General features: G+C 68.7%; 52 protein-coding genes. 30 read left to right on the forward strand and 22 right to left on the reverse strand.

Annotated features, from left to right (window positions below):
* The first annotated feature begins 190 nt into the window (after positions 1 to 190).
* A complete protein-coding gene (locus tag F8S09_RS15135; RefSeq protein ID WP_152872305.1) occupies positions 191 to 1003 on the forward strand; it encodes a hypothetical protein in 813 nt (270 codons plus the stop codon).
* A gap of 63 nt (positions 1004 to 1066) precedes the next feature.
* Here the strand turns inward: F8S09_RS15135 and F8S09_RS15140 are convergent, their stop codons facing one another.
* From F8S09_RS15140 to F8S09_RS15150, 3 genes are all read right to left on the reverse strand, one after another.
* Positions 1067 to 1519, reverse strand: a complete 453-nt coding sequence (locus tag F8S09_RS15140; RefSeq protein WP_092265898.1) for a DUF305 domain-containing protein — start codon at positions 1517 to 1519, stop codon at positions 1067 to 1069.
* A gap of 63 nt (positions 1520 to 1582) precedes the next feature.
* Positions 1583 to 2008, reverse strand: coding sequence for a four-helix bundle copper-binding protein (locus tag F8S09_RS15145; RefSeq protein WP_092265899.1), 426 nt, complete (start codon positions 2006 to 2008; stop codon positions 1583 to 1585).
* Positions 2009 to 2137: 129 nt separating this feature from the next.
* Positions 2138 to 2680, reverse strand: a complete 543-nt coding sequence (locus tag F8S09_RS15150; RefSeq protein WP_152872306.1) for a DUF421 domain-containing protein — start codon at positions 2678 to 2680, stop codon at positions 2138 to 2140.
* An 83-nt stretch (positions 2681 to 2763) separates the two neighbouring features.
* Between F8S09_RS15150 and F8S09_RS15155 the strand changes: the two genes are divergently transcribed.
* Complete coding sequence (locus tag F8S09_RS15155; protein WP_092265901.1) at positions 2764 to 3654, forward strand: cation diffusion facilitator family transporter; 891 nt, start codon at positions 2764 to 2766, stop codon at positions 3652 to 3654.
* A gap of 412 nt (positions 3655 to 4066) precedes the next feature.
* Here the strand turns inward: F8S09_RS15155 and F8S09_RS15160 are convergent, their stop codons facing one another.
* Positions 4067 to 4924 (reverse strand): tyrosine-type recombinase/integrase, encoded by an 858-nt coding sequence (locus F8S09_RS15160; RefSeq protein WP_152872308.1) that lies wholly within the window; start codon positions 4922 to 4924, stop codon positions 4067 to 4069.
* 135 nt (positions 4925 to 5059) lie between these two features.
* Between F8S09_RS15160 and F8S09_RS15165 the strand changes: the two genes are divergently transcribed.
* Positions 5060 to 8068: a Tn3 family transposase gene (locus tag F8S09_RS15165; RefSeq protein WP_152872309.1), complete on the forward strand. Its 3009-nt coding sequence runs from the start codon at positions 5060 to 5062 to the stop codon at positions 8066 to 8068.
* A 102-nt stretch (positions 8069 to 8170) separates the two neighbouring features.
* Here the strand turns inward: F8S09_RS15165 and F8S09_RS15170 are convergent, their stop codons facing one another.
* Entirely contained in the window at positions 8171 to 10168 is a 1998-nt protein-coding gene (locus F8S09_RS15170; RefSeq protein ID WP_152872310.1) for a WD40 repeat domain-containing protein, read from the reverse strand.
* 167 nt (positions 10169 to 10335) lie between these two features.
* Between F8S09_RS15170 and F8S09_RS15175 the strand changes: the two genes are divergently transcribed.
* Positions 10336 to 11109, forward strand: a complete 774-nt coding sequence (locus tag F8S09_RS15175) for a hypothetical protein (RefSeq protein ID WP_152872311.1) — start codon at positions 10336 to 10338, stop codon at positions 11107 to 11109.
* Between the two features lie 31 nt (positions 11110 to 11140).
* Here F8S09_RS15175 and F8S09_RS15180 read toward each other — a convergent pair whose 3' ends face one another.
* Both F8S09_RS15180 and F8S09_RS15185 read right to left on the reverse strand, forming a co-directional pair.
* Complete coding sequence (locus F8S09_RS15180) at positions 11141 to 11611, reverse strand: hypothetical protein (RefSeq protein ID WP_152872312.1); 471 nt, start codon at positions 11609 to 11611, stop codon at positions 11141 to 11143.
* Positions 11612 to 11792: 181 nt separating this feature from the next.
* On the reverse strand, positions 11793 to 13373 hold the full coding sequence (locus F8S09_RS15185; RefSeq protein ID WP_152872313.1) for a hypothetical protein: 1581 nt from the start codon (positions 13371 to 13373) through the stop codon (positions 11793 to 11795).
* 240 nt (positions 13374 to 13613) lie between these two features.
* Between F8S09_RS15185 and F8S09_RS15190 the strand changes: the two genes are divergently transcribed.
* Entirely contained in the window at positions 13614 to 14141 is a 528-nt protein-coding gene (locus tag F8S09_RS15190; RefSeq protein ID WP_194165378.1) for a hypothetical protein, read from the forward strand.
* Between the two features lie 260 nt (positions 14142 to 14401).
* Positions 14402 to 14848 carry a hypothetical protein gene (locus F8S09_RS15195; RefSeq protein WP_152872315.1) on the forward strand — a complete coding sequence of 149 codons (447 nt, stop codon included), beginning with the start codon at positions 14402 to 14404 and terminating at the stop codon, positions 14846 to 14848.
* Positions 14849 to 14994: 146 nt separating this feature from the next.
* Here the strand turns inward: F8S09_RS15195 and F8S09_RS15200 are convergent, their stop codons facing one another.
* Complete coding sequence (locus F8S09_RS15200) at positions 14995 to 16461, reverse strand: hypothetical protein (protein ID WP_152872316.1); 1467 nt, start codon at positions 16459 to 16461, stop codon at positions 14995 to 14997.
* A gap of 81 nt (positions 16462 to 16542) precedes the next feature.
* A complete protein-coding gene (locus F8S09_RS18060; RefSeq protein ID WP_227978732.1) occupies positions 16543 to 17160 on the reverse strand; it encodes a zinc ribbon domain-containing protein in 618 nt (205 codons plus the stop codon).
* A 372-nt stretch (positions 17161 to 17532) separates the two neighbouring features.
* Between F8S09_RS18060 and F8S09_RS15210 the strand changes: the two genes are divergently transcribed.
* A complete protein-coding gene (locus F8S09_RS15210) occupies positions 17533 to 18234 on the forward strand; it encodes a histidine phosphatase family protein (RefSeq protein WP_152872317.1) in 702 nt (233 codons plus the stop codon).
* Positions 18235 to 18381: 147 nt separating this feature from the next.
* On the opposite strand, the gene F8S09_RS15215 is transcribed toward F8S09_RS15210, so the two are convergent.
* Positions 18382 to 18633 carry a DUF7683 domain-containing protein gene (locus tag F8S09_RS15215; protein WP_152872318.1) on the reverse strand — a complete coding sequence of 84 codons (252 nt, stop codon included), beginning with the start codon at positions 18631 to 18633 and terminating at the stop codon, positions 18382 to 18384.
* Between the two features lies 1 nt (position 18634).
* Entirely contained in the window at positions 18635 to 19714 is a 1080-nt protein-coding gene (locus F8S09_RS15220; RefSeq protein ID WP_152872319.1) for a hypothetical protein, read from the reverse strand.
* A gap of 85 nt (positions 19715 to 19799) precedes the next feature.
* Here F8S09_RS15220 and F8S09_RS15225 point away from each other — a divergent pair, with 85 nt between their 5' ends.
* On the forward strand, positions 19800 to 21071 hold the full coding sequence (locus tag F8S09_RS15225; protein WP_152872320.1) for a hypothetical protein: 1272 nt from the start codon (positions 19800 to 19802) through the stop codon (positions 21069 to 21071).
* 20 nt (positions 21072 to 21091) lie between these two features.
* Here F8S09_RS15225 and F8S09_RS15230 read toward each other — a convergent pair whose 3' ends face one another.
* The 3 genes from F8S09_RS15230 to F8S09_RS18280 form a co-directional block, all read right to left on the reverse strand.
* Positions 21092 to 21784, reverse strand: a complete 693-nt coding sequence (locus F8S09_RS15230; protein ID WP_322618865.1) for an RraA family protein — start codon at positions 21782 to 21784, stop codon at positions 21092 to 21094.
* Entirely contained in the window at positions 21781 to 22326 is a 546-nt protein-coding gene (locus tag F8S09_RS15235; RefSeq protein WP_194165379.1) for a zinc-binding dehydrogenase, read from the reverse strand. Before F8S09_RS15235 ends, F8S09_RS15230 begins: the two co-directional genes overlap by 4 nt.
* 81 nt (positions 22327 to 22407) lie before the next feature.
* Entirely contained in the window at positions 22408 to 22785 is a 378-nt protein-coding gene (locus F8S09_RS18280) for an outer membrane protein assembly factor BamB family protein (protein ID WP_194165380.1), read from the reverse strand.
* Positions 22786 to 22830: 45 nt separating this feature from the next.
* On the opposite strand from F8S09_RS18280, the gene F8S09_RS15245 reads away from it, so the two are divergent.
* On the forward strand, positions 22831 to 23460 hold the full coding sequence (locus tag F8S09_RS15245; protein WP_152872323.1) for a hypothetical protein: 630 nt from the start codon (positions 22831 to 22833) through the stop codon (positions 23458 to 23460).
* 98 nt (positions 23461 to 23558) lie between these two features.
* Here F8S09_RS15245 and F8S09_RS15250 read toward each other — a convergent pair whose 3' ends face one another.
* Entirely contained in the window at positions 23559 to 25646 is a 2088-nt protein-coding gene (locus F8S09_RS15250) for an outer membrane protein assembly factor BamB family protein (RefSeq protein ID WP_152872324.1), read from the reverse strand.
* A 385-nt stretch (positions 25647 to 26031) separates the two neighbouring features.
* Between F8S09_RS15250 and F8S09_RS15255 the strand changes: the two genes are divergently transcribed.
* Both F8S09_RS15255 and F8S09_RS15260 read left to right on the forward strand, forming a co-directional pair.
* Positions 26032 to 26523 carry an MbcA/ParS/Xre antitoxin family protein gene (locus F8S09_RS15255; protein ID WP_227978733.1) on the forward strand — a complete coding sequence of 164 codons (492 nt, stop codon included), beginning with the start codon at positions 26032 to 26034 and terminating at the stop codon, positions 26521 to 26523.
* A complete protein-coding gene (locus F8S09_RS15260; protein WP_152872325.1) occupies positions 26520 to 27224 on the forward strand; it encodes an RES family NAD+ phosphorylase in 705 nt (234 codons plus the stop codon). Before F8S09_RS15255 ends, F8S09_RS15260 begins: the two co-directional genes overlap by 4 nt.
* Before the next feature lie 75 nt (positions 27225 to 27299).
* Here the strand turns inward: F8S09_RS15260 and F8S09_RS15265 are convergent, their stop codons facing one another.
* Both F8S09_RS15265 and F8S09_RS15270 read right to left on the reverse strand, forming a co-directional pair.
* Positions 27300 to 29291 carry a WD40 repeat domain-containing protein gene (locus F8S09_RS15265; RefSeq protein ID WP_152872326.1) on the reverse strand — a complete coding sequence of 664 codons (1992 nt, stop codon included), beginning with the start codon at positions 29289 to 29291 and terminating at the stop codon, positions 27300 to 27302.
* Positions 29292 to 29390: 99 nt separating this feature from the next.
* Complete coding sequence (locus tag F8S09_RS15270; protein WP_152872327.1) at positions 29391 to 30869, reverse strand: hypothetical protein; 1479 nt, start codon at positions 30867 to 30869, stop codon at positions 29391 to 29393.
* 135 nt (positions 30870 to 31004) lie between these two features.
* On the opposite strand from F8S09_RS15270, the gene F8S09_RS15275 reads away from it, so the two are divergent.
* From F8S09_RS15275 to F8S09_RS15300, 6 genes are all read left to right on the forward strand, one after another.
* Positions 31005 to 31655, forward strand: a complete 651-nt coding sequence (locus F8S09_RS15275) for a hypothetical protein (protein ID WP_152872328.1) — start codon at positions 31005 to 31007, stop codon at positions 31653 to 31655.
* Between the two features lie 3 nt (positions 31656 to 31658).
* Positions 31659 to 31880, forward strand: coding sequence for a hypothetical protein (locus F8S09_RS15280; RefSeq protein WP_152872329.1), 222 nt, complete (start codon positions 31659 to 31661; stop codon positions 31878 to 31880).
* A gap of 224 nt (positions 31881 to 32104) precedes the next feature.
* Entirely contained in the window at positions 32105 to 33991 is a 1887-nt protein-coding gene (locus F8S09_RS15285; RefSeq protein WP_152872330.1) for a sensor histidine kinase, read from the forward strand.
* A complete protein-coding gene (locus tag F8S09_RS15290; protein WP_152872331.1) occupies positions 33984 to 34616 on the forward strand; it encodes a response regulator transcription factor in 633 nt (210 codons plus the stop codon). Before F8S09_RS15285 ends, F8S09_RS15290 begins: the two co-directional genes overlap by 8 nt.
* Positions 34617 to 34683: 67 nt before the next feature.
* The gene (locus F8S09_RS15295) at positions 34684 to 35214 is read left to right on the forward strand and encodes a GlcG/HbpS family heme-binding protein (RefSeq protein WP_152872332.1); all 531 of its coding nucleotides are present in this window, start codon (positions 34684 to 34686) and stop codon (positions 35212 to 35214) included.
* Positions 35211 to 35897: an ankyrin repeat domain-containing protein gene (locus F8S09_RS15300; RefSeq protein WP_322618866.1), complete on the forward strand. Its 687-nt coding sequence runs from the start codon at positions 35211 to 35213 to the stop codon at positions 35895 to 35897. The genes F8S09_RS15295 and F8S09_RS15300 overlap by 4 nt, the downstream gene beginning before the upstream one ends.
* 391 nt (positions 35898 to 36288) lie before the next feature.
* Here the strand turns inward: F8S09_RS15300 and F8S09_RS15305 are convergent, their stop codons facing one another.
* Positions 36289 to 36591, reverse strand: a complete 303-nt coding sequence (locus F8S09_RS15305) for a phosphatase PAP2 family protein (protein ID WP_152872333.1) — start codon at positions 36589 to 36591, stop codon at positions 36289 to 36291.
* 56 nt (positions 36592 to 36647) lie between these two features.
* Between F8S09_RS15305 and F8S09_RS15310 the strand changes: the two genes are divergently transcribed.
* The 7 genes from F8S09_RS15310 (at position 36648) to F8S09_RS15335 (ending at position 41355) form a co-directional block, all read left to right on the forward strand.
* On the forward strand, positions 36648 to 38870 hold the full coding sequence (locus F8S09_RS15310; protein WP_152872334.1) for a heavy metal translocating P-type ATPase: 2223 nt from the start codon (positions 36648 to 36650) through the stop codon (positions 38868 to 38870).
* Positions 38867 to 39085: a DUF305 domain-containing protein gene (locus F8S09_RS18070; protein ID WP_322618867.1), complete on the forward strand. Its 219-nt coding sequence runs from the start codon at positions 38867 to 38869 to the stop codon at positions 39083 to 39085. Before F8S09_RS15310 ends, F8S09_RS18070 begins: the two co-directional genes overlap by 4 nt.
* Before the next feature lie 105 nt (positions 39086 to 39190).
* On the forward strand, positions 39191 to 39910 hold the full coding sequence (locus tag F8S09_RS15320; RefSeq protein WP_322618868.1) for a cation diffusion facilitator family transporter: 720 nt from the start codon (positions 39191 to 39193) through the stop codon (positions 39908 to 39910).
* Positions 39898 to 40077, forward strand: coding sequence for a hypothetical protein (locus tag F8S09_RS18410; protein WP_456318709.1), 180 nt, complete (start codon positions 39898 to 39900; stop codon positions 40075 to 40077). Before F8S09_RS15320 ends, F8S09_RS18410 begins: the two co-directional genes overlap by 13 nt.
* A 26-nt stretch (positions 40078 to 40103) precedes the next feature.
* Positions 40104 to 40730, forward strand: a complete 627-nt coding sequence (locus F8S09_RS15325; RefSeq protein ID WP_194165381.1) for an SCO family protein — start codon at positions 40104 to 40106, stop codon at positions 40728 to 40730.
* Between the two features lie 35 nt (positions 40731 to 40765).
* Complete coding sequence (locus F8S09_RS15330; RefSeq protein WP_152872336.1) at positions 40766 to 41128, forward strand: ArsR/SmtB family transcription factor; 363 nt, start codon at positions 40766 to 40768, stop codon at positions 41126 to 41128.
* The gene (locus tag F8S09_RS15335) at positions 41125 to 41355 is read left to right on the forward strand and encodes a hypothetical protein (protein WP_152872337.1); all 231 of its coding nucleotides are present in this window, start codon (positions 41125 to 41127) and stop codon (positions 41353 to 41355) included. Before F8S09_RS15330 ends, F8S09_RS15335 begins: the two co-directional genes overlap by 4 nt.
* Positions 41356 to 41887: 532 nt before the next feature.
* Here F8S09_RS15335 and F8S09_RS15340 read toward each other — a convergent pair.
* Positions 41888 to 42778, reverse strand: coding sequence for a 3-hydroxyacyl-CoA dehydrogenase (locus F8S09_RS15340; protein ID WP_152872338.1), 891 nt, complete (start codon positions 42776 to 42778; stop codon positions 41888 to 41890).
* A gap of 345 nt (positions 42779 to 43123) precedes the next feature.
* On the opposite strand from F8S09_RS15340, the gene cax reads away from it, so the two are divergent.
* The 4 genes from cax (at position 43124) to F8S09_RS15360 (ending at position 46266) form a co-directional block, all read left to right on the forward strand.
* The gene (gene cax, locus F8S09_RS15345) at positions 43124 to 44203 is read left to right on the forward strand and encodes a calcium/proton exchanger (RefSeq protein ID WP_152872339.1); all 1080 of its coding nucleotides are present in this window, start codon (positions 43124 to 43126) and stop codon (positions 44201 to 44203) included.
* A 442-nt stretch (positions 44204 to 44645) separates the two neighbouring features.
* Positions 44646 to 45323: an AAA family ATPase gene (locus tag F8S09_RS15350; protein ID WP_152872340.1), complete on the forward strand. Its 678-nt coding sequence runs from the start codon at positions 44646 to 44648 to the stop codon at positions 45321 to 45323.
* Positions 45324 to 45346: 23 nt separating this feature from the next.
* On the forward strand, positions 45347 to 45586 hold the full coding sequence (locus tag F8S09_RS15355; RefSeq protein ID WP_152872341.1) for a hypothetical protein: 240 nt from the start codon (positions 45347 to 45349) through the stop codon (positions 45584 to 45586).
* Positions 45583 to 46266, forward strand: a complete 684-nt coding sequence (locus tag F8S09_RS15360) for a YqhA family protein (protein ID WP_322618870.1) — start codon at positions 45583 to 45585, stop codon at positions 46264 to 46266. Before F8S09_RS15355 ends, F8S09_RS15360 begins: the two co-directional genes overlap by 4 nt.
* A gap of 157 nt (positions 46267 to 46423) precedes the next feature.
* On the opposite strand, the gene F8S09_RS15365 is transcribed toward F8S09_RS15360, so the two are convergent.
* The 3 genes from F8S09_RS15365 to F8S09_RS15375 all read right to left on the reverse strand — a co-directional run bounded on the left by F8S09_RS15365 (position 46424) and on the right by F8S09_RS15375 (position 49002).
* Positions 46424 to 47227, reverse strand: a complete 804-nt coding sequence (locus tag F8S09_RS15365; RefSeq protein WP_152872342.1) for a sulfite exporter TauE/SafE family protein — start codon at positions 47225 to 47227, stop codon at positions 46424 to 46426.
* Positions 47224 to 47541, reverse strand: coding sequence for a rhodanese-like domain-containing protein (locus tag F8S09_RS15370; RefSeq protein WP_152872343.1), 318 nt, complete (start codon positions 47539 to 47541; stop codon positions 47224 to 47226). The genes F8S09_RS15365 and F8S09_RS15370 overlap by 4 nt, the downstream gene beginning before the upstream one ends.
* Positions 47542 to 47604: 63 nt before the next feature.
* Positions 47605 to 49002 (reverse strand): MBL fold metallo-hydrolase, encoded by a 1398-nt coding sequence (locus F8S09_RS15375; protein WP_152872344.1) that lies wholly within the window; start codon positions 49000 to 49002, stop codon positions 47605 to 47607.
* Positions 49003 to 49062: 60 nt separating this feature from the next.
* Here F8S09_RS15375 and F8S09_RS15380 point away from each other — a divergent pair, with 60 nt between their 5' ends.
* Both F8S09_RS15380 and F8S09_RS15385 read left to right on the forward strand, forming a co-directional pair.
* Complete coding sequence (locus tag F8S09_RS15380; protein ID WP_019011813.1) at positions 49063 to 49329, forward strand: metal-sensitive transcriptional regulator; 267 nt, start codon at positions 49063 to 49065, stop codon at positions 49327 to 49329.
* Between the two features lie 148 nt (positions 49330 to 49477).
* Positions 49478 to 49762, forward strand: coding sequence for a hypothetical protein (locus F8S09_RS15385; RefSeq protein WP_194165383.1), 285 nt, complete (start codon positions 49478 to 49480; stop codon positions 49760 to 49762).
* Positions 49763 to 49884 lie beyond the last annotated feature (122 nt).

The following is a 49884-nucleotide window of genomic DNA, read 5'->3' on the forward strand; positions in this document are numbered from 1 at the left end:
GGGCCAGCAGCAGAATCCGGGCGCGGGTCATGACCCGCGCCTTGCCACTGCCCTTCATGGTCATGCCGTGCAGAGTCTGTTCTTGCTCAGCACTCAAAGTCACTGGATAGCGAAGAGGACGGCTCATGCCCTACTATGACAAATTCAAAAACGCTGTACTAGGTATGGCCCCAACATCAAGAGGTGAAGGATGCGTACATTCCTGCTGCTTTCGGCCCTGCTGCTGGCCGTTCCCGCCGCCGCACAGACGACCGGAGAACGTTTGCTGTCCGGCACCACGCTCGGCCTGCCCTGGGGCTTTTACCAGGGGGGTCTGACCAACCTGGGCGACGGGGAAGCCCGCCTGAGGATGAGTGCGCCGCAGGGTGCCCGCGTCCTGGGCACCCGTTACGACGCAGGCGGCCGCGCGGCGCTGCTGACCTACCGTGGAGACCGGGACGCCCGCGCGGCGCTGGCCTTCGCAGTCGAGCAGCTTCAGCGTCAGGGCTTCAACCTGACCTACCGCGCCTATCCCTCGCCGGGCCAGGCCCGCGCGCTGCTGCGGCGGGTGGACCGCCTCCTGGAGGTGCAAATCATCCGTGGAGCCGAGGGTGTGACTCAGGCTCTTTACCGCTTCCGGGACGGTGAACAGCCCGAGCGGCTGCTGACGGATCAGGTGCCCGACGACCTGCGGGTCTACGCCGCGCCCATCGACCTTAAGACGGTGCAGGCCGAGCCAGGCCGGGTGTATCTCACGCTGCCGGATGAACAGCTGATCGACTTCACGGCCTACCGCGACGGGGCCGTGATCCTCGCGTTTTACGGAGGCTACACCCTTCAGCAGCTGCTCGACTTCTACCTGCCCCTCTTTATCCAGCAGGGCTTCGTGGAGATCGGCGACGTGGCCACCGACGAGGCGGAGCGGACCCTGCGCTTCGGGCGGGGCAGCGAGCGGCTCACCCTGCGGCTGGAGGCCTCGCCCAGCGTGGAGCAGACCCGCGTGACCCTCTGGTACCGACGGTGAGGCAGACCCGCGTGACCCTCTGGTACCGACGGTGAGATCGTGGACAGCCTTTCCGTAGGGGAGTTAGCGGCCAGCCTCTAACTCCCGAATTAGGGCTTTCATCTCGTCGATCTCCCGAACTTGCGCTTCGATGATGCTGTCGGCCAAGCGACGCACCCGGGGATCCGAGAGACGGGCACGTTCGCTGGTCAGGATGGCAATGGAGTGGTGAGGAATCATGGCCTTCATCCACGCCACGTCCCCGATGGTCGCCTGGCTCCGGACCAGCCACAGCGACAGGGCGAACACGGCGGCGCTGCCCACGACAATGGCGGTATTGGTCCGCCGGTGGGGGTACATCTTCGGCATGAAGCCCAACATCACGGTGGCCATGACGGCTCCCATGATCAGGGCCATGAACACGCGGGTTTCGCTGAAGAACACGTCCCCCCAGCGATAGGTGTTGAGGTACATCAGGCCGTACATCAGCACGGTCGAGGTGGCGATCATCGCGGCGAAACGGAGGTAAGGATTCATGGCACGCAGCCTCTCAGCAGGCGAGTCGCCCGAACCATCAGTGAGGCGGACGACAGGGCCACCCTAGGCCGAAAGGGTCGACAGCAGGTTCTGACAGGCCTGTTCGCAGCGGCGGCAGCTCTCGCCGCATACGCCGCAGTGCTCATGGTGCCCGGCGTGCTTCCGGCACTCGGTCCCGCAGGCCTGGCAGGCGGTCAGACAGGCCCGGAGCTGGTCACGCACCACCTCGGCCTGTGGCTCGGTCTGCCGTGCGAGGACCCGTCCGGTCGCGTTGCAGATGTCGGCACAATCGAGGTTCAGGCGGATGCAGTGAATTACCATCTGGACATCCGGTTCGGCGAGGCAGGCGTCCGCACAGGCCGTACAGACCTGGGCGCACTCGAAGCAGGCCTCGATGCACGCCAGGAGGGCCTGCTGGTTTTGAACCTGAGCGCCACGCGGGTGGGTCTGGAGCATCCGGGTCATGGCGGACGTGTCAGGAATGGTCATGGGTGTCTCCTCAGAACAGAGGCGAGAGGTGAAGCACGGCGAAATCCCGACGGAACCGTCAATCTACCTTACCTCAGTGGGAGCGGGGTGGGCGAGAGGGCCAGCGGGAGAGCCTCTACGTTCACGCCCTCAACCCGCACGGCGCGGAAAGGTTGCGAGGCGCTCCTGCTCCGTGCCCTGGACCACAGAGACGCTGCCTCCCGACTCCAGGACGGCGAGACGGACCTGCGCCACCTCGGTCACGCCCTGGCTGCGGAGCTGCTGCTCCAGCGACTGTTTGGAGACCCGCACCCGGCGCATGGCTTCCTCGCGGTACTGGCCGTACTCGATCAGGACCACCGGCGGGTTGTCGACCAGGTCGTGAAAGCGCCTAGAGCGGGCGCTGAGCAGGGACGTGGCCCACTGCAACACGGCTAGGCACAGCAGGGCGAGGGCGCCCTCGACGAGGTTGCGTCCCATGATGGCGCTGGCGACGAGCGACCCCGCCGCGACATTGATCAGGAAGTCGAAGGAGGTGAACGACGCGAAGGTGCGGGCGCCGAAGGTGCGGGCGACGAATACCACCAGCAGGTACAGCAGGAGCACGGAGAAAATCACGCGCAGGAAAAACTCCGTCTCCCAGCCTCCCTGCGGCGTTAGGATGTTTCGCAGCACAGGCAGCAGCTCGTCCATGGGGCACCCTACCCCACGACCCGCCGGAAGCCGTTGACCCCGTACAGTGTGGAACGTTGAGAAGAGGTCAGGAGACATCCGCAGTGAGCGAACACACACACAACCACGGGACGAACGCCAGCGCCCGGCAGCTTACCCTCGCCCTGGCCCTGACCGGCACCTTCCTGGTGGTGGAAGTCGTGTACGCCTTTCTCTCCGGAAGCCTGGCCCTCCTCTCCGACGCGGGGCACATGCTCACCGACGTCATGGCGCTCGCTCTGTCTCTGTTCGCCGTCCGCATCGGGCAGCGTCCCGCCGACCGGAGGCGTACCTTCGGCTACCGCCGGGCGGAGATCCTGGCGGCCGCCCTGAATGCTGGGGCGCTCTTTGCCGTTGGCATGTACATCCTCTTCGAGGCCTACCAGCGTCTACGCGAGCCTGTAGAGGTGCAGACCACCCCCATGGTCGTCGTCGCGGTGCTGGGGCTTGTGGTGAACGTCATCAGCGCCCGTCTCCTGGTCGGCGGCGCGGAGGGCAGCCTGAACGTGAAATCGGCGTACCTGGAGGTGCTGGGTGACCTGCTGGGCTCGGTGGCCGTGATCGTCGGGGCGCTGTTGATCCGCTTCACCGGACTGACCTGGATCGACCCGGTTTTGGGCGCGGGAATCGGCCTGTGGGTCCTGCCCCGCACCTGGACCCTGCTGCGCTCCAGCGTCAACGTGCTGCTAGAAGGGGCGCCCGAGGGCCTGGACCTCGGTCTGTTGCGAACCGATCTGGCTGCACTGCCCGGTGTGGTGGAGGTGCATGACCTGCACGTCTGGAGCGTGACCAGCGGCGAGCACAACCTGACCGCGCACCTGGTGGTGCCCACGCCGGTCACCGACCTGCTCGCCCAGGTGCACGGGGTCGCCGAGCGGTACGGTATCGAGCACAGCACGGTGCAGATTGAGCCCGAGGGGACCCACGCTGGGCACGGGGAGCACCTGCACCCCTGAGGACCCGCACCGTTCAGGGAGCTTCACTGGGGAGTCCCAAACGCCTCCACGAGCCGGGTGACGCGTTCAGTCAACTCCAGAACGCGGGTCCGTTGGTCAGGCAGATTCACGGCGACGTTGAGGTTCAGGTCTGAGTGGGCAGGGCGCAAGCTGGCCAATCCCTTGCCGGACAGGCTGGATGCCTAAGTTGGGCTGGTAGGGGTGACGCTTTCGACGATCTCGCCAGCGCCCAGGGCAGTGAGGAGGAGCGCATAAAGGCGTCCTGCCGGGTGTGGGACGAAATTGACCACGGATTCAGGACTGGCTGTGGGCTCAGGCATAAGGATCGCGGTGTTCGGAGACGTTCACGTTTCGCGCTGGAAGCCGCCGTACAAGACGTGGAGCGGTGACAGCCGGACCCGGCCACGGTGGGTCAACGCTGGCGTCGCCACTTCCTGACCTCGGCGTCCGTCGTCTGATCACTGACCTCGGCGTACCGCAGCGTCGTCTGAATGTGCTGATGCCCCAGACGTTTCCGGATGGTTGCCAGGCTGACCCCGCCATTCACCAGCTCCGTCGCGTGGCTGTGGCGGAGCTGATGCAGGGTGCAGGTCACGCTTGCGCGTTCAGCGTATCCCTGCCAGCGTTCCTGCACGCTCTGATACCGCAGCGGTCCCCCTCGCCCGTTCTTCCTGGCCTGGAACAGTGGCCCACGCGTGTATCCCAGGGTCCGCAGGTAACGCCGCAGCAGATTCACCAGTCGGGGATCGTCGAGCAGTACCGTTCGCTTCCGGCTGCCCTTGCCCAGCACGGTCAGGTGTTCATCACCCCGCGTGAGATCCAGGTCTTCTACGTGTGCACCCAACGCTTCACCGATTCGCAGTCCCGTCTCGAAAACCAGGCGGAACAGCAGAGCATCCCGCGCCTGTTCGGCTGGAATCTCAGCGAAGATGCGCTCGATCTCCTCGCGGCGAAGTCCTCTTGGATGGGGAGGCGGCAGGCTGGGACGCTCCAGGTGCAGGGTAGGGTCACGTTCCAGCAACTCGCGTTGCAAGGCCCAGCGGCAGAACCGTTCCAGCGCGGTCTGCTTGCGGTTGCGGGTGGAGGCCGCCCACTGCTGGTGAGCGGCAAAATAGGCATCCAGACCTTCTCCATTCAGAGTGTGCCCCGTTTCGTCCAGCCACGTGGTCAAGTGCCGGAGGTCCGCGCGGTAAGCGCGGACCGTCTGCGGGCTGCGCTTTAACTCCGCGAGAAAGCGTTCAGCCTGGGTCTGGAGGGTCATCGCATCCATGTTCAGTTCCTCTTCCTGCGATAAGTGTAAAACAAGGGGTATGAGCCAGGGGCGTTGGGAAAGCTGTTCATCGGAGATCACGAGGGGGAATCCAGTGATAAGGGGACTTCCAGCAGGATTCCCAGTGCCTACCCGATGACCCTGCCCGACTCCAGTCTGCCCCCGCTCTCCGGTTACGGCCGCTACCCTGCCACCCTCACCGCCGATCAGCTCCACCACTACTTCCGCTTCGACGACCAGGACCGGCAGGCGCTAACCCAGAAAAAGGGCAAGCACAACCGGCTGGGCTACGCCCTGCAACTCGCCACCGTCCGTTTTCTGGGGACTTTCCTGAGCGATCCCCTGGACGTGCCTGCCCCCGTCCTGAAGTACGTCGCCCAGCAGCTTGAGCTGCCCGAAAACCCCACCAAGCTGGAACGCTACCGCCGGGGCGAGACCCGCTGGGATCATCGCCGGGATATTCAGGTCCGCTACGGGTACAGGGAATTTTCCGAGGTGTCGGCCTTTCTCGGCCTGGCCCGCTTCCTGTATGCCCGCGCCCATCTGCTGGCCGAGCCGCCCAGCCGCTTGCTGGACCTGAGTACGGCCCGGTTGGTGGAACGGCGGGTGCTGCTCCCCGGCGTGACCACCCTGACCCGGTTGATCGCCCGGGTTCAAGACCGGGTGGACGAACAGTTGTGGCAGAACCTCGCGGCGCTGCCGAACGCGGCCCAGCGGGCCGCGCTCGAAGCGTTGCTGGAGGTGCCCGCCCGGTCCTCGGTGTCCCGGCTCGACCAGCTCCGGAAGGCCCCGATCTCCGTCTCCGCCCCCGGCCTGGTCGGCGCGCTCAAGCGGGTGGAAGCGGTACGGCGGGTGGGGATCACGGCGCTCGACCTCAGTGGGTTTCCCGAACAACGGCTGACCACCCTGTTCCGCGTCGGCCTGGGGGTCAAAGCCCAGGCCCTGCGGCGTATGCCCCCCCAGCGGCAGATCGCTACCCTCGTGGTCACCGTCCGACGGCTGGAGGCTCAAGCGCTGGACGACGCGCTCACCGTGTTCGAGGGCCTGTTGACCGACCTGCTGGGCCGCATCGAGCGCAAAGAAGACCTCGCGCGCCACGGACAGCTCCCCTCCCTGGAAGAGGCGGCCCGCCGCAGCAACCAGCTCACCCTGGCCTTTCTGGAGAGCCTGGGGCAGCCACCCCAGGACTTCCCCACCTTTGCCGCCCGGGTGCTGGCCCTGGTGCCACAAGAGCAGTTGCAGGCCGCCGCCGAGACGGTGCAGGCGCTGACCCGGCCCAGGAGTGAAACCCGGCTGGAGGGGCTGCTCAGCCGCTACAGCTACATCCAGCAGTTCCTGCCAACCCTGCTGAGGACCGTGGGGTTCGAGGCCGGGAGTTCCGGCCAGTCGGCGCTGGCCGCCCTCCAGGCCCTGCGGAGTCTGGAGCGTAAGGCACAGGTCAACGCCGCCGAGGTGCCGCTGGCCCTCGTCAAGGGGGACTGGGAAAAGCTCATTCCGAAGCAGGGCCTTCTCAATCGTCCGGCCTATACCCTGTGCGTCCTCGAACAGCTGCAAGCGGCGCTGAAGCGCCGCGACCTGTATGTGCCTGCCAGCCTCAGGTTCAACGATCCCCGCCTGCGCCTGCTGTCCGGCAGGGCCTGGACCGCCCTGAAGGCGGAGGTCTGCCGCAGCCTGGACCTCGATCCTGATCCCCAGGTGGTGCTGGCGCGGCTGAGCGCCCAGCTCGACGAGAGTTATCGGCTGGTGGAGGCCCGGTTGCCGGAAAACACGGCGGTCTCTCTGGAAGAGCAGGAGGGCAAAAGGGTGCTGGTCTTGCAGGAGGACGAGGCCCTGCCGGAACCGCCCAGTCTGGTCCGGCTGCGCGCTGCGGTCGCGGAGCGGATGCCGCGCCTCGATCTGCCCGATCTGCTGCTGGAGGTTCACGGCTGGACGGGATTTGCCGACGCCTTCACCCATCTGAGTGAGGCGCGGACCAGGGTGGAGCATCTGGCGGTGAGCGTCTGCGCGGTGCTGCTGTCCGAGGCCTGCAACGTGGGCCTGGAGGCGGTGATCCAACCCGAAACCGAGGCGTTGCGGCGGGGACGGCTGTCCTGGGTCGATCAGCATTATCTGCGGGCCGAGACCCTCGCCCGCGCGAATGCCCGCTTGGTGGACTTCCAGGCCACCATTCCCACTGTGTCGGCGTGGGGCGACGGCCAGGTGGCCTCAGTGGACGGCCTGCGCTTCCGGGTGCCGGTCAAGACCATCTACGCGGGGCAGAACCCCAAATACTTTGGGGTTCGCAGCGGCGTCACCTACCTCAACTTCATGTCCGATCAGTTCAGCGGGTTTCACGGCATCGTGGTGCCCGGCACCCTGCGGGACTCCCTGTTCGCGCTGGACGGCATAATCGAGCAGAACACCGCGTTGCAACCCAGGCAACTGATTTCGGATACGGCGGCCTCGTCGTACATGGTCTTCGGCCTGTTCCGCCTGCTGGGCTACCAGTTCAGTCCTGAACTGGCCGATCTGCGCGAGCGCAAGTACGGACGGATGAACCCGGAGGCCGACTACGGCCAGCTCAACGCGCTGGCCACCTCACCGATCAATACCCGGCTCATCGCGGCCCACTGGGACGACCTGCTGCGCGTCGCCGGGTCACTCCTGACCCGGACCGTGCGGGCCTCGGAGGTGCTCAGGGTGATCGGGGTCAATCCCAAAAGCTCCCTGGTGCGCGCCCTGGAACACTTCGGGCGCGTCGCCAGCACCCTCCACCTGTTGAGTTACCACGACGATCCGGTGTACCGGCGCTCCATCGGCACCCAGCGCAACCGCCAGGAGGCCCGACACCGCTTGGGTCGGGCCGTGTTTCAGGGCCGCCACGGCGAACTCCGGCAGCATTACGTCGCGGGCATGGAAGATCAACTGGGGTCGCTGGGCCTCGTGATGAACGCGGTCATTCTCTGGAATGCCCGCTATATCGACTTGATCCTCGATCACCTGCGCTCGGAGAGCTTCGAGGTGCGCGAAGAGGATGTACAGCGGCTGTCCCCGCTGAAGTTTGAGCACCTGCATCTCGGCGGGCGCTACCACTTTTCCCTCACGGCGCAGGTGCCCGTCGGCCAACTCAGGAAGCTACGCGATCCAGACGAGCTGGACGACTGAGGGGAGCAGGCAAAACCCGACTTTTCGTTCCATTGCTACCGTGATGCCAGGTCACGCGCGAATTCTTCTGATTGCAGTGAAGAGCGCTCTACGCTGTGGTTCCTATGGTCGTGTCCACCAGCTGAGCGCATTGCCGTCACGCACCAGCAGTTCCTTCCCTTCCGGCGTGAAGGCGGCGGTGGGGACTGGCACCGGCTGACCACAGCCGAGAAAGCGCGTCAGCCCCGAGGTGAGACCTGCCGGGAGCTTCACCTCCCGCCGCGTCTCCAGGTCCGCCAGCCGCAGGCCGTAGAAGGCCCCGCCGCATCCGTCCCCTGTCCCCTCGCCCAGCAGGACGAACCGGCGATCCGCCGCGTAGTCCAGCAGGCGCAGGCCCCGGTAGACATCCCGCAGGTCCCCCACCCGCAGGGTGAGTTCGGGACCCGTCTGCCCGGTACGGGGATCAAGCCGCTGGAGCGCCAAGTCCGACCGGTACGCCACCCCCCTGACCGGACGGGGCAGACCGCGCACCACCGCCCGGCCGTCTGGACTCGGCAGGAAGGTCACGCGCATGCCCGCACGCCACGCGTCCTGCCAGACCTGTTGGCCCCTCTGGTCGGTGGCGCCCAGTCGGGACTGGGAGACGCCGCTGGACAGGCGCCGGGTCTCGGCGCGCAGGAGCAGGCGGTCCACCGGCCAGGCGTCCAGCGCGTCCCGGCGCAGTTGGCCGGTGCCGGTGTCCCAGCTCAGCAGGCGCCACCCCTCGCTCCCCTCCTCGAAGCGGGCCACCAGGGTGCGGGCGTCCGCGAAGCGCACCTCGACCCGGTCAGCGGTAGGCGGCAACGTCAGGGTGTGGAGCGTGCGCCCCGAGTGGTCGAGTACCGCGACCTGGCCCCGGCGCACCGTGGCGATCTGCCGCTCGTCCCGGCTGACGGCGAGGGCCGCGACGCCCGCGAGGCCCTGGCCCCCCACGCGCTGCCAGCGCCCCCCCAGCGTGGCAATCCCCAGCTCCCCCTGACCGTTCCCGGTGTCGAGGGCGAGCAGCGCCCGGCTGCGGGACAGTGGGGCCGAAGCGGTCACCGCCGCGCCGAGTGAACGGAGGAAGACGCCGTCCGAAACCCGGCGGACCTCGGGCACACTCCCATCCCGCACCGTCAGAAAGACTTGCCCGTCCGGGGAGGGCACGGCGTCCCGCAGGTTTCCGGCTCCCAGCTCCCAGCGGGCACGCTGGCCGGTCAGGCCCCACAGGCTGACCCGGTGCCCCTCGGCGCTGGAGCCCGGGGTATGCACGGGGGTCGCGGTGAGAAGCTGCTCGGCATTCACCCAGCGGACCTGAGGCTCGTCGTTGCGCCCGATCCCGACGCCGGTCACCCGCCGGGACGTGACCCGGCCCTCCCGCGTGACCACGTCGAGGTACAGGACGGCATTCGGGTCATAGTCGCGCCTCTCCACACTGCGCAGGGCGGCGACCCGCGTACCGTCGGGCGAGGGTTCCATGTCCAGCACGCGTCCGGCAGGCAAGGTGAGGCGGAAGGTCGGTCGGCGTTCTTGCGCGTCCGACGAGTCATACAGGACCAGGCGAGCCCGCCCGTCCGTGGTGACGCTTTCCACCTGGGCGAGGCGAGTCCAGGTCCGGTCCCGGCCACCCGCCTGCGCTCCGCCGTACCCCAGGCTGCCGATCACCGAGCGGCCGTCGGCGGTGAGGGTAAAGGCCGTGGTGTAGGGCTGACCCCGCCGATAGCCGGAAACGCGGATATAGGGACCCCGGACGGCTCCCTGGGGCCGGAAGCTGTCCAACCGCAGCCTCGGTCCAAAGTTAGCTTTCGCGTCCGGCAGGCTGGCGGGCGGCGTGAGAACCCGGCGGGAGAGGGGCTGCCCGGTCTGCGCGTTCCAGCGGTAGAGGACCCGCGCCCCATCCAGGGTGTAGGCGGTGCCGTCCGGTCCCCAGGCCAGTCCGCCCGCGAAGCCCGCCGGGGAATTCAGCGTGTCGAAGGTGTCCGCCGCGTGACCCGGGATGAGGGCCGTGCCGACGGCTGCCCCCTGGAGGGCGGAGGCCGTGCCGGTCAGGGACGCGCAGGCGAGGGTAGCGGCCAGCAGCCAGGGGCGGGGCAGGGGCTTCATGTGACCTCACCCTATGAACCCCGGGCTGACGGGGCGTGAGAGCACACGGAACACGCTTGAGCGCCACGGGCCATCCCGATCCGCACTTCCGCAACGGCTCCGATGCACTTCGTAGTGGCCCTCCAAATCGTCATTCCCCCATCAGCCCGCGCACCTATGCTGCCCGCATGCGACGCGCCGCCCTGCTGCTGGCCCTGCTGACGGCCTCTTCCGTGTCGGCCCAGCCACGGCCCGGTCAGACCGCACTCCTGCCCTACGTCACGTTGCAGGCTCCCGGGTACGCCGTGCGCGCTGAAGTCCGCCCTGCCCTCGTCTATCCGGAAAGCGGGCCGAACGCCGGGCCGTACTGGTACCTCTCGCCGGCGCAGGTACGGGTGATTCTCGACCCGCCCGGTCCACGCTGGGCGTCGGCGTACCCGGCGGACATGCCGCCCTTTTTCGTCACCGTGACCCCGGTGCAGAACTGGTTGACCCTCGCCCGGGGAGAAGGCACCAAAAAGCTCATCGCCGAGCAGGTTGACCGGTTGCGGAGTCTGGGAAAGGCCACGGTCGACCTGCGAGTGATGCGGGACCGCTGGCCGGGCTTGCCCTACCTGCCCCTGATCAACGCGGCGCAGGCGGTCACCGGGGCTGCCCGGCAGATGAAGACGACGCACCTTCAGGGTGTGCGCTACCTGGCCATTTACGCGCAGGAGACGTCGGTGGAGTATCCCCGCCGGGCGGTGTTCTACACCTTCCAGGGCCTGACCCACGACGGCCAGCATGTCGTGTCGGTGAGGTTGCCCCATGCGCCGGCCAGCTTCCCGGTGGAGGTCAGCCGCCGCCCATTGGCCCCGCGGGCGTGGCTCCGGTACCGGGACCAGGCGCGCGCCCGACTGGACGCGGAGCATGCCAAGCTGGCGGCGCTCGACCAGCTGGTGCAGAGCATCCGAATCCGCTGAACCTGCCCCGCGGAGATGGGCGCCCGGGTGCTTACCGGTCCGGTGAGGGGGCGATCTCCCCGGGGAGGGACACCATCAGGAGGTCGTCGCGCTGGGAGAGCAGGGTGATCAGCCCACTGGGACGCAGCTCGGCGCGGATGATCTGGCCCAGCAGCCGGGTTTCCAGGACCCGGCCCCCGGCCCTCTCCACGGCCTGGGTGAGCTGCGCGTAGCCCGGGGCCCGCAGCTGGGTCACCGCCGCCGCCCAGGCGTCATAGTTTGCCTGCCGCCACGTGTCACTGCGGAAGACGGCCTCACTGCCGGGCCTCGGCGTGATGCGGGGGTCGGCGAAGACGTCGAGGAACGCTTCCCGCTCCCCGAAGCACTGCGCGAGTTCCACCTGGAAGGGGACGTCCGCGAGCTGACCGGCCTGATAGGCGGTCAGACGACTGGCCACCTGCTCGCTGATCTTGCGAATCTGGAAGGGCGTGCCCTGGAGACAGGCCGCGGGGCGGTCGATCACGGCCGATCCTGGAGGATCCGGCTGGACGGAGGGAAGGCCGAGGCCGCCGCAGCTGGGAAGCAGCAGGCACAGCGCGAATAAGAGGGTGTAGTGCATTGGATTCACCTCGCGGGAGAGACGTGGGGACTCGACCGTACTTCATTGACGCTTCCGGGTGTTGAAGACCTGTGGACGCCGGCGCTTACTTCACTTCGAGCCAGGCAGGCGGGGCGCTCAGCCACTCAATCCAGCCGTCTTTGCGCGTTACCCGCAGTCCGGCCCGCACTTGGTACCGCCCGGCGGGAGCGAGTTGCCCATCGGTCAGGCGGCCATTCCAGGAACTGAACAGGTTCAGATGCAGGGTGTCGTCGCGTGGGCAGGCGGCCTGATCGTCCGCCTCCCTGGGGAAAAAGCGGGTCTGACGGCGCCCGTCGACCACCTCTCCGGCCGTGTTCAGCACCACGACAATGAACTCGCAGCTCTGTGCCAATGGAAGGAGCCGGATCGCCGCCGGCACGTTCAGCCTGAAGTCGAAGGTGCTCTGTCGATCTTCACGCACACTGAGGTCCGACGCCTTCAGGGCCGCCTGCGCCGTCTGACCGGCGGGGGGGACCTGGTGCTGAGGCAGCCGGATGAAGCGGACCCGCGCGAGCGAAACTCCCTTCTCGCGGGCCTCCCGCTCGATGGCCCGCTGCGCCCGCAGGTCCGGCACCGCGAGTTCGAGCAGTTGCAACCCGCTCCGGATCAGGAAGCGCGGCGTGCGCTCCGGGGCTCCAAGGGAATTTCCGAACCAGAAGGCCTTCAAGGCTTGTTCGACGCCGCCGTCTGGGGCGGGCGGGAGGATGGTGAAGCTCACGTCGTCTGGACGCAGCACCTGAGTGCCCTGGCCAAAGGCGGCTTGTAGGGTGTATTGGCCGGGGGGCAGCCGCTTTCCAAAGGGGTCGCGCAGGTCCCAGTACTCGCCGGGGTTGGCCGGGTCCGGGCGGGTGAGATTGACCGATGCGCCCGGTTGGAGCCGCTTGATGACCCGCACATCCGCGCAACTGACGTTGCCCGGAACCGGGCGAACGACCTTTCCCGCCGCGTCTTTGACCTGCCATTTCAGTGAGCCGCACAGCCCCGCATCGAAGTCCAGCGGCGCTCCGCCCGTGAAGGTGAACCAGAAGTTGATCGGCAGGATGTCACCCTGCGCGACCTGGTTGGGAACCTGAAGGGCCGTGCGGTGGGGCACGCTCCAGGTGGTGCGGGCAGGAAGGGCCTCCGGCCTGGGCACTGAGAACACCACGATGTCCAGGGGAATGCCCTGCGCTTTCAGATGGGCCTGGGCGGGTTGGAGGTACTCGGGAAGGGTCAGAGCAACGATGACCTGGTTGTGCTGGTGGCTCACTCCAATGGAGGTCCAGCCGCGAATCCCACTCGCCGCGTCCTTGGCCTGCGCGAGTTGCAGGGCGCTGTACTGCACGACCTCGAAGCGGGGACGCTCGGTGTCGAGGCCCTGCGCCTTCAGATCGGCTCCGCGGTGTTCGAGCAGCACCTTCAGAACGGCCGCACGCGAGGCCGGGCGGTCGTCGGTGACCTGGATGATGAGTTGCGGGCCGTTGACGTACACCCCGGCGAAGGTGGGGGCCTTCAGCCCGATCTCGACGTCATAGGTGTCGGCGTAGGGCAGGGTGCCGAAAGCGGTGGTGACCTGCGGGGCGGCGGGCCGACCGGACTGCGCCAGGGCTGGGCCAGCCGTGCTCAGGCAGAGCGTCAGGGTCAGGGCGAGGGCACGCAGCGGCATGTCCCTACGGTAGGTGTTGAAGCTGACGGTGGTCTGGCATACCTCAACGCCCATTGGAGCCTTTCCTGGAACGTCCTGTGGTGGACACAGAGACCAGCCTCGCTCTGCCCTGGATGTGCTCACCCTCGCACAGGCCCAGGGGCCGTCTTGGGGACACCACCGTCCCAGTCAATTAACGGGGAAGAAGTGAGGCAACAGAGCATCTCAGGCCACCGTCAGCCGCAGGCGGTACAAGACCTTATGCCTGGGCTTTCTCAGATGTCCGTCCGGCGCTTCGCCTTAGTGGGCAGTCTGGCGCTGATCACCCTCCCCCAAGCCCAGGCGACGAACTGCGCCTTCGCCCCCTTTGGATACGTCGTGAAGTCGGCGGATCTGGTGGCGCAGGTCGAGGTCCGCCAACACCTGCCGGGCCAGGGCCGCGAGCCGCAGGAGATGGAAGTCCGGGTGCTGAAGACGTACGCGGGTCAACCCACCAGCCGCACCCTCCGCATCCTGGGGGCAGGCGGACTGAACCCCTACCCAGCGATCCGTAAATTTCCCGTCGGGACACGCTGGGTGATGGCCCTCGACAAGCGGACCTTCCAGGGGCAGCCGCTGACCGGGAACGTCTACGTCCCGCATGGGTGCGTGCAGCAGGGCCTGCTGGTGAGCGGTTCCATCGCCTACGGTGTCCTTGAGGGCGATCCCCGCTTCCCCTCGGTCGCTACCAGCATCTCGCTGGGGGACTTGCCTGCCTGGGTCAGGGCCCGGCGCGGCGGAACACCATAACGTTGGAATCGGTGCGCCGTGTCGCCTCTCTGTTGGCCCCATCACCCCGGGAGCCCGCTGCCCCGCGTCGGGACGCCGAGGACAGCAGAGCGGCCAAGACGAGCGAGTTGGACGTCAGGTCGGGTCAAACCTGTGCTTATGGACGTAGACACGCTGCCCAGGCCTGAAGGCCTTCTTCATAATTGAAGAGTTGGGGAGTGGACGAGCGACGTGGGCTCTTACGCTACGGTATGCGTTCCCTACTCCTGATCCTCCCAGTAGTGATCGTGGGCCAGGCAGATGGCGCGGGCACGGCCAACCTTCGCCCCGCGACGGCTCGCGGTGGGGAGGCCCTCTTCATGGAACCGCCCTTTCCCACCAACTTCGACGGACCGATCAGCACCATCGAGATTCACTACGACGTGAAACGTTCGGCGAGATCGCAGGAATCGCCGGTGCTGATCTTGAACTTCGTTTCCCCGTCAGGCGACCGCTCGGTCTCCAGAACAGCGCGGCTGGGTGTGGGGCGTACGGGCAGTTGGAAGGGCCGGCTCCCGACTGGGGGGAAGGTGTTCCTGAACATCGTGTACGACAGCTGTGTCAGCGGTAGTAGTGCCACTTTGGGACGCGAGGGCTTGCGCTTCAATCTGAAGTTCAACCACGGGCACAAGGTCGAGAGCTCGATGTTCAGTGGGAGCAGAACGACGGGGAAAGGCACCTGCGGGTAAAGGGCGGGGCACAGGGGCCCGAATGAGGTGGGGCGGGGAGGCCACTCGACTGTGGCCTGGCTGAAGCGGCCCGCGTCCGTTCCCTCTGGCCTCCCCTGTCCAAGGCCCTTCGGAATGCCCGCTGAGCCTTGACCTCCCCTGGGTGCTCAGCGCTTCAGTGTGCCCTGAAACGCGAAGTCGCGGTCCAGCTCCTGCACCTCCAGGCCCACGGACTGGGCCGGCGTCCCGGACCAGTGGTGCCCCCCGAGGCGCGCCACCACTTCCCCGTCTTCCCGGCGCAGTTCCCCCCGCCAGGTCACCGGCAGCGGCGGCGCACTCTGCGGCTTCAGCTCATACCTGTCTGAGTACGCCGTCGCCACGAAGTTGAGCCGCTCCCCGTCCAGCACCGCCGTTCCCACGCTGGTGTACGTCGTCTTCGACTGCCAGGTCGCCCGTGTCTCCAGCCGCAGGGCGTGCGTCCGAGTCGCCAGGGTCCAGGCCTGCGCGGAGACCCCCTCCAGCGCCACGAGGGGAGCGGTGCCGGGCATGGACCGGGTGACCAGGACCGTGCCCTCGGCCAGCAGGAACGGTGGGCGTGAAGTGCCCAGGGTGGCGGTGGTGCGGCGCGCCAGCACCTCCCCGTCACTCACCCGCACGGTGCCCAGTTCCCCCCGCTGCGGGTCGGCAAAGGTCAGGACGTCCCCGTCCACCCGCAGCACGGCGGGGCTGCACCCGCCCAGATTCACGACCTGGCGCAGGCGATCATCCTCGCCACGCAGTTCCACCGTCCCGTCCTCATAGGCCAGCGCTGCCCCACCGCCTTCCAAGCTGACCATGTCCGCGGGGTTGGTCAACTGTGAGGTGGAGATTTGGGAGCAGACGGAAGCATGCTGAGCCTGAGCATCAAAGGCGTTCCCGCTCTCGGCCGAGAGGGAGCGGAAGGTCCAGGGTTGGGCGCCAGAAGACCGGCTGATGACGCGCAGGAACCGGTCGCCGTAGGCCCACCCCACCGAGCGGGTCCGGGGATCCTGGGGCAACCGCAATTCCGCTTGCAGGGGCTCCGGCAGGGCCGCTGGCGCCAGGGTCCGGGTGTCGAGTGGCGTCACGGCGCCCCAGCCCGGCAACAGCCAACGGCCGTCCGCGCTGAAGTGGTAGGTCTCAGTGCCGGGCAGCAGGGTCTGCTTCTGCTCCGCCAGGGTGATGGGGTCGAGCTCGGCGAGCGCCATTCTGGCGCCTGAGTCTGGCACGTACCGCAGCACCAGCAGGCGGGCCGGGGCGCCGTCTTCCTCGGGCCGGAAGCGCACGGCGATGGCCCGCTCCACCGTCACCCGCCGAAGTTCCGTGCCAGTCGCGGCGTCCAGGGCCAGCAGGCCCAGGCTGGACTTCGGGGGAGTGGAAGAAGCGCCTGGGAAGGGGGCAAGCGGCGCAGCCTCGCGTTGCAGTAGGTACACCACGCCGTTCCCGAAGGTCGCGTCACTGACCTCGCTGGCCGACGTGAGCTCCCCCTGCCAGGTCCCGTGAAGCACCGCCGGGTCAGAGGGGACGTTGATGACGGGAGGTCCCCCCCGGCACCCGGTGATGAGCAGGGCGCAGGAGAGCAGCGGAAGGGCCAGACGGACCGGACGGAGCTTCACGTCTGGAGCATGGCACGGTCTGGAGAAACACACCTCCTCATTTGCCGTGATCCCGGGAGTCGGCTCCGTTTGTACTCCGCGTCAGCCCGAAGGGCGGCGAAGCCGGGTGCGGCCATCCACAATCACGCGCCGGTCCCCACAGTCCACGTAGGGCCGCCGGGGATCACCCACGGTAAGCGGAAGATTGCGCCACCTCCCCTGCCGCCATCTTCCATCCACGAACACTTCCACGGGCGCGAAGTCCTCCTGAACCGTACCCAGCAGCACCACCACCTGCTGGCCGTCCACCTCACGGGTCAAGAGCCGCCCTTCCGGGACAACGCTCGCCCGGGAGTGTCGAGGGTGTCGCGTCAGCAGGCGCTCGGCTTCACTCTTGGGCTGCTGCTCACCCAGGAACGCCTCCACGTCCTGCAAGCGGGCAGGACGAGCACCCGGGCCCCCGTCGCCTTCCGGCCAGAACCGCACGCCCCGCCCGGCCAGACGCTCCACTTTGGCCCACTGCTCGGTGTCCTGCTGCCGTGGGGCCCGGAAGTCCATGCCCATGTTCTCCATGGGCTGGCCGCACTGGGGGCAGACACCTGGGGCGCTGTACCGCTGCTTGTAGGCCTTCTTGCAGGCGAAGCAGGCCCAGTGGGCCAGGTACTGCGTGATGAACTCGTACTGACTGCGGGGACGGGGAATGCGGCGCGCTTTGCGCATGACCCATGATGTCACCTGCAGCTCACCTGCCAGTACCAGCAGCGTCTGTGAATCCCTCTCGAGGTCAGCGTGAAGCCAACGTTGGCCCGCTTGCCGACGATGAAAGCGCAGGGTCATCCTCTCCACGGGAGCGTCTGCACGTGCAGTGTTTATGACGCAAAGCGGGTGCCGACAGGAAAGTGCACCGTGCCGCTCGTGAGGATGCCAATAGCTTGTTGGACAGAGAGAGAGTGCAGTGATTCTCTTCGTGAACACCCTCACTCGGTACGCCATACGGCCATGGGAAGGGCAGAACCCGCTCGGACGGTGCGCCCGGCCTCAGTTCCCGCAAGCTCGTCAGAGGCTCCACAGGCCGCGTGTTAGCGTGCCGGAGTGCAACTCCTCCTGATTCGTCATGCCCAGTCCAGGAACAACCATCTGGCAGGAGCACCGAACTACCTCGAAGGCAGACTGGCGGATCCACCGCTCACGGACCTGGGGCACCAGCAGGCCTTACGGCTGGCGGATTGGGCGGTCGGGGATGACCTCTATCAGCGCGTCACCCACCTGCACACCAGCCTGACCACCCGCGCAGTCCAGACCGCCGCACCCCTGGCTCAGGCGCTCGGTGTGAAGGTTCACGGTCTGACCCAGGCCTATGAATGCGGCGGCCTGACCAGTGGCCCCGCTGGCGGCTTTACGCCGGTCACCGGCCGCAACCACGCCTCGCTGCTGGGCGACTGCCCCGTCCTCGAGTGGCCCGCGGACCTCCAGGGCCAGGCCTGGGACGGGGGCGCTGAGCCCTGGGAACAGGCGCGCTTCACCGCACGGGCGGCCAGCGTGACCGCCGGGCTGCGGGGGATCGCGCAGGAGGCAGACGTGATCGCGCTGATCACCCACCACGACTTCGTCCAGCACTTGATGGCCGACCTGCTCGGGCTCCCGACGCTGAACGGGGAGGCGTTGACGTTCCGGCTGAACAACACCGGTACAGTCCGGATTGAGATGCGCGCCAACCCTGCCGGAGCGGAATCCCGCGTACTGCACTGGATCAATCGCACCTGCCACCTGACCCCGGAGCTCATCACACTCTGACCTGGCAGCCACTCCGCATCCGATTCTCAGAAGTCGGCCTGCTCTAGGCCGCAGGAGGCAATACCTGCAACCGGCTGGGGATCTCCTCAATCCGGAAATCCTTCACCTGGTAGGCCCCCACCTCGGAGAAAGACGATCGCGAGCGGGTCAGGCCGAGCGCGCCGTGACGAAGATGGCCCACCGCCTGAAATCGAGGGTCACCTCAGGACACCAGCGCTCAAGCAGGGCGAGGTGCTCATCGGTTGTGACCGGGTACAGGCCGAAGAGGTACGGGAACACCGTCTCCCCGGGCTCGAACAGGTCACGCAGCTCCTCCGCGGCCGCCCGGGGCAGCTCCCACTCCATCACCAGCTGCTCGGTCCCCCGGTCATAGCACTCCAGCAGGAAGACGACCGCCATCTCACCACACCCCATCCAGTTGCCCGCCCAGCCTCACCGTGCGCCCCTGACCTTTCAGATCCTGCAGGTGCGCCGCTGTGTCCCCGGCCGTGAACAGCGTTTCGCCCCTCAGCACGACCGAGAAAGTGCCCCGCGCGAAGCGCGCGGCCACCCGGGATGACCCGTCCAGTCCACAGGCCACCGCGCTCCTGCCCTCCGCAGAGAGTCCCAGCAGTTCTTGCCCATGCGCCGCGAAGAAGGCGCCTCCCACCCGGTCCCCGCAGGGCAGCCGGCGACGTTCCACCACCTGAAAGTCGCCGTCCACCTCCAGCAGCCGAGTCTTCTTGCTCCCGTCATACCCCGCCAGCCGCAGGGGCGACCCGGGCAGCACGCTGGTCAGGGTCAGGCCCGGCACCTCCACCACCGCCCGGGGAGCGAGCGTCCGCTCGTCGACCACACGCAGCGCCGTGCGGTCCAGGTGCCCGGTGAGCTGCGCGTACCACCCGTCCCCGTGCAGGAAGCGCCCCTGGCCCCCTTTCACGGTGCTCCAGAGACCATCCGCGTACTGCCGGCGAATCACCGCCCCGCTCTCGTCGATGCGCACGAGTTCATTGGATGTGCCGCTGCCCACGATGATTCCCCGGCCGTCGCCCGTCACGCTCGCGCCTTGTGGGTAAAGACCCGGCAGGCGGATGACACGGGCCTCCCCGGTCTCGCGGTCGATGCAGCTCACCGACTCGGTAATGCCCTCCGGAAAGGAGCGCTTGAGGTGAGCGCCCTTGATGATCGCCGAGTTGGCTGACCACAGGCAGCGCCGGGTGAGCGCGAGGCTCTCCGCGAGCTGGAGGTGCGGGTGCTGCCACTCTCCAAGGACCTCCCCCTGCGGGCTCAGCAACAGGGCGCGCGAGGCGTTCCGCTCGGCCCGGCGTTCGCCGCGTCGGTCGAGGATCAGGGCAGCGGACGTGGAGCTGGCCCCGGCCGCGTCGCGGGCGAACGGTGGGGGCGGAGCGGGAGCCCAGGGAGCAGTCCAGCCCAGGATGGCCAGCAGCCAGGCCCCCAGGACCAGGACGGCGAGTAGGAGCAGCAGGGGCCGGAGGCGCACCCGAGCAGTATCGCCTGAGTCGGGCGGCTTCCACTCCGAGGATGCGGCGCGCTTCGCCGCTGGCCCCGCTAGGCTGAGACCCCACATGTCCGGCCGTCACGCTGTCCCCCACCCGCCCGCGCCGGCCGACCATGTCCCCCCAGCGCCCTGGCAGAGCCGCCCCACGCCCCCGCTGGCCACCGCGCTCATCGCCCTGGGCGCCCTGCTCGTGGCTTCTCCCCTGCTGACCGCGCTCCTGCCCGTCCCGCGCCTCCCCGGGTGGCCCAGCCTGCTGGGTCCCCCCCTGCTGCTGCTGGGCCAGCACCTGAACTGGCGGGCACGGGCCGGGGAGGGTCGGGAGGCCGACCCCCTGTGGCCCCTGCTGACCGGACAGGCGAGCCGCACCCTGCTGAGTTGGAGCGCGTGGATGGTCGGCGCCGCCTGGATCGCGGTGGGCCCCTGGTCCCTGGGCGAGGATGACGCCCATGAGCTGACGGGCTTTGGCGCGACCATGGGACTGACCCTGCTCCTGGCCCCCATCCCGGGCCTGACCGCCGCGCTGCGGCGCCACCGCCGCCGTCCCCTGCCCCGGCCTCTCCCGGTGGCCCTGCCTCCCCAGCGGCCAGCCGCCTTCCGCCAGGCCCGGGTGTCCCCGGAGGGCGGGTTGCAGCTGACCTGGCATGACCGGGGCGTGCGGACGGTGCAGGCCGCCGGTCTGATCATTCCGCTCGCGCAGCGTGGAGGCGACTGGGTTCAGCAACTGGAGCACGCCGCGCGCTGGCGCCAGACTGGCGGCAACAACTCCGTTACCATCCACCACCTGCCACTGTGGCGCCTGGACGACAGCGCGTGCCCCACCCTCCTGATCGAGCACACCCATGGGGAATGGACGGACGGCACCCAGCGCTTCACGCCGCTGCGCGACGCGCTGGTGCGCTGGGGCTACGCCCAGCCCACGGGGGATCACGGCCTGCCGGCGCTGCCCAGCGTCCACGGCCCGGCCCTGCAGGGCTTCGCCCTGACCCTGGCCGTGGTGGCCCTGTGGCTGCCGATGCTCCTGGGGGCGGTGGGATCGGCGCTGTTCCTGGCGCGGCTTCCCGACGTGCCCGCGGCGGTGACCCGCGAGCGCTGCGAACAGGCAGCCGCGGGACGGGCCCAGGCCGAGGGGCTGCGGGTTCATGAGGTGACGTTCACCGCCCAGGGGGCGGAGCGGTCCGGTCGGGGCCACCTGTACGTGAGCGGGTGGGTCCAGGGCGGGGAGGGCTGGTCGCGCCGGTTGATCTCCGCGCAGTGTCAAGTGCAGGAAGGAAGCGGCGCGGCGACCCTGCCCGTGTGGCTGGACGCGACGGATCGCTGGACACCCCAGGAACGGCGCTGAGGGGCAGAGCGAGGGTAAGTTCAGCCCGGGCTTTCACCGCCGCCCCTGACGCCATGTGCAACCTCACTCGGGAAGCCCTGCTCCCCCGCGAAGCCGCGCTCCCGCAGCAGGCGGTCGATGCGTTCACGGTGCTCCGCTTCCCAGTCGTCCAGGGACGTGGCCGCGTCCTTCCCGGCCTTGATGCTGGCCGCCGCCCACACCTCGGCCCGGCGCTCCCCCGGCACCACGACGATCCCCTCCTCGTCCGCCACGACCAAGTCCCCCGGAGACACGCGCACCCCACCGCACTGCACCGGGCCGTTCAGCACGTCGAGCGCCTGCTTCTGTCCCGGCATCGGGCTCAGGCCACGTGCGAACACCGGGAAGCCTAGGGCCCGCGTCTCCGCCAGATCCCAGATGACCCCGTCCACGACGAACGCCGCGATGCCGCGCCGCTGCGCGACCGCACAGACGTTGCCTCCCGCGACCGCGAACGCCGTGTCCCCCGCCTCCACCACGATCACCGACCCCGGCGGGGCGCGGTGGATGGCGGCGTGCAGCATCAGGTTGTCCCCCGGCGCGCAGCGCACCGGGTAGGCGGGGCCAGCTATGCGCGGGATTGGGGTCCACAGCGGGCGCAGACCGGCGTCCATCACGGCCTCGCGGGTCAGCACATCGGCCAGCGTACAGGGCGAGAGGGCCAGGAACGCAGCAGCGGTCGGAACGTGTGTCACAGGTCCTCCGGAAGGGCGAGCAGGACCTTGCCCTGACTCGCGCGAGACTCCATCAGGTCGTGCGCGGCCGCGGCGTCCGGCAGCGCGAAGCGGGCACCGATCTGCAACCGCACCGTGCCGCTCGCCAGCAGCTCCAGGCCCTGCCGGGCGAGCTCGCCCACGGCAGCCGGGCGCGTGCGGCGCAGGTGCCCGCTGCTGTAGCCCACCACGGCGCGGTTCGTGCGGTGCAGCAGGGGCGCGGCGACCCTGGCCGCGCCCCCACCCGACCCGCCAAAGGTCACCAGGCGTCCGAAGGGCGCCAGACAGGTCAGTCCGCGCCCCAGCGTCTCGCCTCCGACCGTGTCGAGGATGACGTCCACCCCCTGGTTGCCCGTGAGTTCCAAGGCGCGTGCGGCGAAGTCCTCGCGGGTATGGTCGATTGCCTCAGCGCCTAGGCGGGCGGTGAAGACGGCCGTGCTTCCCTCCACCGCGAACGGTCCAATCGGGTCCCCGGCCCCCACCTGCCAGAGGGGCTGTCCCGTATGGGGGTTCCAGGCCCGCACGTCGTTCGCGGTGGACCCCAGGATGACCCCACCTGCCCGCCTCAGGAAGCGCAGGGGCGTGCTGATGGGGGCAGGGCCGCCTCAGTTCAGGGCGCGGGCCGCCGGGGCACTCCAGACCCGCCTCCCGGTCCGGGTATCGAAGGCGTGGAGCCGCGTGAACCCGTCGTCAGCCACCACCAGGCCGCCTCCCACCGCCAGGCCCCCGAAGGACTTCAGGGGCGCGGCCCAGAGCTGGGTTCGCAGGGAGGGGTCATAGGCCCGGACCTGGCCGTCGGCCATCAGGTAGACCCGCGTGTCATCTGCGACGACGCGGGGCACGGCGGGTGAGGTGACGACCGGACGGACCCGCGTGGGCAGGACTGGATGGGGCCAGGAGCCCCCACCCGTACTCCCCCAGCCGCTCAGCAGCAGGGCGAGCAGGGCCAGTCGCAGGCATGCAGGAACCATGGGGAAGGTCACCTTACCTGAGGGTGGTGACGGGAGGCTGAAGCCGTATCTTCGGGTATGCGCCCCGCCCTGCTGCTGCTCGCCCTGACGGGCCAGGCCCTGGCCGGGGGCCATGAAGCCTCTCTCCCGCCTGTGCCCTCCCTGGTGTCCACTCCACAGGCACAAGCCGCCTACCGGGAGGTGCGGGCACTCCTGGCCCGCGGGCAACTGGGGGAGGCCCGCAGGCGTGCGGCACTGGCGGTGCAGGCGACGGCGGCCCGCCTCCCTCCCTGTGTTCACCCCGGCCCGGCGCAGGGCAGCACCTTCAGCGTGCTGTTCCGGCCCGGCGAGGCCCTGCGGCTGCTGACCAGCGTGGGGGGCGGACGGGTCAATCTCTACGAGTTGCGGCCGGAAGGCGTGCGCCGGGTCTGGCAGGCGCAGAGGAGTTTGCCAGCCGCGTCCGGCCCGGCGCTGGCCCGGGTGCTGGGCGTGCGGCCCGGAGCCCCCCAGTGCGGCACGCCACCCACCCTGAACGGCCCGCTGGAGGCCTACAGCTTCAGCCCCTTCGCGGGGGCGATGTTCGTGGACGTGGTGACCCCGGGCGGCAAGGGGCAGCGGGTACGTGCGGTGAATCTGGAGCGGCAGGAACCGGATGGCCGCGTCACTTTCCGCGGGCTACCCGACGCGCCGCCCCTGGACCCGCCTTGAAGGGAACGCCTCAAGTCCCGGGCGCCTCCGCTGTGGAGGGTGGGACCTGGATGTCCGAACAGGCGGGTCCCGTGTCCTGCGGAGGGGCGCCGGTCACCTCACCTCCCCGGCCGAATGTCCCAGACCTGTACGCCCTCCTGGTTCAGGGTCACCAGTACCCGGCCCCCTTCGCTGAACCCCAGCGGCTCGGCCCGAATGGGCAGGCGGCCCAGTGGCTGCCCGCTGCCGCCGTCATGCAGGCTGAGCCCCTGTTCACCCCGGTTCAGGGCGAGTAACCGACCATCCGGGCTCCACAGCAGGCGGCGCGGTTCCTGCCAGGATGCGGTCTGGTCTCGGTAGGACGCCTGCGGGTACGACCACAAGGCCTTCCCGGTGCGGGCGTCCAGCAGCCACAGCCCATTGCCACCCGACACGGCCACGCGCGTCCCGGCAGGATTGGCCAGGAGCCGCGGCACCGAGATGCCGAGGTTGCCCAGCGACTGCACCTTCGCGCCGGTGCGTGCTCGCCAGATGCCCGCTGGCCACTGGGACGACAGCGGCTTGCCCGGCTCGAACCGGGGGTACTGCATCCCCAGCACCCATGCCTGACCGTTCACCCACTGCACGGTGGGGACGGAGACGGCCAGCACGCCGCCGCGTTTCTGTTCCTGCCCCGAGCGGGAGGGCACTCCCCGGCCCACGCTCGTCCCGGTGTTCACGTCCCGGACCTCGAAGGTGTCCAGGTTGCCCGGCACATGGTTGACCCCAGCCAGGAAGCCTCCGTTGGGGGACCAGCTCAGCTCCTGGGCCGGAAAATTTGGGAAGGTCCGCTCCCGCCGCCCCGTGCTGACGTCCCACAGGAACGCCGCACTCCCAGCCGCGTACTTCTCGATGATGACGCCGCTCATCGTGAAGAGCCCGCCCGCCAGCCCTTTCCCATTCGGACTGAAGGTCAGCGAGCGTCCGCCGATGAACTCGTAGTGCGGGGAGGCGGGCGGCAGAAAGCCGCGCAATGTGCTCAGGGTGTTGCCCCGCGCATCGGTCAGGCGCACCGTGGCGTCCCCCAGGTTCAGCGCGAAGGTCTGCCCGTCCGGGCTGACGGCGGCGGTCTTCATCGTGCCGTAGGTCGTCTCGTCCAGGCCGCTCCGGAGATTCCAGCGCTTGACCGTGCTGTCGGTGCTGGAAGTCCAGAGCGCGTCCCCGGTGGGAGCTAGGGAGCCCACCTCATCCGCGTGTCCCACGAGCACCCGTTCCCGTCTCAGGTCCGGCAGGCCGAGCTGGACGACGTTCCTCCCGGAGGCGACCAGCACGCCCTGCCCACCGGGCCGCAGCGTCAGGGCCTGGACGCCGTCGGGCAGCAGAGCCTCCCCCAGCTTTCGGCCGGTCGCCAGGTCCCAGCGCTTTACCGTGCCGTCGTTCGCTCCGGAGATCAGGGTGCCGTCCGGGGCGAAGGTCAGTCCGGTCACCCGCCCGCCGTGCGCGGTCTGGCCCGCACGGCCCGCCTGGGTGGCCCGCGCAGGAGAAGACTGATCCGTGAGGATGCCGGTCCTCTGACCCGTCGCCGCGTTCCACACCACGATGCCCCCGCCGAAGGAACCGGAGGCCAGGACCCCAGCCGCCGGGTGAACGGCCAGGGACAGGACACGGCCGTAGAAGCTCTCCTCGCGGGACGGGGCCTCCGCCGCCGAGGGGATGCGGAAGGCGTCCCAGGCGCCCTGCCCTGTCCGTGCGTCACTGCGGATGAGGTGCCGGTTCCCGACCGTGTCGAGGTGGGAGAAGTAGACCGCCGTCCCGTCGGGGCTGAAGACGACCACGGGGCTGCTGGGAACCGCGTCGCTGGAACGGTGGCTCCAGCGTATCCGGCCCGTCGTCATGTCATAGGCCTGAACGTCTGAACCGACGTTGACGAGGGTCTGTCCGTCGGGACTGAAGACCAGCGCCCCATCGTATGTGTTCGTGGTGGCGATCCGGCGAAGTTCCTGGCCGGTCCGGGCGTCACTCAGGACCAGGGTGGCGCGGCTTCCCCGGACCCGGTCGAGCCGCAGCACCGCCACCGTCCGGCCATCCGGGCTCAGGGCCAGCGGTCCGGTGCCCAGGTTGGGCGTCTGCACGGTGGTCCGCAAGTGAGGGGTCAGGGGCGTGGTCTGGGCGAAAGCCGCGGTGGGCACAGCCAGCAGGAGAGCCGTCAGCAGCAGGGATCGGGCCATGCCACAGGCTAAGGGGCGAAGCTGACCCCAGCCATACCGGGCCGGAAACGCTCTGCTGCACGTTCACCCGGCCCCAACCTGAGCCATCCGGCGTGTTGCGCCGCACGGTTCCATCCCTCACCCTGGAGGGACCAGCCTCCGAGGCCGCCGAGAGCGTGGCCCACGCAGGGAGGCCGCCCTCCGGAACGCCGGGTGCCGCGCGGGGCCACTGGACCGGGCAGGGTGCGGCCCGTAGACGCTTGCCTGCCCCCCGCACCACACAAGCTCCTGATGGATAGGACATGGCCTGAAGGTGCGCACCTCCACAGGTTCAACGGGACATGTGCCGGACTCCAGGCGTATAATCTTCGGACACGAGTCCGGCTGGATTCGAAAGGAGATCGCTATGTCCCGGGCCACCCGCGCCATCAGAGAGCCGCTGCTCAACCAGCAGGCTCCGGACACCGCCAGCCCGGCGGTCATTCAGCGCCTGTCCAGGGGGCTGCCCGCTGGCATGCGCATGCTGGAACACATGGGCCTGAACCGCGAGCAGCAGGCCTGGCTGCTCGGCCTCAGTGCCCGGAGCTTGCAGCGTGCGGGCGCGGGGAACGGGCCAGAATTGACCCAGGATCAGCTCACCCGGCTGAGCTTGGTCGTCGGCATCTACAAGGCGCTGCACATCCTGTACGACGACGCTGCGGCCGATGGCTGGCTCAGGCGGGCCAATCGTCGACACCCTTTTGCCGGGCAGACTCCTCTGGACTACATGAGCCGGGGGGGGATCCCCGCGATGTACGAGGTGCGCCGACTGCTGGATGCCGACCGCAGCGGGATGTTCTCGGTTACGCCCGAAGCCCGGAAGGCCGCCTCGACCCTGGAGACGGTGGTGGACCTTTGAGGGAGCCTCCACCGCTCCGGGCACACCAAGCCCGGACCTCCCGGCTGATTCCCTCCCGGTATGAGGCCCAGACGCCCCGCCCGTCGGTGCTCGGCGCCATTACCCAGGACCCGGATGAATTCGACATCCTGCTCGACCTGGACAACCTCACCAACGGCCGGATCACCAGCGGGCAGGGCGTCACTTATCAGCCGTATGAGCAGATGGTCCTGGCCGCCTTCGAACATGCGGGCAACAACCGCTTCAACGTGCCGGTACCGGGACACGGCGCGTGGTATGCCGCCGAGGAGCTGGTGACCTGCGTCCACGAGGTTGCCCATCACTTCAAGGCGCGGGCCATCGACGAGGGACTGACGGGTACGCCCCACGTGACGGAGTACACCGTCTACGAGTGTGACGCCCAGGACACCTTCTACGACGCGATGCAGGATCCGGACTACCGCCAGCATCTGGCCATCGACCCCGATTCCTACGCCTACTCGCAGCCCCTGGGAGAGGAGGTGCGTGCCCAGAACCGGGCAGGCATCCTCTACGAGAGCGTCCGCGCCCCGGAACCCGGGCAGACCTGCGTGGTGTTCCTTCAGCCCTGGGCCGTGCGCAACGTGGGCCGCACCAGCCAGATCTACCTGCTGTGGGATCCGGCGCGGCAGGTCGCTGTGGCCACCCGACAGCCGCCGAGCCCAGACGTGCTGCGGACATGACGAGGCCTAAGACCGCCGGGCACGCTCCTTTTCACTGTCGTCAGGGCCAGAGACAGACCCACCTGGCCCCGTTTCTCACTGGAGCCGCCACCAGTTCAGCGCATTGCCGTCGCGCACCAGCAGTCCCGTCCCCTCGGGCGTGAAGGCAGCGGTGGGCCAGGGCGTCGGATACCCGCAACCGGTCAGGCGCGTCAGGCCTGTGGTCAGTGCGGAGGGCAGCTTCACTTCCCGCCGCGTCTCCAGGTCGGCCAGGCGCAGGCCGTAGAAGGCCGAGCCGCACCCGTCCCCGGACGCCTCGAACAGCAGCACATGACGGCGGTCCGGGGCGTAGTCCAGCAGCCTCAGCCCCCGGTACGCCTCCTCCGGGTCGCCGGTCCGCAGGGTCAGGCCAGGGTCAGCCTGGCCCGTGCGGGGGTCGAGGCGATAGAGGTACAGGTCGGCCTGTTCGGGCTGCACTTTGCTGCGCCGGGCCACCCCCCGCACCACCGCCCGGCCGTCCGGACTCGGCAGGACATACGGGCGAGACTCGCTGCGCCACGCCTCCTGCCACACGACCCGGTCCCTCTGGTCGGCGACGCTCAGCCGCGACTGGGAGCCCCCATCCGGCCGCTGCCGGACCTCCGTCCGCAGTTGGATCGTCCCCACCGGGCGGGCATTGATCTCCTGGCTCAGCAGCCGTCCGGTCACCGCGTCCCAGGTGCGGCCCTGCCAGTCGTCGCCCCCATTCTCTAGCCGCGCGAACAGCGTCCTTGGCCCGGAGAAGCCCAACTCCGTCCAGTAGACGTTCTCCGGCAGCGCGAAGGTGTGCAGGGTCCGCCCGGCGCGGTCGAGGACCGCCACACTTTCGGAGCGGGCGGCGGCGATGAATTGCCCGTCTGGACTCACCACCAATCGGGTCACGCCCTCCAGTCCCGGCCCGCCCAGACGCCGCCCCTGACCCCCCGGACGCACCACCCGCAGTTCACCCTGCCCGTCGCCGGTGTCCAGCGCCACCAGGGCGCTTCCTCCGGGCAGGGGCACCGACGCCGTGACGGGCGTGCCCAGGGGGCGCACGAACGCGCCGTCCGACACGCGGCGGACCTCGGGTACGCTGCCGTCCCGCACAGTCAGGAACAGCGTGCCGTCTGGCGAGGGCACCGCGTCCCGCAGTTCACCCGACCCCACCGTCCAGCGGGGCCCCTGACCGCTCAGGCTCCACAGGTTGACCTGATGCCCGCTGGGGCTGTACGGGGAGGTGGTCCGGGGCGTCGCGGTCAGCAGCCGACCCGTGTCCACCCAGCGCACCTGGGGCTCACCGTCACGCCGGACCCCGAAGCTCCCCAGGACCTGCCGCGACAGGACCTTGCCGTCCCGCGTCGCCACGTCGAGGTACAGGGCTGCATTCGGATCGTAGTCGCGCTTCTCCACCGTGCGCAGGGCCGCCACCCGCGTGCCGTCGGGCGAGGGTTCCACGTCCAGCACCTGTCCGGCGGGGAGGGTGATGTCACTGACCGGCCCTTCCCGGCCCGACAGGCGCAAGGTGGCCCGTCCCTTCTGAGCGGGGAGGACCGTCACGCCGTACCACTGCGAGCAGCCGACCAGATGCTTTTGCGAGGAGGCGCAGATGTCCCCCAGCACGGCCCGGCCATCCGCCCGCAGGGTATAGGCGGTCTGGTAGGGCGTCCCCTTCTTGTAGCCCCGGACCCGGATGAACGGCCCGGTCAGGGCGCCGCCGTCCGCGCGGTAGCCGTCCAGAAGCAACCTCGGCCCGTAGTCTGCTTTCGCGCCCGGCAGGCTGGACGGAAGTGTCAACACCTGGCGCGACAGGGGCCTTCCGGTCTGTGCGTTCCAGCGGTAGAGGAGCCGCGTCCCGTCCAGGGTGTAGGCGGTGCCGTCCGGTCCCCAGGCCAGCCCTCCCGCGAAGCCCGCCGGGGAATTCAGGGTGTCGAAGGTGCCCGCCGCGTGGCCGTCGATGCGGGCCGTCCCGCCGGGAGAGCGTTGGAGGGCGGGGGCCGCGCCGGTCAGCACGGCGCAGGTCAGGGCAGCGGCCAGCCGCCAGCGGCGGGGCACCGAACGGGGCGTCGTCATGGGGCTCCAGCCTAGGGGCGGCAGGCTGACGGGCCGTGAGAGGGGGACAGGGAGGTCGGCTCGGGTGTGAAGACCATGCCCCGCATGGGGTCTGGCGGCTCAGCGGCGCAGTTCTCCCACGAACGCAAAGTCCCGGTCCGGGTCCTTCAGTTCCAGTTGCACCCCCTGCCGTGCCGTGCCCTCCCCGTGCGTCCCTTCCAGCCTCGCTACCAGCTCGCCGCCCGCCCGGCGCAGCTCCCCCTGCCAGACCACGCGCCGTATGGGCGGTGACGTCTGGGGCCGCAATTCGTATCCCTGTGCCGACGCCACTGCGCTGAAGTTCAGCCGCTCGCCGTCCAGCGTGGCAGTGCCCAGGCTGGTGTACTGGGTCTTCGACTGCCAGGTGGCCCGCGTGTCCAGGGTCAGGCGGTGCTCCTGAGCCGGAAGAGTCCACCCTTCCCCCGAGGCGCGCTCCAGGGTCAGCAGGGCACCCGGACCCCGCTGGGGACACACCCAGACGGCCGTGCCCGGCCCCACCGGCCAGGGCGAAGCCTGAGCCGTCCCAGCCTCCCGCTGGCCCAGCAGGGTGCCGTCACTTACCCGCAGGGTCCCCAGGGAGCCGGTGAACTCGCCCGCAAAGGTTAGGACGTCGCCGTCCACCCGCAGCCGGTAGGGCGAGCATCCGCCGAGGGACACCACCTTCCGCAGGCGGTCCTGCGCGTCCCGCAACTCCACGGTTCCGTCCCGGTAGGCCAGGGCCGCGCCGCCGTCCGGCAGGTTCACCAGGTCCGTCGGGGCCAGCAGGTCCGAGGGCGTCACCGTACAGGTGGCCGGGTGCTGGGCGGCGCCCCGGAACGCCCCTCCACTGGTCGTCGAGCGGAAGCGGATGCGGTAGGTCTCGCCCGCCTTGCCGGGATACTGCTCCACGTACAGGAAGTCGCCTCTAGATCTCCACCAGCCCAGGCGGCCGTTCGGAGGCTGCGGCAGGGCCAGTTGCTCGCGCACGGAAGCGGGAAGGGCTACCGGCTGACCCGTGCGGGTATCGATGGGAACGTCAGGAAGGTCCGAACCAGTCAGCAGCCAGCCGCCATCTGCGCTCAGGAAGTAGGGTCCGGGCCGGTCGGGCAGCGGCGTTCGGCGCACCTCTTCCAGGGTGACCGGGTCACGTTCGGAGAGCGCCGCCGGGACGCGGGCGGGCGGGGGGGGGCGAATACTGGGTTCGTGCAGGACCAGCAACCGGGCGGGCGACGCCCCCTCGGCGGGCCGGAAGCGCACCGCCTGCGCGTCCTCCAAGGGCAGGAAGCGCACTTCTGCACCGCTGGCCGCGTCCAGCACCCACAGTACCGGGGCCTTCCGGTTTGGTGCGGACGCCTCTGGGGAGGAGCCGAGGCCAGATTCATACCTCAGGAGGTAGAGGCGGCCGTCTCCGAAGGCCTCGGCGCGGAGAAGCAGATCTGAGGTGAGGGTGCCCGTCCAGGTGCCGTGGAGGACCGCCGGGTTAGAGGGAACGTCCAGGCCGGGGGGCGGCGATCCCGGGCAGGCCGTGAGCAGCAGGGCGCAAGACAGCAGCGGCAAGGCCAGACGGGGCGAGGGACGCATGAAGGGAGTGTGCCAGTTCCCGCGAGCGGGTGTCCGCAGATCTGCCTGTGCCGCGCAGCGCCGGGCCACAGGCGTCGGGGCACGGACCTCGGAGAGTCACAGCCTCGCGTCAGACACCGGACGTAGCCTGAGATCATGCTCACCTCCCTGTGGACCTTGGCTCTGGCCGCCAGCCCACACGCGGCGCCCCCACCGCCCTCCGTGTGTCCCAGCATCTTCATCTCCCCGGTAACCGTCACCGTCAAGAACGAGCGCGGTCTGGTCCTGGGGACGGCCGCCACTGGGTCCGGGGCCTCTCGCTCGCCCAGCAATACCCTCAAGGTCAGCTTCCAGAAGGGCGCGGATGGGCGCTACACCGTCACCGCGTCCAAGCGCTGGTATCGGCCCACCACCGTGCGGAACGTGCGGGTGCAGGAGAGCCGCTGCGGCCCGGTGAATCCGCCCCACCTGACGCTGACCCTGAGGCCCCGTCCCGACGCGCCACTGATCCGCGACTTCCAGATCCGCTCCACCCGGGGCGACGGGAGCGGCTCCTGGCCCGCCTGGACGTCCTACCGGGTCTTCCTGGATGCCCCGGCGAGCGTCGGCCGCGCCGTGACCTGGCACTCCAGCCGCCCGGAGGTCGCCACCATCGACCGGCTCGGGGTCCTGCGGACGAAGTGCCTCAAGACCCTCCAGACGACCGTCATCACCGCCACCCTGAAGGCCGACCCGACCCAGAAGGCCACCGCCCGGTACAGTACCGGCTCGGCCCGGATCGACTGCCGCAAGGCCAGGGGACAATAGGGCGTGGTGAAGTGGACCCGGTTGCTGGCTCTCCTGGTGACCCTGGGTGCCGTAGGACTGTTCGGGCTGGCCCTGGCGGTCGCGGTCTTCACGTCGATAGATGAGATCTCGGGTGTGCATCTGCCCGGGCTGTACTGGGTGGCGGCGGCGCTGGCCCTGACTGGAGGTCTGGTGAGTTGGGGCGCCGTCCGGCTGTGGGACCGCAGTGACCGGGACGAACCGTGATGTCGACCGGGCTGAGTGGCTAGGGGCGGGTCACAGTGCTGTGGGTGCTGGCCGCGGTGGATCATAGAAGGAGTTCCGCACAGACCTTTCTCCCTTTGACCGACGTCTCTTTCAGGGCCTCACCCACCCGTTCACGCCGAGGAGGGCAGGCGCTGCGGCGTGGTGAAATCCGCGTGGGTTGCTCCTGGCCTTGACACCCCGCCCCTCCCGGCCATGATGGACCCGTGAAGCCCCTGCACCGCGCTGCCCTGCTCGCCTGGCTGGGAATCATGCTGGGAGTGGGGCTGCTGTGGTGGAGTGCGTCGGTCCGTGACGCGCGGGTCCGGTTCGAGACCGGGGCACGCATCCTGCACCGGGTGCTCTCCCAGCGCGGCGAGCAGCAGGAGGCAGTACTGGCGAGCGTGACGGCCCTCGCCCGCGCTGGGGTTCAGGACGGCGCCCTGGGGGGGTACGCCTCGGCGATGCGGGCGCAGTATCCTCAGATCGTCGGCGTGCAGCGCTGCCGCCCCCAGTGCGAGAGCCTAGGGCCGAGTGGGGCGGCCCTACCCACGGCCCCCGTGCCCAAAGGCGGCAGCGGATTGCAGTGGCACCCCAACTTGCCCGCGCTGTATGCCCTCTCGCGGGGAGACGTTCGGGTGTGGGTGGATGCCCGGTACCTTTTCCGGGAGGAGGACTTCAGCGACCTGACCTCGGCCTTCCGGCTGCGCCGCCCGGACGACGGCCGGACGCTGGTGCAACGGGCCGTGCGCGACCCGGCGCGGGGCGCGGACCGCCTGCTGCCGGTCTTGCGGGTGGGCAAGGTTCTGGGCAGCGCCGAGCAGCCCTTCGTGTTTGAGGGGGAGCACCCGCTGCGCTGGACCGAGCTGCCGGTGGCGGGTCTGGGGCTGCTTGCCCTGCTGCTGGCGGGGATCGCCGCCGGGTGGGTCCGCCTCATCGAAGGGCGTGAGCGGGCACGCCGGGCAGCGAGGGAGGCGCGACGTGCCCTGGAGGGCGAGCGGGCACGGGCGGGAAGCGCCTTTCACGCGGTCAGCGAGGCCCTGATCGTGACCGACGCCAGGCACCGGGTCCGCCTCGCCAACCCCGCCGCCCACGCGCTGCTGGGGGAGGCCCTGACCGAGGGCCGGGACCTGCGGGAAGCTGTCGGCTTCCGGGCCACGCTGGACCAGCAGCCGTTTGACCCCAGCGCCTTTTGGGGGCAGTCCCGGCCCACCGAGTTGCCGCCGGGAGTCACCCTGGTGACCGGGGACGGAGCGCGGCTGGTGGAGGGAGCGCTGGCGCCCGTGCTGGAGGAGGACGAGGCGGAGGCCGGGTGGGTCCTGGTGCTGCGAGATGTGGGACCGCTGCGGGCACGGGTGCAGGCGGCGCTGGAGGAGGGCGAGCGTCGGGTGCGCGAGCATGCCGAGACCCTGGCGCACGTCACGCGCCTGTCCACCCTGGGCGAGATGAGCGCGGGCCTCGCCCACGAACTCAACCAGCCGCTCACCGCCATCGTGAGCCACGGCCAAGCGGCGCTGCGCCTGTTGGACGACCCCGAGCGGGACGAGGCCCGGGTGCGGCGCTCGGTAGAGGCAACTGTCACCCAGGCCAAGCGGGCGGCGAGCATCATCGCCCACCTGCGGACCCTGGTGAAGCGGGACCCCACCCAGACGCGCCCGGTGGACGTGAATCAGGTGCTGGACAACGTGGCGACGCTGATGGGCCATGAGGCCGAACGGGACGGCATCCGGCTGACCGTGTGCCCCGATCCCCGGCCCCTGATCGTGCAGGGCGACCCCGTGCATCTCGAGCAGGTGCTGCTCAACCTCGTGCGCAACGCTGCCGACGCCGTGAGGGCAACGCCGGGCGCAGAGGTTCGACTCTCGGCCCGGCAGCAGGGCGCGGGCGCCCTCGTGGAGGTGCGCGACACCGGACCAGGCCTGCCCGACACCGTGCGCGACCGGCTGTTCACGCCCTTTGTTACTACCAAACCGGGGGGCCTGGGGCTGGGCCTGTCGCTGTCCCACACCCTGGTGCAGGGGATGGGAGGCGACCTGCGGGGAGAGAACGTGTCCGGGGGCGCGGTGTTCACCCTGACGTTGCCGCTGGCGCGGCGAGAGGCCGCCCATGCGTGAGCCCCTGCCCGCCACCGAACCCACCGTGTTCCTGGTGGATGACGACGACGCGGTGCGCGACGCCCTTGCGACCCTGCTGGGCACCGTGGGACTCAAGGTTCGGGACTTTCCGGACGCCCGAGCCTTCCTGGCGGCGCTCGACCGGGAGGCGCTCGGCTGCCTGATTCTCGACGTGCGGATGCCGCAGGTGAGCGGCTTGCAGTTGCAAGAACAGCTCACGCGGGAGGGCGTGGACCTGCCGGTCATCGTGATCACCGGGCACGGGGACATCGACGTCTGCCGCCGCGCGTTTAAGGGAGGTGCGACCGAGTTCCTGACCAAGCCGGTGGATGAACTCGCGCTGCTCGAAGGGGTCGCGCTGGGCATTCGCACGCACCTGGCGCGGCGGTCCCGGCTCGCGGTCACCCAGGAAGCCCGCGGGGCCGTCGCGGGGCTCACGGCGCGGGAGCAGGAGGTGCTGCGCCTGATCGTGGACGGCGCGAGCAACAAGCAGGCCGCGCGGGCGCTGGGCATCTCGGTCCGCACGGTGGAGACGCACCGCGCGAGCCTCTTCGAGAAGCTGGGCGCGGCCTCCCTCGCGCAACTTGTGCGGGTCTACCTGGCCAGCCTGGACGAAGGTCCGTAATTTTACGGAGGCGGCACCGCACCCCCCCGAATGGCACGGAACCGGGTGCGGGCGCCACAGTGGACGCATGAAGCGAATACTCCTCGGCCTGCTGGCCCTGAGCCTGCCCACCGCCCTCGCCCAGACCACGCCCGCGCAGACTCCGCCCGCACCGTCCCCCGTCCGGCTCGCCGCGACAGCCACCGTGCCCCAGGCCAGCCTCAGCCTCGCGGCGGCGCTGCGCATCGCCCAGCTTGCGGTCACCAACTGTGCCGCGCAGGGCTACAACGTCACGGCGACGGTCGTGGACCGGGCCGGGATCACCCTTGCAGTGGCGCGGGCGGAAAATGCCGGACCGCACACCGTGGACGCCAGCTTCCGTAAGGCGTACACCAGCGCCTCGGCCCGCAACACGACGGCGGCCATCGCGGAGAACATCCGCAACAACCCTGCCTCGGCCGAACTCGCCCGCATTGACCGCTTCCTCGTGCTGGCAGGCGGCGCCCCAATTCGGGTGGAGGGTGCGGTGGTCGGCGCCATCGGCGTGGGCGGTGCGCCCAGCGGCCAGATCGACGAAAAGTGTGGCACCGACGCGGCCACGGCGGTCCTGGGCCGGTGAAAGCCGCCGTGCTGGCCGCTCTCCTCGCGCTGCCCTGGGCGGCGGGCGCGGGTGGGGCGGCCACCCCTCCGGGACAGGTGAGCCAGATGACACGGAATGCGGCCCTGTGGCAGGCCGCCGAGCAGGGCGACGCCGGGCGTGTGCGCGACCTGTTGGGGCGCGGGGCCTCGGCCAACGCCCGGCGCCCGGACGGCCGCACCGCCCTGACTGCCGCGGCGCTGGGAGATCATGTGGCCGTCGCCCGCCTGCTGATTGACGCCGGGGCCGATCCGGACCCGCAGGACACGGCCCGCAACAACGCCCTGCTGGTGACCGGTGAGACGGGCAGCGTGGCGATGCTGCGCGAGGTGCTGCGGGCAGGACCCGATCTAACGCGCACCAACCGCTTTGGGGGCACCGCCCTGATTCCGGCCGCGGACCGGGGCCACGTCGCGTACGTCCGCGAGCTCCTGAAGACGGAGATCAACGTCGATCACGTCAACAATCTGAGCTGGACAGCCCTGCTGGAGGCGGTGATCCTGGGCGACGGGGGTACCCGGCATACCGAGATCGTGCGCCTGCTCCTCGCGGCGGGGGCCAACCCCAATCTCGCCGACCGCGAGGGAGTCACCCCTCTGGCACACGCAAACCAGCGCGGCTACGGGGCTATGGTGCAACTGTTGACCAGCGCAGGGGGGAAGTGATTTGGCGGGGGGCAGTCTTGCCTCATGGGACCTCCAACCAGGTGGCTGGGCGCTGAGCCACTCCACGCGCCCATCGCGGCGGGTCACCCGCAGCCCGGCCTGCACCTGATACCGGCCAGTGGGGGCGAGTTGCCCGTCGGCCAGGTCGCCATTCCAGAAGTCGCTCAGCCCCAGGTGCAGGGTGTCACCACGCGGGCAAGCTTCTTCTCCGCCGCGTATTCGGAGGAAGTGGGTCTGGCGGGTCCAGTCCACCACCTCATCCGCTGGGTTCAGCGCCGCCGTAATCAACTCGCAGCTCTGCGCCACCGGAATCAGCGAGGTCGCCGCTTCGCTGTTCAGCTTGAGACCGAAATGGCTCTGGCGCTGTCGCCCCCGACCAGGGCCGAGACCTTCAGCGACATGAACGGCGGGAGAAGATCCGCAGGGGGCTTAGCCTGGCGGCACGCGCTGTTCGGGCTTCTTCCTGAGTCGGCCAGCCGTCTGTCGCGGAGCGCTCGCGGCGCAGCTGCACCCCCCACGCGAGGCTGAGGACCCACGTGACCGAGAAGAGCATCCCGGCGAACACGTCCGTCGGGGAATAGACGCCGATGTAGACCCGCGACCCTATCGTCCCGAGGACGTACAGCACGCCCAACACCATCCCGGGGAGCCGCCAGCGGGTGTGCCACCGCAGTAGGGTTAGGGCGGACCCCATGTCAGGGGGATCATACGTCCTTACATATGATCATCAGTTCATATATAGTTGTAGGCATGAGTGCCTCTCCCTCCCAGCTCGAGTACTTTGTGGACGGCATGGACTGTGCCAGTTGCGTCCAGAAGGTCGAGCACATGGTGGCGACGCTCCCAGGCACCGGCGAGGTCAAGACCAGCTTCAACAGGCAGACCCTAGCGCTGGCGTTGGACGAGACCCAAACCGGGCGGGACCGCTTGGAGCGCAACCTCAAGGCCCTGGGCTATACGCCGTCGCTGCTGGCCCCAAAGCCTTCTGCGGCCGGAGACCACGCCGGGCACGACCACGATCACGCGGGTCATGGACACGTCCACGAGGCTCCGAAACCCGGTCAGCCCTGGTACGTGACCGGACAGGGCAAGCTGGTCGTCGGCTCGGGCGTGTTGCTGGCTCTCGCCTGGCTGTTCGGGTTCATGGAGCCGCAATTGGCGACCTACGGGTACGTCGCCGCGACCCTGCTGGGTGTGTGGCCGCTGGCAAAAAAGGCGGTTGCCAGTGCGCGGTTTGGGGACTACTTCAGCATCAACACGCTGGTGAGCTTGGCCGCCATCGGTGCGGTCCTGATCGGGGAAGCCGCCGAGGGGGCCGTCGTCGTGTTCTTCTTCGCGGTTGGGGAATTGCTGGAGGGCATCGCGGCAGGGCGGGCGAGGGCAGGCATCCAGGCGCTGGCAGCCCTCGCCCCCAAGACGGCGGTGCTGCTGGAAAACGGGCAGGCCCGCGAGGTGGCCGCCGATGCCCTCCAGGTCGGGCAGGTGGTGCAGGTCAACCCCGGCGCGCGCGTTCCCGCTGACGGCACCATCCTGGGTGGTACCTCCAGCCTGAATGACAGCCCCGTCACCGGCGAGAGCGTCCCGGTCGTGAAGGGTACCGGGGACACGGTCTACGCGGGCAGCATCAATACGGACGGGATGCTCACCGTACGGGTGGACCGCTCCGCGCACGACAACACCATCGCCCGCGTCATCCATCTGGTCGAGGAGGCCGAAGGCAGCAAGGCCCCCACCGCCCGCTTTATCGACCGCTTCAGCCGCTGGTACACGCCTGGCGTGGTGGGCGTCTCCGCGCTGGTGGCCCTGATCCCGCCCCTGTTCCTGGGCGCCGAGTGGTCTTCCTGGCTCTACAAGGGCATCGCCCTGCTCCTGATCGGTTGTCCCTGTGCGCTGGTGCTCTCTGTCCCCGCCGCCATCACCAGCGGCATCAGCGCCGGGGCCCGCCGGGGCCTGCTGATCAAGGGCGGTGCGGCCCTGGAAGCCATCGGCAGCGTGAAGACAGTGGCCTTCGACAAGACCGGGACGTTGACGGCCGGGCAGCCTCGGGTGACGGACATTCTGGGACAGGGCCTCGACAAGAACGAGGTTTTGCGCCTCGCCGCCGCCGTGGAGTCGGGCAGCAGCCACCCGCTGGCGAGGGCAATCACCGACGCGGCGAAGGAGGCGAAGCTGTCCCTCCCGCCCATCACGGACGCTCAGGCTCTCCCCGGCAAGGCCGTGAGCGCCACCGTGGGGGGCCGGACGCTGAGTGTCAGTTCCCCCCGGCACGCCGCCACCCTGACCGTCCTGCCCGCTGAGCTGGGCGAGGCCATCCAGGGGTTCGAGGAGCAGGGCCGCACCGCCGTGGTGCTGCTGGAGGGCCGCACTCCCCTCGGCGTGATTGCCATCCGTGACGAACCCCGACCCGACGCGCGTGAGGCCCTCGCCCGCCTGCGGCGCCTGGGCGTGACCCCCCTGATGCTCACCGGTGACAACGCCCGCACCGGGCGGGCCATCGCGGGCGACCTGGGCCTCGGCGTACAAGCGGATCTGCTGCCGGAAGACAAGCTGCGCGTGATCGCCGGGTTGAAAGCACACGGGGGCGTGGCGATGGTGGGCGACGGCATCAACGACGCCCCCGCGCTGGCACAGTCGGACGTGGGCATCGCGATGGGCGGCGGCACCGACGTGGCGCTGGAGACGGCGGACGCGGCCCTGCTGCGCGAGCGCGTCGGTGGCGTGGCGGACCTGGTAGACCTGTCCCGGGCCACCATGCAGAACATCAAGGTCAATATCGCCTTCGCGCTGGGCCTCAAGGTCATCTTCCTGATTACCACCCTGCTGGGGTACACCAACCTCTGGATGGCGATCCTGGCCGATACGGGAGCCACCGCCCTGGTGACGGCCAACGCCCTGCGCCTGCTGCGCTGGAAAGGCACTGAAGCCCCAACGTCCCGGTCGGCGGCTGTTCCGGCGAGGCAAGCCCGGACGTGACCTTCGCCCGGGACATGAGCGCCCATCATGCCCAGCCGGTGACCATGAGTGTCACCCTCTTCATGCGGGCGGCTGACCCGGCGGTGAAACTCTTGGCGCAGGACCTTCTGCTGAGTGAGCAGGCCCAGATTCGACAGATGCGGGGCTGGCTGATGGCCTGGGGACGGCCACTCGCGGACCGCGAAGCCCCCATGGCCGACCCGCGGTGGGTCTGACCATCTCCCGGCAGATGCAGACACTGGCGTTGCTACCCCTGCGGGAGGCGGAAATCCAGTCCCTGGTGCTGATGCGCCGCCCCCATCGGATGGACAGCCTGCACCGTGAGTGAGCACAGCCACAGCCACGGCGGGAACGCGAATGCCGGGCAACTGGGAATCGCGCTAGCCCTGACCGGTACTTTCCTGATCGTCGAGGTCGTCTCCGGCTTGCTCTCCGGGAGCCTCGCGCTGCTCTCAGATGCTGGGCACATGCTCACCGACGTGATGGCGCTGGCGCTTTCCCTTGTGGCGATCCGTCTGGGGCAGCGGGCGGCTGACCGGCGGCGCACCTTCGGCTATCGCCGGGCCGAGATTCTGGCGGCAGCCGTCAACGCCGGGGCGCTGTTCGCCATCGGCATATACATCTTGGTGGAGGCCTACGGGCGGCTGAGTGATCCGGTCGAGGTGCAGACCACGCCCATGCTGGTCGTGGCGGTGCTGGGCATGCTCGTCAATGTCATCAGCGCCCGCATCCTGGTGGGGGGCAGCCAGAACAGCCTGAACATGAAGTCGGCCTATCTGGAGGTCATGGGAGACCTGCTGGGTTCGGTGGCCGTGATCGTGGGGACGCTGATCATCCGCTTCATGGGACCGACCTGGGTGGACCCGCTGCTGGGTGCGCTCATCGGGCTGTGGGTGCTGCCGCGTACCTGGACACTGCTGAAGACCAGTGTGAATGTGCTGATGGAGGGCGCGCCCGAGGGACTGGAGACCGGCTGCGTACGGACCTTGCGGGCCTTCCTGGAGTTCAGCAGGTTCACGACCTCCACGTGTGGAGCGTGACCAGTGGCGGGCACAACCTGACGGCTCACCTGGTCGTCGCCATGTCCGAGGCCGACCTGCTGCCCCAGGTCCAGCAGCTTGCCGAGGGCTACGGCATCGAGCACAGCACCGTTCAACTCGAACCGCCTGGCCTCCACGCCGGGCAGGAAGGACATCTGCACCCATGAACGACGCCTCCTCCATTTCCTCCGTCATGTCCCCTCCGCGCCGTCCCACCTGGCACTCCATGCTGTGGGCGTTGCTGGCAGTCGCTCTGCTGCTCGGCGGTGTGTGGGCCTATGCCCGGATCAAAAGCTCTTTCCCCTTTTACGACACCGTGTATAGCCCGCAGACCGCCGCGCCCGCGCTGACCGGCACCGGGGAGGATGGCCGCCCCTTCACCCTGAGCGACCTGCGCGGTCAGACAGTCGCCGTCTTTTTCGGCTTTCTGCACTGCTCCAACATCTGCCCGACCACGCTCGCCTCCCTGGAACGGGTGCGCCAGGCCCTGCCAGAGAAAGATCGGGGAAATTTTCGCAGCGTGCTCGTGACGCTCGACCCCGCCCGCGACGAGGTGCCCAGGCTGCGGGAGTACGTCACGTACTTCAGCTCATCCGCCCGGGGCGTCTTCATCCCGGAGCCTCAGCTCACGCAGACGGCGGCCGCCTGGGGCGTCGGCTACCAGAAGGCCGATGTGGAGAGTGCGGCCACCTATCAGATCAACCATACCACCGGGGTCTACCTGATCGACTGCGAGGGGCAGCAGCGGGTCGTCTGGGATTACACCCAGATCACGGACACCAACCGGGTGGCGGCCGACGTGCGGGAGGTGATGCGGTGACGGTGCCCTTCCCTTCGCTGCGCTATGGTCACGAGATGAGAAGCGCCTCAGGGGACGACGTCTGCGAGGTCACCTGCGTTCATCCTGAGGCGGTGGCCCGGAGCCGAGCGGCCCTGCCTGATCCGGCCGGAGTGGAAGACGCCACCACACTGCTGAAGGTCGTGGCGGACCCGACCCGTTTCCGGATCCTCAGCGCCCTGAACACGGGGGAGCTGTGTGTGTGCGACCTCGCGGCGGTGGTGAGCATCAGCGAGAGTGCCGCCAGCCATCAGTTGCGCCTGCTTCGGGCGCACCGCCTGGTCACGTTCCGCAAGGAAGGCCGGGTCGCCTACTACCGCCTGCTCGACCAGCACATCACCGGCCTGATCGCTGGAGCCCTGGAGCACGTGCGCGAATGAAACCTGTTTCCATTCTGCTGGCGGTCGGAGGAGCAGGGCTGCTGGGCGTGGGCGGCTGGTGGTTCGGCGTGGAGCGCCGCTGGCAGGGCGACCTGTACTGTATCCAGCGTCCAGGGACTGTCTGGAACGGCCTCGCACCCCTGCCCGGGGGCCTCACGCTGGGGCTGTTCGTGCTCGAGCGCCTTCAGTACCGGATGCGCCTGCGGGGGTCGAGCCCTCACGTGTAATACGGACCCTATTTCAATCGTTGACGTAGTGACTGGGCCCGAGCGGACTTGCGGGGCTGCGAAGCAGAGCGAGCAGGAGAAAAACGAGCTACGGGCGTAGAGTTGGCAACCCGGTGCAGTTCCGGGTTGGTAACGAAACAGACGGAATCCGTATAGGGACGCCCCCAGCGGACTCCAGCTGCATCCGGCTGGCCTTCACCCTCCCTTGACCTGAGCTATCCGACGTGTTGTGTCTTGGTGCTCTGCCCGCCACTCTGGAGAGACCAGCCTCCGAGGCCGCCGATGGTGTGGCCCAAGCAGGGAGGCAACCCTCCGGCGAGCCGGGTGCCGCGCGGGGCCACTGGACCGGGCAGGGCCACGCGGCCTGTAGACGCTGTCCTGCTCCCCGCACCACATCTCAAACAACGGAATCTCGCACTCGGTCCTGTTCCGGAGGGTTTAGGCCTTCGCCAAGAACGGGTAACGCTCATGCTGGGTGCGGTGGCCACCCTGGTGGTGACGGGCATCTTCCCCAGGCCAGGCTCTCCGACCGCTACTTCAGGAAATCTTCGCGCAGGTAGGCGGGGTTCGGATAGGTGTAAAAGCCCTCTCCTGTGGCGATGCCCAGCTTGCCCTGGTCGATGTAGCCCTTCAGGTACTGGGCCACCGCGCCGCGCCCCTCGTCCCCCTGGGCCGCTGCGGCCATATTGATGTTGTAGGGCGTGGTCAGGCCGATCACGTCCAGAATGGCGAAGGGGCCGCGCGGCGCCCCGGTCGCCACCATCCAGGTCTTGTCTACCGTGTGCGGGTCCGCGACCCCCTTCACGACGAGTTCCATGGCTGCCCCCAGGAGCGGCACAAGGAGAGTATTGAGGATGTAACCGGGCTGCTCCTTGTGCAGGGGCAGCGCGACCATGCCGATGTCCCTGGCGAACGCCACCACCTCGTCGAACACGGCGTCGTCGGTGCGCGGCGTGCGCATGATCTCGGCGGTGTTGTTCACCCAGATCTGGTTGGCGAAATGCAGCGCCAGGAACCGCTCCGGGCGTCCGGTGGCCTCCATCAGGTCGCTGGGCAGCAGGGTGGAGGTGTTCGTGGCGAAGATGGTGTCCGGGTCGGCGACCGCGCCCAGCTTCTGATAGAAGTCGCGCTTGATGTCGAGGACTTCCGGGATGGCCTCGATGACGAGGTCGGCGCCGCGCACGGCCCCAGCTAGGTCGGTGAAAAAGGTCAGGCGTTCCAGCGCGGCCCGCGTCTGTTCGGGCGTGGCCTGGAGGTCCTGCTGATACCGCCCCTGCAAGCCCTGCATGGTCTCCCGGGCGCGGGTGATGGCCTCGTCGCTGACGTCGTACACCCGCACGTCAAAGCCGTGAAAGGCCGTCTGAAAGGCGATCTGTGATCCCAGCACGCCACTGCCGCACACCGCGACGGTCTTGATGGTCATGATTGGTCCTCCTGGCTGTCTGGCCACGGTCCCGCGCTGTCGAGAGGGCTTCCTACTCCGCTCCATGCCGATCGTAGTCGAGAAGAGCCCAGGTTCATCGGTTATGGAATAAGCGGTTAAGCCGGCCCGTCCCCCGGTGCCGTACGGTGCCATCAGTCTGGGCTTGCGGGTTCTGGCCTTGGGCTGCTCGGTTGCTGGGTGCTTTTGTGGGTAAGGGGAAGGGAACGGCGTTGACAGTGTGAATGCTGGGGCAGGCTCAACCTGCACGGTCTCTGCCCCCTATCGCGCCGGAGTTCAGGGGGCGCTCAAGACCCGCAGCCTCATGCTCTGGTTACACTGCCGCGCATGAAGTGGCTGAACGTCCTGCTGATCTTCCTGCCTGTCGCGGTCTTGCTGGAGATCACGGGCGGAAATCCCACCCTGATCTTCATCAGCGCGGCCCTCGCCATCCTGCCGCTGGCGGGAATCATGGGAAACGCCACGGAACAGCTCGCCGTGCGCGCCGGTTCGACCGTCGGTGGTCTGCTGAACGCCACCTTCGGCAACGCCACGGAACTCATCATCGCCTTCTTTGCGCTTCAGGCAGGCAAGCTGGACGTCGTCAAGGCCAGCATCGTGGGCTCAATTCTCGGCAATCTCCTGCTGGTCATGGGGGCTGCCGCGCTGCTGGGCGGCCTAAGGCACAGGGAGCAGCGCTTCAACCTGAAGTCGGCCGGGACCATCTCCAGCCTGCTCGTGATCAGCGTCCTGGCCCTGATGATTCCCACCATCTTCGACCTGACGGCGCGGGCCGTGGCTCCCCAGCAGGTGGCCGCCCTCGACGTGAATCTCAGCGAGGCCACCGCCGCCGTCCTGATCTTGGTTTATCTCGGCTACCTGTACTTCACCCTGGTCAGTCACCGCGATATCCTCTCCACCGCCGACGACGACGAGGCCCAGGGCGAGCAGCAGGGCACCCTCTGGAGCGTTCCCCGTGCCCTGGGGGTCCTGGCCGCCGCCACGGTCGCCGTTGCCGTCATGTCCGAGTTCCTGGTGAGCACGCTCGAGGAAGCGACGGCGGCACTTGGCCTCAGCGAGTTCTTTGTCGGCCTGATCCTGATTCCTATCATCGGCAACGCTGCGGAGCATGCCGCCGCCGTCATGTTCGCCCTGAGGAACAAGATGAACCTCTCCATGACCATCAGCCTGGGCTCGACAGTCCAGGTCGCTCTCCTCGTAGCCCCGCTGCTCGTGCTGGCGGGCCTGGTCGTGGGACAGCCCATGAACCTCGTCGTGACGCCGCTGGAACTTGTGGCCATCTTCGGCGCCGTGATCATCTCCAACAGCGTGGTGCGGGACGCGGAGACGAACTGGCTGGAGGGACTGTTGCTGCTGTCGGTGTACGCCATTCTGGCGCTGGCCGTGTTTTTCTACCCCGTGTCCTGACAGGTAACCTGGGTGCCCCCGGCATCACTGTCCCCTCGGCGCGGCACCCTCTGGTGCCTTCCCGACCGGGAAGTCGGTCTCAAGGCTGAGGTCCCTGATCCCTATTTGCCTTTTCTGCGTCATTGACGCATGATGGCGGCACTTTCCCGGCAGGCCGTCCATGTTCCGTGCAGGCCTCCGGCGTCTGGAGGTGGTATGAGGATCCCGAATTTGCTGCTCAGCGAGCCCACGGTGGTGACTCTGTCCACCCTTTCCCGCGCCTGCTGAGCAGCTCTCTCTCCACATCCCGTCATGCCGCTCCGGTGGCATTGACCGGTCCCGGGCGCTGACGTCGAGCCCCCCTGTGCCTGGCGGTCGTCCCGGCGCCTTGTACCGCCCCCGTTGCAGGAACGCTGTGCTCACAGGGCAGCGTCCATGCCTCTGTACCCTCTGGAGCCACAACATGTCCACACCAATTCCGTGTTCCCGCTTGCTGATTCTGATCGGTGGAGTCAGCGGCGTCGGCAAATCCCACACCGCCCATGCCCTTGGCCGGACCCTTAACGCTCACCTTCTTTCTACTGACGTGTTGCGCGCCGCCATGCGCAGCCTGATCCCGGCAATCGCCCTGCCCCACCTGCACCACTCCAGTTTTGCATCCTGTTCTGATACGGGCGACCCGGACCTCCTGGCCACCATGGATCAGCAAGCGCAGGCGCTCGCTCCCGCGCTTCAAGCTGCGGTGGAGCGTGCGCTGTCCGAGCACCGGACGGTGGTGGTCGAGGGCGTGCACCTGCTGCCGAACGAGACCCTGCGGTTCCGGGGCACCCGGGTGCTGCGCGTCCTGCTGACTGCTCCCAGCGACCGGGTGCATCACGCGCGGTTCGTGCAACGGGCGGCCGATACCGGGGGTCGCCGACCGTCGGGTCCAGCCACTGCCCACCTGTCCGCGCTCCGGGAGATGGAGGCTGCGCTGGTCACCCGGGCGCGGGGGACGGACGTGCTGATCCTTCCATCGGACGGGGCCACGCACCGCGCACTTTGCCGGCTCGCCTTCGAGCACCGGTACGGTGTGGCCGCCGGTCCTTGCCCTTTAAGCCAGGCCCCCCACCTTGCCCCAGGGGCCCGGATCGGGGCCTGACCATGGCTACCCTGCACCTGGGCTTGAACCGTTTCTGGGAGTGGCTGGCGCCCTCCGACCCGGAGTTCCGGGACGTTCGGCACACCGAGCCCTTGCTCAAGGGAGAGACGGCACCCATCCGGGCCACCCTCCACGCCAGTGAACTCACCGCGCTGCTGAGAGCCCTGGACCACAGCACTCCCCCGAGCATCATGGTGCACGACCGGAGGGGGAACGCGCATGTCATCAACCTGGAGCGCGTGGCCTATGTCCGGTGCAAGTGAGCCGCGCCCGGAAGCGGCAAGAAGGTCAGGCCTCGGCGCCGCCGCCCGCACAGGACGTCCTCAGTGAACTGATCGGCCGTACGCGCTTCATGGTGCTGCTTCCCGTCGTGGCAATTGTGCTGGCGGCCTTCAGCCTCTTCTTGCAGGGGGCCTCGCTGGCCCTGTCTACTCTCTTCCAGACCTGGCGGGCCGTGGTGACTGGAGGCGGTGGGCAGGCGGGCAGGCTGACCGCCGATGGTCTGGAGGTCGTGGGCACCATGCTGATGGCCGCCATGTTCTACCTGATCGGTGTGGGGATCTACTCCCTGTTCATCCGGCCATTGAACCTGTCCTCGGCGCTGGAGGTCGAGAGCCTGCCGGAACTGGAGCACAAGGTCGTCTCAGCCACGCTCGTGTTGCTGGGCGTCACCTTCCTCAAGCAGTTCGTTCGCTGGCAGGGGCCGCTGGAGACGCTCTTGTTCGCGGCAGCATTGGCCCTGACCACGGGGACGTTGGTGCTGTTCCAGAGGGTGCATCAGGGGCATGACCTTCGCCCCCCCGGAGCGGTTCTGCGGGCCCGGCGGGAATTGTTCGAGCACGGGAGTGAAGGGGCAGGAGGATCTCATGGGCCAGAACACGCCCGCGACGCCGCATCGGAAGACGGGGCCGTGGCAAAGGTCAGGAGCGGGGCAAACCGCTGAACCCGGTAAAGATGCTCCTGGAGGCGGACCTGGCCGCCCTCCATTCACTGAGGCCAGCTACCTCCGCTGCCGCCAGGCGTCGCTCAAGGCCTGTGCCCCCCGCACCAGGACCACCGCGCCGTGAGGTCGCGGCTTGAGCAGGAGGCGTGCTGGGAACTCAGTGCCGGACTTGCACTTCGGCGACCGGGGACGGGTTCAGCACCTTGGGGACGTTCGTCGCCAGCACGTACAGGCCCATCACGACCAGAAAGCCCGCGAAGCCCCGCTTCAGACTGTCGTTGGAGATATTCTTGCCCACCCGCGCCCCCAGAAAGCTGCCCAGGATGCCGATGACGGTGAAGATCGCAATCAAAGTCCAGTTTATGGACAGGTTCTGTTCGGCCAGCACATTCACGTACTTGGCGAAGCCCGCGAAGCTCTTGGCGGCGATGATCAGCAGGCTGGTGCCGACGGCCAAGCTCATGGGCAGGCCACCCAGCAGCACCAGCGCGGGAATGATCAGGAAGCCCCCGCCCACGCCCACCAGGCCGGTCAGGGCGCCGACGCCCAGGCCCTCGGCCCCGATCTTGAGGGGCGAGCGCGTGTGGGCCGACTCGCCTTGCGGCTGGGCCTTCGCGGGCCGGAACATCATCACGGCGGCGAGCAGCATCACCACGGCAAAGAGCAGCAGTTGCACCACGCCGCTGAGGTACACGCTCAGCGCCGCGCCCAGAAAGGTGCCCACCACGCCGGGCACGCCGAACCACAGCACACTGCGCCAGTCGATCTGCCGCTTCAGCGCGTAGGGAATCGACCCGATCAGGCTGATGCCGCCCACGATGGCGAGGGACTCGGCAATCGCCAGCTTCTCCGGCTCGCCCACGAGGTAGACGAGCACCGGCACCGTCAGGATGGACCCGCCCGACCCCAGCAGCCCCAGCGAGAGGCCGATCAGGGCCGCGCCGATCCAGGCGAAGATCATGGCTGCTCGCCGCTCGTCACCTCGCGGCCCTCACGCATCCAGGCCGCGGTGCCCCCGGAGAGGTTCATCAGCCCGGTCTTACCCTGAGAGGCGAGGGAGGCCGCCGCCTGCGAGGACCGGCCCCCGCTCGCGCAGACCAGTACGGTGTTCGGCTCGATCTCGCCTTCGCGCCCGGCGAGTTCACTCAGGGGGAGGTTCACGGCCCCGGGAATGTGCCCGGCGGCGTACTCCTCGCGCTCGCGCACGTCCACGAGGCGGGCGCCCCCCCGCTTCTTGCCTTCAAGTTCGGTGGTGAAGATGTCCTGGTAGGTCATGGGAAGCTCCTTTCAGCAAGGGGCGGAGGCGGCGCCCCCTGGGCCGCCTCCACCCGGTGGGGGTTAGATGGACGTTTCCTTCTCAGTCTTCGCCCAGGCGTCATAGCCCCCGGCGAGTTCCAGCACGTCGAACCCCTCAGCACGGAGCAGGCTGGCAGCCGCAGCGCTGCGTGCTCCGCCCTGGCAGTGCACGACGATCTCGCGGTCATGCGGCAGGGTGTCCAGCCGCCACGGGAGGCGTCCGGCGTGCAGTTGCCGCGCTCCGGGGATGTGGCCCTCCTCGTACTCGGTCTTCGCCCGCACGTCCAGAATCAGCGCACCTTCGTGCGAGCCGAGCTTGGCCGCGGGGATGGGCTGGGCGGGGACGGTTTCCAGGCCTTCAGCGCTGGGGATGAAGCCCGTCACGTGGTCCAAGCCCACCATCCACAGCTTCCGACGCAGGTCCTCGGCGCGGTTCTCAGGGGCAAGCAGGATCAGCTCGCGGCCCGGGGTCAGCAGCCAGCCTGCCCATGTCTCCAGGGTGCCGCCGTCGGGGATGTTCACGCTGCCCACGGGCGCGGCAGCCTGGTGCTCCTCTTTCTTGCGGGTGTCGATCAACCGGGCACCGGCAGCGACCTTGGCCTTCACGCCCTCGGCGCTCAGCTCGGCGAGCGGCTGCACCTCACCCAGCAGGGCGGGGCCGTCGCGGTTTTCTAGCTTCATGCGCCCGTAGTACAGCGGCGCGTCGGGCTGGCCTTCGAGGAGTTCCTTCGTGAAGCCCTCCTCGTCCCCCTTCTCGACGAGCTTGCCCCACCAGCTCAGCGCCCGCTCATAGCCAACGGTCGTGGTCGGTACTGCGCCCAGCGCCTTGCCACAGGCACTCCCCGAGCCGTGACCAGGCCAGACCTGCACGTAGTCGGGCAGGGTCAGAAACTTGTCGCGCAGAGAAGCGAACATCTGCTTCGCGCCCACGTAGCGCGTGTCCTGTCCACCCGCCGCCTCGTCCAGCAGGTCCGGGCGGCCCAGGTCCCCGACGAACACGAAGTCGCCGGTCAGCATCATGCTCGGCGTGTCGCCCCGGGGCGTATCAGTGACCAGAAAGCTCATGTGCTCGGGCGTGTGGCCCGGCGTATGGACGGCCTGGATGCGGATGTTGCCCACCATGAAGGTGTCCCCGTCATGGAGGTTTTGGTGTTCATCGTCGTAGGTGTAGTAGGTGTACTGCCAGCCTTCGCCGCCCTCGTCGGAGAGCAGCAGATTCGCGCCGGTCGCCTTGGCCAGTTCGCGGCTGCCGGAGAGGTAGTCGGCGTGAATGTGCGTCTCGGTGACGTGGGTGACGCGCAACTTCTGGCTCTTCGCCTCTTCGAGGTACTGGGCAATGTCGCGGACCGGGTCCACCACCAGGCACTCGCCGGTCTTCTGGCAGCCGATCATGTAGGACGCCTGGGCGAGGTCCGTGTCGTAGAAGCGCTTGAAGTACATGGCGAGATCGTATACCCCCCCCCCTATCCTGTCAAATACCCAGGGGGGTATACTGTTCCCATGACCGCGACCGTCCCCGTGAGTGACCGTGAAGCCGAAAAGACCAAAATTCTCAACCGACTGCGCCGCCTGGAGGGACAGATTCGGGGTCTCCAGAAGATGGTGGAGGAGGAGAAAGGCTGCGTGGAGGTGATGAGCCTGTACGCCAGCGCCAAGAGTGCCTTCGAGTCCACCGGCGACGTGATCCTGGAAACCTACGTGGAAATGTGCCAGGCACGCGGGGAGAAGCCCGCTGACCTCGTGCGGCTGCTCAAGCTCGCCCGTTGAGGGACGCTCTCAACGTCCCGGAACTTCGCCGAATGCACATACCCCGAAGAAGTTAGGGCTCCCCTGGGGAATGCCATGAGCAGAGCCGCTGGAAAAAGGGGACGAACTTCGGGGTCAAATCGAAGAAGCGAACTCCTTGCGGGAGGTGGTGTGGGAAACCGTCAAGTTGTGGCGCAAGCACCACCTGACCTACGACCAGACCAAGCACGTCGTCGAGGACGCCAGGCGAGCCCTGGGGCTCGCCGCCCCCAAGGAGCGCAGGCGCACGGTGGACCGCCTCGACCGTGAGGAGATCGAGCGGCTGATCGAGGCGGCCTACCGACGGGCCAGTGGGTATGGGCTGATGGTCAAGACGCTGTTCTACACCGGGGCACGGGTCTCCGAGTTCGTCAACATCCGCGTGACGGACCTGCACTTGGCCTTGGACCGGTAATGCTCCAGGAAATCCTTCCAAAATCACCCGCCCCCTTGCGAGGGTCGGGCACACTGGAGGGAAAGTATGGGGAAGCAACGGAAAAACTGGCCGACGGACACCAAGGAGCAGATCGTCCTGGC

The sequence above is a fragment of the Deinococcus terrestris genome, assembly GCF_009377345.1.
In the GTDB taxonomy this organism is placed as follows: Bacteria; Deinococcota; Deinococci; order Deinococcales; family Deinococcaceae; genus Deinococcus; species Deinococcus terrestris.

Excerpts from the sequence above, each read along its gene's own strand:
- F8S09_RS15135 (WP_152872305.1), top strand. The coding sequence starts at position 191 with ATGCGTACATTCCTGCTGCTTTCGGCCCTGCTGCTGGCCGTTCCCGCC.
- F8S09_RS15140 (WP_092265898.1), bottom strand. The coding sequence starts at position 1,519 with ATGAATCCTTACCTCCGTTTCGCCGCGATGATCGCCACCTCGACCGTG.
- F8S09_RS15145 (WP_092265899.1), bottom strand. The coding sequence starts at position 2,008 with ATGACCATTCCTGACACGTCCGCCATGACCCGGATGCTCCAGACCCAC.
- F8S09_RS15150 (WP_152872306.1), bottom strand. The coding sequence starts at position 2,680 with ATGGACGAGCTGCTGCCTGTGCTGCGAAACATCCTAACGCCGCAGGGA.
- F8S09_RS15160 (WP_152872308.1), bottom strand. The coding sequence starts at position 4,924 with ATGGATGCGATGACCCTCCAGACCCAGGCTGAACGCTTTCTCGCGGAG.
- F8S09_RS15165 (WP_152872309.1), top strand. The coding sequence starts at position 5,060 with ATGACCCTGCCCGACTCCAGTCTGCCCCCGCTCTCCGGTTACGGCCGC.
- F8S09_RS15170 (WP_152872310.1), bottom strand. The coding sequence starts at position 10,168 with ATGAAGCCCCTGCCCCGCCCCTGGCTGCTGGCCGCTACCCTCGCCTGC.
- F8S09_RS15175 (WP_152872311.1), top strand. The coding sequence starts at position 10,336 with ATGCGACGCGCCGCCCTGCTGCTGGCCCTGCTGACGGCCTCTTCCGTG.
- F8S09_RS15185 (WP_152872313.1), bottom strand. The coding sequence starts at position 13,373 with ATGCCGCTGCGTGCCCTCGCCCTGACCCTGACGCTCTGCCTGAGCACG.
- F8S09_RS15190 (WP_194165378.1), top strand. The coding sequence starts at position 13,614 with ATGCCTGGGCTTTCTCAGATGTCCGTCCGGCGCTTCGCCTTAGTGGGC.
- F8S09_RS18060 (WP_227978732.1), bottom strand. The coding sequence starts at position 17,160 with ATGCGCAAAGCGCGCCGCATTCCCCGTCCCCGCAGTCAGTACGAGTTC.
- F8S09_RS15215 (WP_152872318.1), bottom strand. The coding sequence starts at position 18,633 with ATGGCGGTCGTCTTCCTGCTGGAGTGCTATGACCGGGGGACCGAGCAG.
- F8S09_RS15225 (WP_152872320.1), top strand. The coding sequence starts at position 19,800 with ATGTCCGGCCGTCACGCTGTCCCCCACCCGCCCGCGCCGGCCGACCAT.
- F8S09_RS15245 (WP_152872323.1), top strand. The coding sequence starts at position 22,831 with ATGCGCCCCGCCCTGCTGCTGCTCGCCCTGACGGGCCAGGCCCTGGCC.
- F8S09_RS15250 (WP_152872324.1), bottom strand. The coding sequence starts at position 25,646 with ATGGCCCGATCCCTGCTGCTGACGGCTCTCCTGCTGGCTGTGCCCACC.
- F8S09_RS15255 (WP_227978733.1), top strand. The coding sequence starts at position 26,032 with ATGTCCCGGGCCACCCGCGCCATCAGAGAGCCGCTGCTCAACCAGCAG.
- F8S09_RS15265 (WP_152872326.1), bottom strand. The coding sequence starts at position 29,291 with ATGACGACGCCCCGTTCGGTGCCCCGCCGCTGGCGGCTGGCCGCTGCC.
- F8S09_RS15270 (WP_152872327.1), bottom strand. The coding sequence starts at position 30,869 with ATGCGTCCCTCGCCCCGTCTGGCCTTGCCGCTGCTGTCTTGCGCCCTG.
- F8S09_RS15275 (WP_152872328.1), top strand. The coding sequence starts at position 31,005 with ATGCTCACCTCCCTGTGGACCTTGGCTCTGGCCGCCAGCCCACACGCG.
- F8S09_RS15290 (WP_152872331.1), top strand. The coding sequence starts at position 33,984 with ATGCGTGAGCCCCTGCCCGCCACCGAACCCACCGTGTTCCTGGTGGAT.
- F8S09_RS15295 (WP_152872332.1), top strand. The coding sequence starts at position 34,684 with ATGAAGCGAATACTCCTCGGCCTGCTGGCCCTGAGCCTGCCCACCGCC.
- F8S09_RS15305 (WP_152872333.1), bottom strand. The coding sequence starts at position 36,591 with ATGGGGTCCGCCCTAACCCTACTGCGGTGGCACACCCGCTGGCGGCTC.
- F8S09_RS15310 (WP_152872334.1), top strand. The coding sequence starts at position 36,648 with ATGAGTGCCTCTCCCTCCCAGCTCGAGTACTTTGTGGACGGCATGGAC.
- F8S09_RS15325 (WP_194165381.1), top strand. The coding sequence starts at position 40,104 with ATGTCCCCTCCGCGCCGTCCCACCTGGCACTCCATGCTGTGGGCGTTG.
- F8S09_RS15330 (WP_152872336.1), top strand. The coding sequence starts at position 40,766 with ATGAGAAGCGCCTCAGGGGACGACGTCTGCGAGGTCACCTGCGTTCAT.
- F8S09_RS15335 (WP_152872337.1), top strand. The coding sequence starts at position 41,125 with ATGAAACCTGTTTCCATTCTGCTGGCGGTCGGAGGAGCAGGGCTGCTG.
- F8S09_RS15340 (WP_152872338.1), bottom strand. The coding sequence starts at position 42,778 with ATGACCATCAAGACCGTCGCGGTGTGCGGCAGTGGCGTGCTGGGATCA.
- cax (WP_152872339.1), top strand. The coding sequence starts at position 43,124 with ATGAAGTGGCTGAACGTCCTGCTGATCTTCCTGCCTGTCGCGGTCTTG.
- F8S09_RS15350 (WP_152872340.1), top strand. The coding sequence starts at position 44,646 with ATGTCCACACCAATTCCGTGTTCCCGCTTGCTGATTCTGATCGGTGGA.
- F8S09_RS15365 (WP_152872342.1), bottom strand. The coding sequence starts at position 47,227 with ATGATCTTCGCCTGGATCGGCGCGGCCCTGATCGGCCTCTCGCTGGGG.
- F8S09_RS15370 (WP_152872343.1), bottom strand. The coding sequence starts at position 47,541 with ATGACCTACCAGGACATCTTCACCACCGAACTTGAAGGCAAGAAGCGG.
- F8S09_RS15375 (WP_152872344.1), bottom strand. The coding sequence starts at position 49,002 with ATGTACTTCAAGCGCTTCTACGACACGGACCTCGCCCAGGCGTCCTAC.
- F8S09_RS15380 (WP_019011813.1), top strand. The coding sequence starts at position 49,063 with ATGACCGCGACCGTCCCCGTGAGTGACCGTGAAGCCGAAAAGACCAAA.